Genomic DNA, 55,888 nt, shown 5'->3' on the forward strand with positions numbered 1-55,888 from the left:
ATATATATATATATATATATATATATATCAGAGTGAAGAACATTCTTGAAGAAAAAGTTTGTGAAATTTCTTGGAAAGATTTCTGGATTGAGGATGTTTGTGAGATTAAATCGGGCGTTCGTTTGACAAAAGCAAATCAAGAAATTGGATTGAGACCATTTGTAGGTGCTAGCGATAGCGATAATGGGGTTACAGCCTTTGTATCTAATAAAAATAAAAGTCTTGATGTAAATGTACTTGGTGTGAATTACAATGGTAGTGTCGTTGAGAATTTCTATCATCCCTACGAAGCCATTTTTTCTGATGATGTCAAACGATTGAAATGGAAAGATGAAATATACGGAAATAAATATACCTATCTTTTCTTGAAACAAATGATTCTGTCGCAAAAAATCAAGTATGCTTATGGTTATAAATTCAATGGCGAACGCATGAAACGTCAAAAGATTATGTTACCAGTTGCTGAAACTGGCTTACAAGATTATGACTATATGACTTCTTATATGCAAAAACAAGAGTTAGAACAAATTTTTAAGATATTGAACTACTTAAACAAGGAGAACACACATGTCTAAAGAACTTTCACCTAAATACAATCCAGCCGAGGTTGAGGCTGGGCGTTATCAAAAATGGCTTGATGCGGATGTTTTCAAGCCTTCAGGCGATCAAAAGGCTAAGCCTTATTCAATCGTGATTCCACCACCAAACGTAACTGGGAAACTCCACCTTGGTCACGCATGGGACACGACTCTGCAAGATATCATCATCCGTCAAAAACGTATGCAAGGTTTTGATACGCTTTGGCTTCCTGGTATGGACCACGCTGGGATTGCGACTCAGGCCAAGGTTGAGGAGCGCTTGCGTGGTGAGGGCATTAGCCGTTATGACCTTGGTCGTGAGAGATTCCTAGATAAAGTCTGGGAATGGAAAGACGAATATGCGACTACCATCAAGGAACAATGGGGGAAGATGGGTCTCTCTGTAGACTACTCTCGCGAGCGTTTCACGCTTGACGAAGGCTTGTCAAAAGCTGTTCGCAAGGTCTTTGTGGACCTATACAAGAAAGGCTGGATCTACCGTGGTGAATTTATTATCAACTGGGACCCAGCAGCCCGCACAGCCCTTTCAGATATTGAGGTGATTCACAAGGATGTCGAAGGTGCTTTCTACCACATGAACTACATACTGGAAGATGGCTCACGCGCCCTTGAAGTAGCTACCACTCGTCCTGAGACTATGTTTGGGGATGTGGCCGTTGCGGTCAATCCAGAAGACCCACGCTACAAGGACTTGATTGGTAAAAACGTTATTCTGCCAATTGCTAATAAATTGATTCCAATTGTTGGGGACGAGCACGCTGATCCTGAGTTTGGTACTGGTGTCGTGAAAATCACACCTGCCCACGATCCAAACGACTTCTTGGTTGGTCAACGCCACAACTTGCCGCAAGTCAACGTCATGAACGACGACGGAACTATGAATGAGCTTGCCTTCGAATTTGCAGGCATGGACCGTTTTGAAGCTCGTAAGGCAGTCGTTGCTAAATTGGAAGAAATCGGTGCCCTTGTTAAAATCGAAAAACGTGTCCACAGTGTTGGTCACTCAGAGCGTACAGGTGTTGTGGTTGAGCCACGCTTGTCTACGCAATGGTTCGTGAAAATGGACCAATTGGCGAAAAATGCTATTGCCAACCAAGATACAGAGGACAAGGTTGAATTCTACCCACCTCGTTTCAATGACACCTTCCTCCAATGGATGGAAAATGTCCACGACTGGGTTATCTCACGTCAGCTCTGGTGGGGTCACCAAATCCCTGCTTGGTACAATGCTGAAGGTGAAATCTATGTGGGCGAAGAAGCACCGGAAGGTGACGGTTGGACTCAGGACGAAGACGTCTTGGACACTTGGTTCAGTTCTGCCCTTTGGCCATTCTCAACCATGGGCTGGCCGGATGTGGACTCAGAAGACTTCAAGCGTTATTATCCAACATCAACCTTGGTGACTGGTTATGATATTATCCCATTCTGGGTTTCTCGGATGATTTTCCAAGGTTTGGAATTTACTGGCAAGTCGCCATTCAAAAATGCCTTGATTCACGGTCTCATTCGTGACGAGCAAGGACGTAAGATGTCCAAGTCTCTTGGTAACGGGATTGATCCAATGGATGTTATTGATAAATACGGAACAGATAGCCTTCGTTGGTTCCTATCAAACGGTTCTGCACCGGGGCAAGACGTGCGCTTCTCTTACGAGAAAATGGATGCTTCTTGGAACTTTATTAACAAGATTTGGAACATCTCTCGCTACATCCTCATGAACAATGAGGGCTTGACCCTCGAACAAGCAACTGCCAATGTTGAAAAAGTTGTCAACAAAGAAGCTGGAAATGTCACTGACCGCTGGATTCTCCATAACCTCAATGAAACCATCGGAAAAGTCACTGAAAACTTTGATAAGTTTGAGTTTGGTGTAGCTGGTCACATCCTCTACAACTTCATCTGGGATGAGTTTGCGGACTGGTACGTTGAGTTGACCAAGGAAGTTCTTTATAGCGATAACGAAGAAGAGAAAGTCATCACACGTTCTGTTCTCCTTTATACTTTGGACAAGATCCTTCGTCTCCTCCACCCAATCATGCCATTCGTGACAGAGGAAATCTTTGGCCAAATCTCAGAAGGCTCTATCGTTACAGCAGCTTACCCAACTGTCAACCCATCCTTTGAAGACCTTGCTGCTCACACTGGTGTTGAAAGCCTCAAAGACTTGATCCGCGCCGTTCGTAATGCCCGTGCGGAAGTGAACGTTGCACCAAGTAAGCCAATCACCATCCTTGTTAAGACAAGCGATAGTGACTTGGAAGCCTTCTTTAATAGCAATGTCAACTACATCAAACGCTTCACAAATCCAGAACACTTGGAAATTGCCTCAACCATCCCTGCACCTGAACTTGCTATGTCAAGCGTCATCACAGGAGCAGAAATCTACTTGCCACTGGCAGACCTCCTCAATGTCGAAGAAGAACTCGCTCGACTCGACAAGGAACTCGCTAAATGGCAAAAAGAACTGGATATGGTTGGTAAGAAGCTCTCTAACGAACGCTTCGTAGCCAACGCTAAACCAGAAGTCGTCCAAAAAGAACGCGACAAACAAGCCGACTACCAAGCTAAGTACGACGCGACCGTCGCACGTATTGATGAGATGAAGAAGTTGGTGAAATAAACATAGAAACACGGTGATAAACCGTGTTTTTTGGTATAATGAAATCAATATCTATTGATGGAGAAAGTGATGTCTAAACACCCTCATTATGAATTGTTAAATTTACTTGGCTACGGTCTTGCCAAGTTTGACAAACTTTTTATAAAAGAATTTCAATGTGCTAGTAAATCTGAGTTTTATCGCTATATAGTTTCTTTAGGTATCGCAGAAACAACTGGTGTAGTCAAAAATAGAATGGATTTATTCGACCCCTATTTTGAGAACAATCGAAAAGGTTGGTGGCAAAAAGCTGAAGTATACCGTTTTAGAAAAGATTTAATTGACATGATGTTTGGGAACGAAGATGTTCACAGCTATGCAGAAATAGTTAAAATGCTGCTTGCAAGCGGAGGGAAGAAAACAGGTATAACCATCATTGAAAAGCCAATAGTCCGAACTAAATTCAAACGACTACAAGAAACTGGAATGGAAGCAGAGAATTATTTTATACTCCATTATGATAAAGAAGAAAAATTTCAAGGTGGACAATTGACCGATGCCCGTCTTTATGGTGATGGATATGATTTCCAAGTAGATGTTCAAGAACATTCTTACCTTGCTGAGGTTAAAGGGATTCGAAAATCTAAGGGACGTGTTCGTTCGACAGCCAGAGAATTTGAGAAAGCAAAAGAGTTTCAATCAGATTTTGTATTATCCTTGGTCACCAATCTAGATGACATTCCAAAGTTAGTATTAATCGATAATCCTTTGAAGCATTTTGAATTTGAAAAAAATATTGTCAAAAGTGAAATCATAGAATATAGAAGTTTAGAAGACTTGTACTAGTCGTTTAATATTTATAGATTTATAAGCATAGAAATATGGCTGGTTATCGTATGATATTAAATCCTCAAATCCTAGGGAAATCAGTATCTCTTCACAGGGAAGTACATGATGCTCTGTACTTTGAGTATAATTTCAATTTAACTTTTATCTTACAGTATCGGTATAGAATTCATAGACTAGGTCTAGAAGATAATCAATATACTAGATATTATTACTTACAAACAAAATCCGAACCAGCTGATAGTGGTGATGCTGGTTATGACGAGAAAATTTATTCAAAATTAAAGAAGAAATTATGTATAATACTATTGATAATGGCGATTCAAAAATAGAATTTTCTCAAAATGAGATAGATGAAGCAATTGATATTATTGATGAGGAACGGAAGCGTATTATAAAAAATTTAAATTAAGGTATTACAGACCCTAAAAAGTTAGCCAATTAAATTTTGGAGTACAGATACATGTCTCTCCTATTCCTGTTTCATCAAAAAATTTCTCACATCTCAAATAATCTTCAAAGGATGTTTAATTATACTTGGCTTTTCTAAGTTTTCACAAATTATAAGATAGATCTATCCAACTTGTTTTTTATTCTAGGTTGTAGTAAAATGTAACTACAAAAGAAAACCAATTTTAAAAGGAGTCATTTCATGGCTGTACCAACTTCAGTCCGTTTATCAGATGAGTTAAATGAAAAGCTGACTTTATGGACGAGTTCCCATAATATCTCTAAGTCGGAGTTTATTGCTCAGGTTTTGGCAGAAAAGTTAGAGGATCTTTATGATATCCAAGAAGCTGATCTGGCGATGCAGGAGTGGCTAGATAATGGCCAAGAAACATACTCTCATGATGAGATGATGAAGCGATATGGCTAGATATCAGGTTCGTTATGCCTCAACTTTTTTCAAGGCCATGGATAAGTTGGATAGGGGGACACAGAAGGTCATTGCCAAGTGGATTGATAAACATCTGGTAAATGTCGACTTTCCTAGGGCGCCAGGGAAATATTTGTCAGGCAACCTTTCGGGTTATGTGCGCTTTCGTGTGGGATCTTATCGGATTATTGCTAAGGTTGATGAGGAGGATTTCGTGATTCTGAATATTCATGTAGCGAAACGTTCGGAAGTCTATAACTTTAAAGGAGAAGATTAAAACTTAATTTTAGCAAGGCAAGATTATTTATATCATGCTGATTAGCCCAATATAATAAGCTCCCAGACTTAGTTTGGGAGCTTATTGCTTTATATCTTCTGTTTGGCCTTGATAGTGGTAAATGCAGAGTCGCTTTGCCTGGTCTGGACGGCTGATGGTAAAGTGGAAGTAATGGTCTTCCTTATCTAAACTTTTAGCCTTAGAGAGTTTGAAATAAGTGACTTGGCGGCTGGCCATATGGCGGAGGATATCGTTTTCCATGGCCATCAGAGGCTGGGGAAGATTGGAGAATTGATAAAAATCTTCTTGGAATTGATAGTAATTCTGGGAAAAATAGTCAAATTGAAGTTCCTCATGTAGATTCTGAGTAGTCATCTGCGTCTCCTGAAGCTTGTATCGAAAGAATCTGATGGATAGCAAGGCCTTTGTAATGGTCACCTTCCTGCAGGAGGACCTGCTTGCAGTCCAGATGGAAGACAGTAGCAGTAACGTCGGTCAGCTTTTCCTGATTAAGAAAGGTGATTCGGATGGGAACTTGCTGGCTGTAGGCTTGGTTTAGCATCTGGAACTTCTCCTGTCTATCAAGCTGGGTCAGGCGACTGATATCTAGTTCTTTTTTGGCTAGAGCAGTGCTGTGTTCAGAGAGAAAAAAGCCAGCCCATTTAGCCATGCCCCGATCCTGAAAGTCACGTGCCGACTGATAGGGGAGGTAGGAGCGGTCGGTCATGATAAGCCCTCCAACCCTCCAGCAGAATGGCCTCCAGTTAGCTTGCTTCGAGCGATGGCACGGGAGGAGTCTAGTAAGGCTGATCCCTTAAGCAAAGAGGCAAAGCCGAAGCGATCTCTGATGTGGTCGATTGTCAGTTGGAGGTCCTCTTCTTTTTGAATTTGCAGGGGATCGTCAAAGAGAGAAATCAGACCATAGCCTTGATCGACAAAGTCACTGTAAAAAACGCCAATCTGTCGAATAGCCCCACCCTGATATTTGGAGCGAAAAAGCTGAACCACGATTTGAGCCAGTCGATCGCTGTTATCGGTAGGCTCAATTTTTTTCTGTGTATGAATGGAAGGCAGGAGCTCCTGCTTGGAATAGCGGGCATAGATGGAGACACGCTGGCATTTCTTACCAGAGCGTCTGAGACGAATGGCGACTTGCTCAGCCATTTCTCGGAAAACGAGCTCAATCTCTGCCTGCTGTCTATAGTCTCGGGGAAGAATTTGCGAATTCCCTAGGCCGTGTGACTTGACCTGATAAGGCTTGTGCACATTGCTTTCATCAATGCCGTGAGCGTGAAACCAAAGCTGCAGGCCCATGACCCCCATTTCTTTTTTGAGGATGTCGGGGTTAAAGTGAGCTAAATCATAAATGGAATGGATGCCTAGCTTCTTAAGACGAGTGGCAGTTCGGTGGCCGATGCCCCAAAAATCAGTTATTGTCGGAATGGTCCAAACCTTGCTGGGAACATCTTCATAGGACCAGTTGACCCGCATCTTTTTTGTGTGTTTGGCTTCAATGTCCAAGGCTAGCTTGGCGAGAAGAGGATTGGCGTTGCTCAGGCCGATAGAGGCATAAATCCCAGTCTTCTTCCAGATAGCCTGTTGAATGCGGGCAGCCAGCAGGTCCAGTTTGGTCCTGCGGTCCAGCGTCTGATCTGGAATGAAGTAGTTGATAGAACTTGTCAAATCTAGGAAGCCCTCATCGATTGAGTAGGGGAAAATATCATCGGGAGCTGCGAAATCCTGGAAAATTTTTTGAATTTCCATATTTTTCTGGATGTAGTAGTTCATCCGAGGTGGAACCAATAAGGTCTTTTGAGCAGCGTCTTCGATAAAGCGCACATAATCTGCTGTAATAGGTAGTCCCTGCTTGCGGGCAGCAGCATAGTTGAACTTACGGGTGTGGACATCAAAAGGAAGATTATAGCTTCGGCTGACATTTTGGCTACCGAAATTCTTTTTAAAGAGAGGGGTGGCAGCTAGTATCAGTCCGGCAGAATTTTCAATTCGGCTCATGACACAGAGCGAGGTTTTTAAAGGGTCAAGGCCAAGAGCAATGCATTCGCAAGAGGCATAAAAACTTTTCATATCCACAAAAGCGATGTCAGAACGAGGCTCGCGTGAATAATCAAATAGGACCATCACTTACACCTCAATCGGCAGAAAATGTCCAACTACGATACCAACAATAGTAGGTTGGTCTTCATAGGGAGCAAAGAGATCCTCGTAGTCAGGATTGATAGACTCTAAGCGTAGGCCTTCAGCTTCGCGGTAGACTTTTTTGATATAGGTCTTACCATTCCACATAAGAGCATAGACTGCCCCATCGTAGTCGAATCCTGTCTGTTTCATAAGGGCAACAGAGCCATTGGGATACTTGGGTTCCATAGAATCCCCAGAGACCCAGGATGCAAAGTCGTGCTGGATATCTTGATCAAAGTAGACAGTTTCGTAGTCTGTTTCATTGTCATAATAACTGTGACCGCGACCTGCAGCCAGCTCAACGGATAGAACCTTATAGGCTGTAAGGGAGCTAATCTTACGCTGTCTCTCTAGGAGCCGACTAGCGAACTGGTCTACTTCTTTTTTATGTGGTGCAGTTAGTAAAGGGTAGGTGTAGAGCGCACTGGTCTCATCCACAAAGTAGTTCTCTTGGACCTTGAGACAGGTGGCCAACCTCCTGAGATTTTTTGCGTGGGGTTCTGCTAGACCATTTTCCCAAGCAGAGTAAGTCTTTCTGGAAATTCCAAGCTCTTGGTAAATGGAAGACTGAGTCAGATTAAGTTCCAGCCGGCGTTTTTTTAATTTTTCATGCGAAAACATATCACACCTCCTATGTAACGTTTTAAAAGTTACGTATAGTATAACAGATGAAATCGAGAAAAGCAAGTTCTTTATCGAGTATTGTTATTTCTTGCAAGAGTATGGTAAACTGTAGGGAGAAATATAACCTGGAGGTAGAGCGATGTTTCCAATGACAGCAAAAACGACCATGACAGAAGAAGCTTATCGCCGTTTCGCTTGGGCCAATTTTTGGTATCGAAAGACAGGGCTCTTGCCTCTGATCGTTGGTGAAGTGGCTTTGTTAGCAGTGGGATTGGTCTGTCTATTTTTTAGGGAGCCTTTGCCAGCTATTGGTATTTTCATTTTCATGCCGATTATGCCTTTTTTACTCTATCGTTCTTTTAACCAACAATTCCTCAAGCTCTATAAGGATAACCCTCTCTGGCATGATTTGGAGCAGGAGTTTAACTTCTATGAGAGGGATTTTCAAGTCCTTAATCGCAATCATACCTCCCGATATAACTATCAGGATATTGTGGCGATTTTGGATAAGCCAGAGAGTTTTTACATCATGGTTGGTCGGTCAATGGGACTAATCTTGGATAAGGCAGATTGCCAGCCTGAATTAATTGATTTTTTACTGAAATTAAAAGAAAACAGAAGTCTTTGATATTCATCTACTTCTGTTTTTTATCTGCTTAATTTTCAAAAGATTGGCCTGCTAGAGGCTAGTTATGTTATAATACTCTTTATGAGAGTTGTTGCAGGTAAATACGGGGGCAGGCCCCTCAAGACTTTGGATGGCAAGACGACTAGGCCTACAACCGATAAGGTTAAGGGGGCAATTTTTAATATGATTGGTCCCTATTTTGACGGTGGCCGAGTGCTGGATCTTTATGCCGGGAGCGGGAGTTTGGCCATTGAAGCTATTTCGCGAGGTATGGAGAAAGCTGTCTTAGTTGAAAAGGATCGCAGAGCTCAGGTTATTATTTCAGAGAACATCCAGATGACTAAGGAGGCCACACGTTTTGACTTGCTCAAGATGGAGTCTGGCCGAGCTTTGGAAATGTTGACAGGTACTTTTGACTTAGTTCTCTTGGATCCGCCTTATGCCAAGGAGCAGATTGTAGCAGACCTTGAGAAGCTAGAGGAGCGTCAGCTCTTGAGTCAGGATGTCCTAGTGGTCTGTGAGACAGACAAGGATGTGGAATTACCAGAAGAAATTGCAGGGCTGGGAATTTGGAAACAGAAGATATATGGAATTTCAAAGGTGACGGTGTATGTCAGATAAGATAGGATTATTCACAGGATCTTTTGACCCGATCACTAAGGGGCATGTAGATCTGATCGAGCGGGCCAGTAGGCTCTTTGATAAACTCTATGTAGGAATTTTCTATAATCGGGAAAAGTCTGGATTTTTCAGGATTGAAGCTCGAGAACGGATGGTCAAAGAAGCGCTAGAACATTTGGATAATGTGGAAGTCATCACTTCGCAGAATGAACTGGCAGTGACAGTAGCCAGAAGACTGAGAGCTAAAGTTTTTGTGCGTGGGCTTCGTAACAGCCAAGACTTGGATTATGAAGCTGATATGAATTTCTTTAATCGCGAGTTGGCAGGAGAGCTAGAAACGATTTTCTTGCTCAGCAAACCAGCCTATCGGCATATCAGTTCATCACGTATTCGTGAGCTGATTGCTTTTCAGCAGGATATCGCGGCCTATGTGCCCCAAAGTGTAATCAAAGAATTAGAAAGAAGAACTTATGAAAAAAATTAGTGTTTATAAATGGCCCATTATTATTTTTTCAAGCTTGATTTTGCTTGTCGTATCTTTGACGGTTCCTTTACCATACTATATTGAAGTTCCTGGCGGTGCAGAAGATATTCGAAAGGTCTTGCTGGTTGATAATAAGGAAGATAAGGAAGCTGGGTCTTACGAGTTTGTAACAGTTGGAGTCCAACGAGCAACCTTTGCTCATCTGGTTTATGCGTGGCTGACTGATTTCACGGATATTTACTCTGCCGAAGAAATGACTGGTGGATCATCGGACCAAGAATTTATCCGAATCAATCAGTTTTATATGGAAACATCCCAAAACATGGCTAAGTACCAAGGCTTGAAAACAGCTGGAAAAGATATTAGCATGAAATATCTGGGCGTCTATGTTTTGCAAGTCGCAAAAGATTCGACTTTTAAGGGAATTTTGAATATTGCGGACACGGTGACGGGAGTTAATGACAAGACTTTTGACAGTTCAGAAGAATTGGTGAAATATGTTAATTCGCAGAAATTAGGAGATAAGGTTAAGGTCACTTACCAGGAAGATGGCCAAGAAAAATCAGCGACTGGAAAGATTATTAAGCTAGAAAATGGTAAAAACGGAATCGGTATTAGCTTAATCGATAGAACAGAAGTTACTAGTAACATTCCGATTCAATTTACTACAGAAGGCATTGGAGGACCTAGTGCGGGTCTCATGTTTAGCTTGTCAATCTATACACAACTTGCAGATCCAACCTTACGAGATGGACGTGTGATTGCAGGTACTGGAAGTATCAATCGTGATGGAGAAGTTGGTGATATTGGAGGGATTGATAAGAAAGTCGTCTCAGCTGCTAAAAGTGGTGCCAGCATCTTCTTTGCTCCCAATAATCCTGTAACAAAAGAAATGAAAAAAATCGATCCAAAAGCAAAGACGAACTATGAAACAGCAGTTGAGGCTGCTAAAAAGATTAAAACAGATATGAAAATTGTTCCTGTTAAAACCTTACAGGATGCCATTGATTATCTTAAGAACAATAAATAATAAAGCTGAGGCAGTCTTGTCTCAGCTTTATTTTTTTGATGGAAGTCTTATTTGTCAAATTAGAGAAATTATCTGACTTTTCTCAGAAATGACTTTTTAAGGGTAAAAGCTTAAAATCTGCCTGTTTTTGTAGTATAATAGAGGAGTTATCTAGATAGAAGTGAGAAAATATATGCGCAAAGAAATTGCTCCAGAGCTTTATAATTACAATAAATTTCCTGGTCCTGAGTTCAAACAGATTGGTTCACAGGTCTTAACGGAGGAGATTGAGTTTAATTTGGTAGAGAACTACCGAGAAGCCTTTGATGTGACAGCTTTTAACCAACGCTTTTCAGAAATTTTGACCAAGTTTGATTTTATTGTCGGTGATTGGGGCAATGATCAGCTACGGTTGCGAGGCTTTTATCAGGATGAAAAAGCTAAGGAAAGCGACTTTAAAATCAGTCGTTTGGGAGATTATTTGCTGGAGTACTGTAATTATGGCTGTGCCTACTTTGTATTAGAAAATCTTCAGCCTAAGCGAGCTTCCTTTGATAAAAAATCTCGCAGTAAACGGGAGCAAGAACAGAATTCTGGCTCAGCTTCAAAACGCTCACGTTCTAGACGCTCAAGACGTCGGAATGACCAGAGTCGCGATAATCGTCAAAATAAACCAAAAGAAAAAGTCGCAAAAGAAGCCAATCGTCACTTTGTCATCCGTCAAAAATAAAGGAGAAACATGAAACCATCTATTTATAGTTTAACACGTCAGGAAATGATTGAATGGGCTGAAGCTCAGGGAGAAAAGAAATTCCGTGCTACCCAGATTTGGGAGTGGCTCTATCGCAAGCGGGTCCAGTCTTTTGAAGAGATGACCAATCTGTCCAAGGACTTGATTGCCAAGCTAAATGATCAGTTTGTCGTCAATCCGCTTAAACAGCGTATCGTACAAGAGTCTGCTGACGGTACGGTCAAATACCTATTTGAACTACCGGACGGTATGCTGATTGAGACGGTACTCATGCGCCAGCACTATGGGCTTTCTGTCTGTGTGACCACCCAGGTTGGCTGCAATATTGGCTGTACCTTCTGTGCTTCCGGCTTGATTAAAAAGCAACGCGACCTCAACAACGGTGAAATTGTTGCTCAGATTATGCTGGTTCAGAAGTATTTTGATGAGCGTGGTCAGGATGAGCGGGTCAGCCATATCGTGGTTATGGGAATCGGCGAGCCATTTGATAACTATGACAATGTGCTCAAGTTTGTCCGGACGGTCAATGATGACAAAGGTTTAGCTATCGGTGCCCGCCATATCACGGTTTCAACTTCAGGGCTGGCGCATAAGATTCGTGACTTTGCCAATGAAGGTGTGCAGGTCAATCTAGCTGTATCCCTCCATGCCCCGAATAATGATCTGCGGACCAGCATCATGCGGATTAACCGGTCCTTCCCTATCGAAAAGCTTTTTGCAGCTATCGAATACTATATTGAGACGACCAATCGTCGGGTGACCTTTGAGTACATCATGCTCAATGAAGTCAATGACGGGGTAGAGCAGGCAAAGGAACTGGCTGAGCTGCTCAAGAACATTAAGAAACTGTCTTATGTCAATCTCATTCCTTATAACCCAGTTAGCGAGCACGACCAATACAGCCGCAGTCCCAAAGAGCGCGTGATGGCCTTCTACGATACCCTCAAGAAAAATGGAGTCAACTGTGTGGTCCGTCAGGAACATGGAACGGATATTGATGCAGCCTGCGGTCAGCTGCGTTCTAATACCATGAAGCGTGATCGCGAGAAAGCATTGGTAGAAAATGTTCAGCCTTAAGAACTATCTGACTTCAGACGGTGAGCTGACAGCTAAGGGGCAGAAATTGCTGGTGGGAGGAAGCTGGCTCTATTTCTTGATGCTTTGCATTCTGTGCTTTATTCCTCAAGTTCCAGAGCCAGGAATGGAGACACCGGGAGTCCAGTATTTTGGCCGAATAGTGGTTTTGTTAATCCCTTTTAATTCCTTTGTCAATATTGGCGAGATTACTTCTTGGATTCAGCTGGTCAAGGTTTTTATCCAAAATCTAGCTAATATCTTCTTGCTGTCGCCCTTAATTTTTCAATTGCTTTGGCTCTTTCCGAAGTTGCGGAAGACAAAGAAGGTTGTATGGCTGAGCTTTGGGATGAGTCTGTCTATCGAAGTGACTCAGATTCTACTGGACCTTCTCATCAACGCCAATCGAGTCTTTGAGATTGATGATCTCTGGACCAATACTTTGGGTGGGTATCTGGCTTGGCGAGCATTTCAGCTTGGTCAGAAAATCTGGAAAAATCGTCAAGATGACGCTTTCAAAAGAGATTAACAAGAGAAAGGTTCGGATTTAGGTTGAAAAATTAAATTTTTTCTTGACAAGAAAAAGAGAAAGGCCTATAATAAAATGAATCATCAGAAAAGTAATAATTTTTTCTACTTTCAGGGAGCCTGTGGTTGGTGGAAACAGGTAGTGGAGGATTATGAAGTGGGCTGATGTAAAAAATGAATTTGAAGCAATAAAAATTCGGTGAGCACACCTTACAGTGCAGCTTGTTGTTAGACAAGACAGAGATATGGTGGCAGTCTATACTTTGCTCCATAATTGAGGTGGCACCGCGATTTTACGCCCTCACACAGATTTTTTCTGTGTGTGGGCTTTTATTTTGTTTGAAAATAAAGAAATGAGGCAATCAAGATGGTAGAAACTAAAGGATATTTTGGACAATTCGGAGGCTCTTTTGTACCGGAGCCTATCCAAACCTTGCTGGATGAATTGGAAGTGACTTTTGAGAAGTATAAGAATGATCCAGAATTTTTAAATGAATACCGACATTATTTGGCAGATTATTCAGGACGGGAAACTCCGCTCTATTTTGCGGAAAGTCTGACCCAGCATCTGGGCGGAGCTAAGATTTATCTGAAGCGGGAAGATCTCAATCATCTGGGCTCTCACAAGCTCAATAATGTTTTGGGGCAGATTCTTCTAGCTAAGCGCATGGGCAAGACCCGAGTCATCGCTGAAACTGGAGCCGGCCAACATGGTGTAGCAACTGCGGCAGCAGCAGCTAAGTTTGGTATGAAGTGCGATGTTTACATGGGTGCAGAGGATGTAGAGCGCCAGCGCCTCAATGTTTTCCGTATGGAAATGATGGGAGCGACTGTTCACGCTGTGGAAACAGGCACCAAAACCCTCAAGGATGCAGTTGATGCAGCCTTTGGAGCTTGGATGAGTGATTTGGAAGCCTTCTATGTTTTGGGATCTGCTGTCGGTCCACACCCTTATCCGACGATTGTTCATGAATTCCAAAAGGTGATCAGTGAAGAATCTCGCCGTCAGATTTTGGACAAGGAAGGCCGCTTGCCGGATTATGTCATTGCCTGTGTAGGTGGTGGATCCAATGCTATCGGTGCTTTCTCTCAGTATGTGGCGGATGAAGAAGTTAAGTTAGTGGGGGTTGAAGCCGCCGGGCGTGGTCTTGATACAGACCAGCATGCGGCGACCATGACCAAGGGAAGTGTCGGAGTAGTGGACGGTATGAAGACTTACGCTGTCTTTGCTGAAGATGGTCAGGTGGCGCCGGTTTACTCGATTTCAGCAGGCTTGGACTATCCTGGAGTTGGTCCTGAACATGCTTTCTTTAAAGATTCTGGTCGAGTAGAATACGTGGCAGCGACAGATGATGAAGCTGTAGATGCTTTGCTCCTCTTGACACAAAAGGAAGGAATTTTGCCGGCAATCGAAAGTTCTCACGCCATTGCTGAAGCCATCAAGCGAGCTCCAAAATTGTCATCTGACCAAATCATCATTATCAATGTATCCGGTCGTGGAGACAAGGATGTGGCAGCCATTGCTGACTATCTAGAAAAACGAAAATAAAATACCCAGCAGAAGAGTAGTAACATCCCTCCTTTCAGAGAGTCTGTGGTTGCTGAGAACAGGCAGGAGAAGTTATGAAATGGGCTGTTGGAGTCAACATTTAGTCCTTTAGTTGAACTTTTATTACTTTGTTAGGTTACTTTGCTATAAACCAGTATGCTGACTTGTACTAAAAGGGATAAATGACTGTAAATAAGTAAATGAGATGTGGAGCCTGAATACTCCATAACTGAGGTGGCACCGCGATGATACGCCCTCACAGGATGAACTGTGCGGGCGTTTTTCTGTAGTTCTGGAGCAAGTTATGACAGTGAGCGGGTGCTATCTGTTCTTGTGAATGATAACTAGCAAATTGCTCATCCTTAAACGATTCTGATTAAATAGAAAGAAACATTATGCAAAAGATTTTACCAGCTGATATTTTATCTCCGATCCTAGCTTATATGCGAATTCAGGGTGACCACAAGGTGATTTTGGAAAGTATTCCGAGAGATAGCGAGACAGCTCGCTTTTCTATCCTAGCTTATAATCCAGTTTTTGAAGTCCGCTATGAAAATGGCCAGTTAACAAAGAATGGGCAAGTAATCGAGGCAGATCCCTTGGACTATCTGCATGAGTTGGCAGTAAAAAAAGATCATCATTCAGACCTGCCTTTTGGCGGTGGAGCCATTGGCTTTGTCGGTTACGATATGATTTCCCTCTATGAGGAGATTGGCCAGATTCCAGCTGATGTGATTGGAACGCCGGATATGCACTTTTTCGTTTATGAGAGTTACATGGTTTTTGACCATAAAAAAGACAAGGTCTATATCCTTGAGGAGGCGCTCTACAGTGATAGAAGCGAAGCTGATTTGGCTGCTAGTCTGGAGCGTATCATGGCTGAGCTGGCGCAGCCTGCGGTAGATGAATTTTCACCACTGGAACTGTCCAGTTTAAACTTCCAGAGTCATATCGAGCAGGCAGCTTTTGAAAAAATGGTGGAAGAAGCGCGTAGCTTGATTCGGCAGGGAGACATGTTCCAATGTGTGCTCAGTCAACGCTTTTCAGCAGAGTATTCTGGTAGGCCACTGGATTACTATCGCAATCTGCGTGTGACCAACCCTTCCAACTATCTCTACTTTTATGACTTCGGGGATTATCAGATTATCGGAGCCAGCCCAGAAAGTCTGGTGTCTGTCAAGCAAGGTCAGGTTACAACCAATCCTATCGCTGGAACCAGACCGCGTGGGAAGGATGAAAGAGAAGATAAAGCCTTGGCAGAGGAGTTCCTGGCTGACGAGAAGGAAGTGGCGGAACACCGCATGTTAGTTGATTTGGGGCGTAATGATATCGGTAAAATTGCTCAGAATAACAGCGTGGAAGTCACTAAATACATGGAAGTAGAGTATTTCCGCTATGTCATGCACCTGACCAGTGTGGTCCGTGGCCAGCTTCTGCCTCAACTGACAGCTATGGATGCACTCAAGTCAACCCTGCCGGCCGGCACCGTCTCGGGCGCGCCTAAGATTCGGGCCATGAAGCGAATCTATGAGCTGGAACAGGAAAAACGTGGCGTGTATGCGGGGGCTATCGGCTATCTGTCTGCGACAGGGGATATGGATTTTGCCATCGCTATCCGCACCATGGTTTTGAAAAATGGCAGAGCTTACGTTCAAGCTGGAGCGGGTATTGTTTATGACTCGATCCCTGCTAACGAATACCAAGAAACCATCAACAAGGCCAAATCAATGACCAAGATAGGAGAGATGCAATGATTTTATTGATTGATAATTATGATTCTTTTACTTACAATTTAGCCCAGTATATCGGCAATTTCGCAGAAGTTAAGGTCTTGCGAAATGATGATGCAGGCCTTTATCAAGCAGCAGAAGAAGCAGATGCTTTGGTGCTGTCTCCAGGTCCAGGCTGGCCAGCAGATGCAGGACGGATGGAAGAACTTATTCGAGATTTTGCTGGTAAGAAACCGATTTTGGGGATTTGCTTGGGGCACCAAGCCATTGCAGAAGTATTTGGCGGAAAGCTAGGTTTGGCTCCCAAAGTCATGCACGGCAAACAAAGTATTCTGCGCTTTGAGGGAAAATCTCCAATTTATCAAGGAATAGAGGATGGGCAGCCGGTCATGCGCTATCATTCGATTTTGATTGAAGAGATGCCGGAGGACTTTGAAGTGACGGCTCGGGCAGCCGATGATAACTCGATTATGGCTATCCAGCACAAGAGTCTGCCTATTTATGGTTTTCAGTATCATCCAGAAAGTATCGGCACGCCGGACGGCTTGTCGTCTATCAAGAATTTCATTGACTTAGTAAAGTAAAGGAGGATGTATGAAAGAGATTATTGCAAAACTAGCTGATTTTAAGGATTTAAGTAGCGCTGAGATGACAGATGTGATCGAGCGTATTGTCACTGGGCAGGTGGCAGAGTCCCAAATTGCAGCCTTCTTACTGGGACTCAAGATGAAGGGGGAGACGATTGAGGAACGAACGGCTTTGGCTCAGGTAATGCGAGGCCATGCTAAGCAGATCCCGACCACTATTCGCACTGCTATGGACAATTGCGGTACGGGCGGGGACAAGTCTTTCAGCTTCAATGTTTCGACTACTGCAGCTTTTGTACTAGCCGGTGGCGGAGTTAAGATGGCTAAGCACGGCAATCGCTCCATTTCTTCTAAGTCAGGTTCAGCTGATGTGTTAGAAGCTCTTGGTATCAATCTAGACTTGGACGCGGTTAGCTTGGGCAAGGTTTTTGAGCAGACAGGTATCGTCTTTCTCTTTGCAAAGAATATGCACCCAGCCATGAAATACATCATGCCAGCCCGTCTTAGCTTAGGCATTCCCACTATCATGAACCTAACTGGTCCACTCATCCATCCCATGAGTCTAGAAACTCAGCTTTTGGGGACCAGCCGACCGGATATGCTAGAGAGTACGGCAGAAGTTTTGAAAAATATGGGACGCAAACGTGCAGTAGTCGTGTCGGGTCCAGATGGTCTGGACGAGGCGGGTCTCCATGGCCGTACCCAGTATGCTCTGCTGGAAAATGGTCAAATCAGCCTGCACAGCTTTCTGCCGTCAGATATTGGCATGAGAGAGATACCTCTTGAAGCGATTCGCGGAGGCAATGCCAAGGAAAATGCAGAAATTCTGCTATCTGTCCTGCAAAATCAAGCCAGTCCCTATCTAGAAACGACAGTGCTGAATGCGGGATTGGGCTTCTATGCTAATGGGAAATCAGACAGCATAGAAGAAGGAATAGCTTTGGCCCGCCAAGTGATTGCTAGCGGCGCAGCCTATGAAAAACTCAAGCAACTACAGGAGTATCAGAAATGAGCAAAGAATTTCTCCCGATGATTCTAGAGCAAAAAGAGCAGGAAGTGGCAGCCATGTCCTATGAAGAACTGCAACCTCTGCGTTCGACCTATTCCCTCTATGAGTATCTCAAAAGTCATCCTCAAGAGCTGCAGCTGATTGCTGAGGTAAAAAAAGCCAGCCCCAGTCTGGGAGATATTAATCTCGGTGTGGATATTGTGGAACAGGCTCGCACCTATGAACGATGCGGTGCAGCCATGATTTCGGTCCTGACAGATGAGATTTTCTTCAAAGGACATCTGGATTACCTGAGAGAGATTTCCAGCCGAGTGACCATTCCAACCCTCAATAAGGACTTTATTATTGATGAAAAACAGATTGTTCGCGCCCGCAATGCAGGAGCGACAGTTATTCTCTTGATTGTGGCTACCTTGCCTGAAAAGCGACTGCAAGAACTCTATGATTTTGCGACAGGTTTAGGTTTGGAAGTTCTGGTCGAAACCCATAATCTGGCGGAGCTGGAAATTGCCCATAGAATAGGAGCACAGATAATCGGTGTCAATAACCGCAATCTAGTTACTTTTGAGACTGATATCAATACAAGTCTTCAGCTATCTGCCCATTTCAAAGATGACAGGGTTTACGTGTCTGAGTCCGCTATATTTAGCAAGGAAGATGCTGAGCTAGTAGCTCCTTATTTCCATGCGGTTTTAGTCGGAACAGCCCTGATGCAGGCTGAGAATGTGGCAGAAAAAATCAAGGAGCTGAAAATTGACAAAGGTTAAGATTTGCGGCTTATCAACGGCCAGTGCTGTGGAAACGGCATGCCAGGCTGGTGCGGATTACATTGGATTTGTTTTTGCTGAGAGTCGTCGGAGGGTTAGTTTGGAGCAAGCTCAGGAGCTAGCTGCCTTGGTGCCACCTGCTGTCCGAAAGGTAGGAGTTTTCGTCTCTCCGAGCTTGGCAGAGCTGCAGGAAGCTATTTCAGCGGCAAATCTGGATTTGGTGCAGATTCATGGTGATTTTGATGAAGATCTTCTGACTCAGATCGGCCGGCCGGTTATTCGAGCTTATCAGGTCAAAGGAGCGTTAAAAGATGTCAGCCAACAGGCGGACTACCTGCTCTTTGATGCCCCTCTTGCAGGTAGTGGTCAGACCTTTGACTGGCAAGTTTTTGATAAAGGTCAAATCCACCAGCCCTTCTTTATCGCCGGTGGTTTGAATGTAGAAAATGTCCGAGAAGCTATTCAGCACTTTGCCCCTTACGCAGTTGATGTCTCTAGCGGGGTCGAGACTGACGGCCAGAAGGACTTAGAAAAGATAAAAGAATTTATAGAAAGAGTGAAAGATGGCATATAATCAACCCAATCAAGAAGGATTTTATGGTGAGTTTGGTGGACGTTTTGTTCCAGAAACGCTGATGACAGCAGTTTTAGAGCTAGACAAAGCCTACCGTGAGAGTAAAAAAGACCCAGCCTTTCAGGCTGAGCTGGACGAGTTGCTAAAGCAATATGTAGGGCGGGAGAATCCTCTCTATTTCGCTAAAAATCTGACAGCCTATGCTGGCGGTGCTAAGATTTATCTGAAGCGGGAAGACCTCAACCATACTGGGGCCCATAAAATCAATAATGCTCTAGGCCAGGTCCTATTAGCCAAGCGGATGGGCAAAAAGAAAATCATTGCCGAGACTGGTGCGGGTCAGCATGGAGTGGCCACCGCCACAGCTGCAGCCCTTTTCAACATGGACTGTACTATCTATATGGGCGAAGAAGATGTCAAGCGCCAAGCCCTCAATGTCTTTCGGATGGAACTTCTTGGAGCTAAGGTGGAGTCAGTGACCGATGGCTCTCGAGTTCTCAAGGATGCAGTCAATGCTGCCTTGCGAGCTTGGGTGGCTCAGGTCGATGATACTCACTATATTATGGGCTCAGCCTTGGGACCCCATCCTTTCCCAGAGATTGTCCGCGACTATCAGAGTGTGATTGGTCGTGAGGCCAAGCGCCAGTTTGCTGTGCAAAATGAAGGTGCCTTACCTGATGCTTTAGTCGCCTGCGTTGGCGGTGGTTCCAATGCTATTGGCCTCTTTTATCCCTTTGTTGACGATAGCACAGTTGCCATGTATGGAACAGAAGCAGCTGGGCGAGGCATCGATACAGATGAACATGCTGCGACCTTAACCAAGGGCCGGCCAGGTGTTTTACACGGTGCCTTGATGGATGTCTTGCAGGATGAGCAAGGGCAGATTTTGGAAGCCTTCTCTATCTCTGCCGGGCTGGACTATCCGGGCATCGGTCCTGAACATTCTCATTTTAATGCTATCCAGCGCGCCACTTATGTTCCAGTAACGGATGAAGAAGCTTTGGAAGCCTTTCAGCTCTTGTCTCGTATCGAAGGGATTATCCCTGCTCTAGAGTCTAGCCACGCTATTGCTTATGCAGTTAAGCTGGCTAAGGAGTTGGGACCAGAAAAATCAATGATTGTCTGCCTATCCGGCCGTGGTGACAAGGATGTCGTTCAGGTAAAGGAACGCTTGGAAAGAGAAGCTGGTCAAAAAGGAGGTGCCCATGACTAAAACACTCACTCAGCATTTAGAAGCCATCAAAAAATCAGGTAAGGGAATTTTCCTTCCTTATATCATGGCTGGGGACCACGAGAAAGGTTTAGCAGGTTTGCCAGAAACTATCGCATTTTTGGAAAACTTGGGCGTGTCAGCCATTGAAATCGGCCTGCCATTTTCAGACCCTGTTGCAGATGGGCCAGTTATTGAAGAAGCTGGTCTGAGAAGTCTGGGTCACCATACTTCCGCCAAGTCTTTAGTCGCAAGCTTGCAGAAGTTGGACACTCAGCTGCCTCTCATCATCATGACCTACTTCAATCCTATTTTCCAGTACGGGCTCAAAGATTTTGTCAAGGATTTGGCTACGACACCAGTTAAAGGATTGATCATTCCTGATCTGCCCTATGAGCATAGAAATTTCATCTTGCCTTTACTGGAAGATTCAGATCTTGCTCTTATTCCTTTAGTGAGCCTGACGACTGGACTAGAACGTCAGCAGGAGTTGATCAAGGAAGCTGAAGGTTTTATCTATGCTGTAGCCATCAACGGTGTGACAGGTAAGAGCGGAAGCTACCGCAATGATTTGGACCAGCATTTGAGCAAGCTCCATGATATTGCTGAGATTCCAGTGCTGACAGGTTTTGGCGTTTCGACTTTAGAGGATGTTGGCCGCTTCAATCAAGTCTCAGACGGAGTCATTGTCGGATCTAAGATTGTCAAAGCTCTTCATGAAAAGGATGACAGTATCGCAGCCTTTATCCAAGAAGCAGCAGCTTATAAGAAATAAGAACCAACACACCAAACAAAAGACAGGGTACAAATGCCAGCCTGTCTTTTTTCTTTTTAAAGCAAAAGCAAGTGAGACCGGAGAAGCTAGCAATTTGAATAAGAATGAGGATCTCCGTCAGACTGAAAATGGCTGAACAGGAAGCAAGGAAAAGAAAGTCACCAGCACCAATACGAAGATTGTAAAAGAAGGCTAGAAGTCCTAAGGCTAAAAAGAAGAGCATGAGAAGATTGATGCCTGCTGTCATTAGCAACAAGAGCTGAAAAACTAACCAGATCATTAAGGGGTATTGCAGCTCTCTTTGATCGTAGATGGCTAGGGTCAAGCCCATGGTAAGTAGCAGGAGTTGACTGATAGAAATTGTACCAAGTGAAGTTGCCAGAAAAAGACCGCCCAAAATACATTCAAAAAATAAATAGCGTAAGGGAATCTTGTCTCCACAGAAGCGACAGCGAAGACGGTTCAAGACTTGGGAAACAATAGGAATCAAGTCACGAGGGGCCAGTCTTTTCCCACAGGCATTACAATGACTAGCTGGTGTGATGATAGACTGCTCTGGGAAGCGGTCGATGACCAAGCCTAGGAATGAGGCAAAGACGGTACCAACAAGAAAAAAGTATAGGTGAATCATACTTATTTATTCGTAATTTTAAACAGAAAAATTCTGAAATTTTGCAACTTTTCTAATAAAGTCTTTTTTTGAATCTTTTGTCTTGACTTTCTTATTTAGAAGCATTATAATTAAACCATAATCTAAAAAGATTAGAATGATTATAAATAAAATAAGCGAGGTAAGAATATGACTCAAGTAAAAAATGCCGCTGCAACTGATGTAGCAACTTTTGTAAACCAAAACTCTTTGCCAAAAACTAAGGCTGTATTAAACCAAGTGGTGGCAGATCTTTATACTGCTCATATTGCTCTTCACCAAGTTCACTGGTATATGCGTGGTGCTGGTTTCATGGTTTGGCATCCAAAAATGGATGAATACATGGAAACTTTGGATGCAACTTTGGATGAAGTTAGCGAACGTTTGATTACTTTGGGTGGTAAACCATACTCTACTTTGACAGAATTTATCCAACATAGTAAGATCGAAGAAAAAGCTGGTGAATTCAGCAAAAACGTAGAAGAAAGTTTAGCGCGTGTAATTGAAATCTTCCGCTATTTGACAAATGTATACCAAGAAGCGCTGGATGTGACTGACGAAGAAGGTGACGATGTAACCAATGATATCTTTGTTGGGGCTAAAGCAGATTTAGAAAAGACTATCTGGATGTTGACAGCTGAAATTGGCCAAGCACCAGGATTGTAAAAAAGTTTGAAGAAGGAATAAAATTCTAAAATATGATTAGAGTCTTATCTATAGAATTTTATTCCTAGAATGATAGATATTTTTTATCACCCCTCTTTTAAAGGCAGCTGACATAGCTGCTTTTTCTGTTTATTTTTCCATCTTGAAAATATGTGTAAAATCTGGTACAATAAGGCACATGAAAACACTTTATGATGTTCAGCAATTTCTCAAAAGTTTTGGCATCGTAATCTATATGGGCAAGCGATTGTATGATATAGAACTGATGAAGATTGAGCTAGAGCGAATTTACGATGCGGGCTTGATGGACAAATTAGAATATTTAGAGGCTGAAGCAGTCTTGCGCCGTGAGCATCAGTTAGAGTTGAAATATATCGAGAAGAATGGAGAATGGAAGAAATGACCTGGATTTTGATGGCGATTATGGCTGGTATACTGGCTTGGATGGGCTTTAACTATTTTAGATTGCGTAGAGCAGCAAAAGTTGTTGAAAATGCTGAATTTGCGAGCCTAATCCGTCAAGGTCAGCTTGTGGATTTACGGGAACCTGTTGACTTTCATCGGAAGCATATCTTGGGGGCTCGAAACATTCCCTCAACACAGTTAAAAGGAAATTTGGGTGCACTTCGTAAAGATAAGCCAGTCTTGCTTTATGAAAATGCTCGCGGTCAACGAGTAATGAATGCAGCTCTACTCTTAAAGAAAAATGGCTTCTCTGAAATCTATATCTTGTCTTATGGGCTGGATAGTTGGAAGGGAAAAGTTAAAACAAGTTAATTTAGCTTTAAACATATTATATATAAAAGGCACAGATAAAATCTGTGCCTTTTATTATGTCTCGCTCCCTTAGGTGCTAGACAAATGAACCACTCGTCTATCGGTGATTATGATTCAATTGGTTGGTCAAGAAGCGAGATCAAGTATTAAAGGTGGAAATTAGAAAAATATAATCTATCGACTTAGTTCTAGATAGTTCTTGATAAGCTTTAGCTCATCTTGATTTAAGGAACGATAGTCTCCCTCAGCTAAACTGGGATCGAGTTGAAAATCTCCAAAATGAGTTCTTTTGAGATAGGTAACTTTCACTCCTATTGCTAGGAACATTTTCTTTACTTGGTGAAATTTTCCCTCTGAGATAGTTACAGAAGCTGTGCTCAAAACAGGTGTAGTAGAATGGATTGTGAGTTGAGCTGGCTTACAAACCTTGCCGTCTAAGAAGCGAACGCCTTGTTGGAAGGCTTCAATAGCCTGATTATTTAGAAGTCCGTTGACTTGGACGTAATAAGTTTTATCTACATGATATTGAGGGTGAAGTAGTTGAAAGCCAAGGGGGCCATTATCAGTAATTAAGAGGAGCCCAGTCGTATCTCGGTCTAAGCGACCAATAGAGTACAGTTCTCCACTATAGTCTTCCTTTTTGATCAGATCAATTACTGTTTCTTTACTAGCATCGGAGTTGGCTGTTATATAGCCTCGCGGTTTATTCATCATAAAATAACGATGAGCAGGAGCAGAAACCTTTTGTTTATCGAAGAGGATTTCTTGTAGGCCAGTATCTACATTTTGGCTAAGACTTCTAGCGGGGGTCTGATCTATCAGAATAGCCCCTCGAAGCAAGGCTCGTTTCATGGATTTTCGGCTAATTGATGCTTGAGCTAGCAAACGGTCTAATCGCATAGTTCTTCCTTTTAATAATCTTATGCTTAATTATAAGTTTTCAATGTAAGAAATGCAAATAATGCGAGAAGGACTGATTTTTCAATGAAAACATTTACACTTAGCTAAACTGTGATTTTTGAATTAGACTGTGGTATAATTGTTCAGTTAGAAATAAAAATTTAAAGTAATAGAGGCAATCATGACAAAATTAAGAGAAGATATCCGTAACATTGCGATTATCGCCCACGTTGACCACGGGAAAACAACCCTCGTTGACGAATTATTGAAACAATCTGAAACTCTTGATGCACGTACAGAGTTGGCAGAGCGTGCGATGGACTCAAACGATATCGAAAAAGAGCGTGGAATTACAATTCTTGCTAAAAATACAGCCGTTGCCTACAACGGAACTCGTATCAATATCATGGACACACCTGGACACGCGGACTTCGGTGGAGAAGTTGAGCGTATCATGAAAATGGTTGACGGTGTTGTCTTGGTTGTAGATGCCTACGAAGGAACCATGCCACAAACTCGTTTCGTATTGAAAAAAGCCTTGGAACAAGACCTTGTTCCAATCGTGGTTGTAAATAAAATCGACAAACCATCAGCTCGTCCAGCAGAAGTAGTGGACGAAGTATTGGAACTCTTCATTGAGCTTGGTGCAGATGATGACCAGCTTGATTTCCCAGTTGTTTATGCTTCAGCAATCAACGGAACCTCTTCATTGTCAGACGATCCAGCTGATCAAGAAAAAACAATGGCACCAATCTTTGATACCATCATCGACCATATCCCAGCTCCAGTGGACAATTCAGATGAGCCTTTGCAGTTCCAAGTGTCTCTTTTGGACTACAATGACTTCGTAGGTCGTATCGGTATCGGGCGTGTCTTCCGTGGTAGTGTGAAAGTTGGGGACCAAGTTACCCTTTCTAAACTAGACGGCACAACCAAAAACTTCCGTGTTACAAAACTTTTCGGTTTCTTTGGTTTGGAACGTCGTGAAATCCAAGAAGCTAAAGCAGGTGACTTGATTGCTGTTTCAGGTATGGAAGATATCTTTGTTGGTGAAACCATTACACCGACAGATGCAATTGAACCTCTTCCAATCCTACACATCGATGAGCCAACGCTTCAAATGACCTTCTTGGTAAACAATTCACCATTTGCAGGTCGTGAAGGAAAATGGGTGACTTCTCGTAAGGTGGAAGAACGCTTGCAAGCAGAATTGCAAACAGACGTTTCGCTTCGTGTTGACCCAACAGACTCACCAGATAAATGGACTGTTTCAGGACGTGGAGAATTGCACTTGTCAATCCTGATCGAAACCATGCGCCGTGAGGGTTATGAGCTACAAGTATCTCGTCCAGAAGTTATCGTAAAAGAGATTGATGGCGTTAAGTGCGAACCATTTGAGCGCGTCCAAATCGACACACCAGAAGAATACCAAGGTTCTGTTATCCAAAGCCTTTCAGAACGCAAGGGTGAAATGCTAGATATGGTGGCTACTGGTAATGGACAGACTCGTTTGGTCTTCTTGGTTCCTGCGCGTGGTTTGATTGGCTACTCTACTGAGTTCTTATCTATGACTCGCGGTTATGGAATTATGAACCATACCTTTGATCAATACCTGCCAGTGATTCCTGGTGAAATCGGTGGTCGTCATCGTGGTGCCCTTGTTTCCATTGATGCTGGTAAGGCTACAACATACTCTATCATGTCTATTGAAGAACGTGGTACTATCTTTGTCAATCCAGGTACTGAGGTTTATGAAGGAATGATCATCGGTGAAAACTCTCGTGAAAACGACTTGACTGTGAATATCACCAAAGCTAAACAGATGACTAACGTTCGTTCAGCTACTAAGGACCAAACAGCGGTTATCAAGACACCTCGTATCTTGACCCTTGAAGAGTCTCTTGAGTTCTTGAACGACGATGAGTACATGGAAGTAACACCTGAGTCTATCCGTTTGCGTAAGCAAATTCTAAACAAGGCAGAGCGCGAGAAAGCCAACAAAAAGAAAAAATCAGCTGCAGCTGAATAAGTAAAAGGGAAAGGAGTAGCAAGATGGTTTATTTAATAATTGGAATTTTGATACTCTTATATTACCTTTTTGCTGCTCCTCAGAGCATTAAAGGCACCTTTAATGTCTTATCGGTTGTATTAGTCTTGGTTTTGTTTATCATTCTCTTGGTTTTAGCGGCATTTCGGATTTTTCAAATGCCGGGAGAGTTATTTGTTGGGGTGGCTATGCTTATTTTGGCTTATTTTGCCTTACGCGACATTGCTCGATTAGATAAGAAACCTGGTTTGTTTGATTTTTTAGACGATAAAAGCAAAGATTAAAAATTGGCTTAAGAACTAAAATTTGATTTAGTTCTGGGCCTTTTTTTATAGATTGTGAAATGAAAGGAGGATAAGAGTTAAACTCTGATAACTTTTAGAATTCTATTACAAATCATTGCAAATCAGAAAAAATATCACATTTTTTTCACAAGTTAACAACAGACGTAAATAAAGCGCATCTATGACTTTTTTATTTCTTTAAAAAAGGGTAAAATAGAATGAAGTACAATTAAAGAGGTTTTTTATGAAGAATATAGCAAGTTTTGCTAACAAGAAAGTCTTGGTTTTAGGTTTGGCTAAGTCAGGTGAATCTGCTGCTCGCCTTTTAGATAAATTAGGAGCCATCGTGACAGTTAACGACGGTAAACCTTTCGAGGAAAATCCTGCTGCTCAATCCTTGCTAGAAGAAGGCATTAAAGTGGTGACAGGAGGCCATCCTCTGGAGTTGCTGGATGAAAACTTTGAATTGATGGTTAAAAATCCAGGTATTCCTTATAATAATGCTATGGTTATTCGGGCTCTGGAGAAGGAGATTCCTGTTATCACTGAAGTTGAGTTGGCTTATCTGATTTCTGAAGCTCCAATTATTGGTATTACGGGATCAAATGGCAAAACGACGACCACAACCATGATTGCGCAAGTCTTGACGGCTGGTGGTCAAAATGGTCTTTTGTCTGGTAATATCGGTTTTGCTGCCAGTCAAGTAGCCCAATCAGCTAGTGGCAAAGATACACTGGTCATGGAACTGTCTTCCTTCCAGTTGATGGGGATTGAGGCTTTTCATCCACAGATAGCTGTGATCACCAATCTCATGCCGACTCATCTGGACTACCATGGCTCTTTTGAGGAATATGCAGCTGCCAAGTGGAATATCCAGAAAAACATGACAGCTGATGATTATCTTGTTTTGAATTTCAATCAAGATTGGGCCAAGGGAATGGCTAGCCAAACTCAGGCTACTGTTGTTCCTTTTTCAACAACTGAAAAGGTGGATGGTGCCTATCTTGATGGTGATGTCTTGACCTTCCGTGGAGAAGCGATTATAAAGGTGGCTGAAATCGGTGTTCCTGGCAGTCACAATGTCGAAAATGCTCTGGCTACGATTGCAGTAGCTAAACTTCGTGGTATTGATAATCATACGATCAAAGAAGTCTTGTCAGCTTTTGGAGGCGTTAAGCATCGTCTCCAGTATGTGGGGCAGGTAAATGAGGTTGCCTTTTACAACGACAGTAAGTCTACCAATATCTTGGCAACCCAGAAAGCCTTGTCCGGTTTTGACAATAGCAAGGTGATTCTGATTGCAGGTGGCTTGGACCGAGGCAATGAATTTGACGAGTTGGTGCCTGACCTCAAAGGGCTCAAGAAGATGGTAATCTTAGGGCAATCAGCTCCGCGTGTAAAGAGAGCCGCTGATCAGGCTGGTGTTTCTTATCTGGATGCGACTAATGTCCGGGATGCAGCTCATAAGGCTTTTGCTCAAGCAGAGCCAGGAGATATTGTCTTGCTCAGTCCTGCCAATGCTAGCTGGGATATGTATAGTAATTTTGAAGTCCGTGGCGATGAATTCCTCGCTGCATTTGAAGAATTAAAAGGTTAAGATGAAAAAGATTGTATTTACAGGCGGAGGAACGGTCGGTCATGTAACCCTCAACCTTCTCCTGATTCCGAAATTTATCAAAGAAGGCTGGCAGGTCCATTATATTGGCAATAAGCATGGTATTGAGTATCAAGAAATCCAAAAGTCGGGACTGGACGTGACCTTCCATTCGGTAGCTACTGGCAAACTTCGTCGCTACTTTTCGTGGCAGAATCTGCTGGATGGCTTTAAGGTCGTCTGGGGCATTTTTCAGTCTTTGGGCATCATGCTCAAGGTACGGCCGCAGGCCCTCTTTTCTAAGGGAGGCTTTGTATCTGTTCCGCCCGTGATTGCAGCTCGGCTGTCAGGAGTGCCCGTCTATGTTCATGAATCGGATCTATCCATTGGCTTGGCCAATAAAATCGCCTATAAGTGTGCGACCAAGATGTATTCAACCTTTGAGCAAAGCTCTAGTCTGACCAAGATTGAGCATGTCGGAGCTGTGACCAAGGTCGGTAGTCAAGAGCCAGTCCTACCGCAGGAACTAGAAGAAATCCGTCAGTATTTTGATAAAGAGTTGCCAACTCTTCTTTTTGTGGGTGGTTCTGCTGGTGCCAAGGTTTTTAATGATTTTGTCAGTCAGAATCAAGCTACACTGACCGAGTGTTATAATATCATCAATCTGACAGGCGATGAGAGTTTGGATACTTTGTCTGACCGACTCTTTCGCAGAGCCTATGTGACGGACCTCTATCAGCCTTTGATGGACCTGGCAGATGTAGTTGTGACCCGTGGTGGTTCTAATACAATCTTTGAGCTCCTTGCTATGGCTAAGTTGCACATTATCGTTCCTTTAGGACGCGAAGCCAGTCGTGGTGATCAGATCGAAAATGCGGATTATTTTGTGAAAAAGGGATATGCTGTGAAGCTGGAAGAAGAGCAGCTAACTTTAGAAGGGCTTGAAGCTTCTGTGGAACAGGTTCTAAGGGATAAAGATACATATTATCAAGCCATGAAAAATTCTCATGAAATCAAGTCAGTAGAAGATTTTTATGCTGTATTGAAAAATGATATAAACAAAGGGAAAAAATGACGACAAAAGATAAAGGTGACCAAAAAGAACTCCAAAAATATTTATCTGCATGGCAAAAGCGTCATCAGGAGTACTTAGAAAAAAAATCTCAAGAAAAAGCCTCTGAAACTGATGAAGAAGAGCGTAACGATGAGACTTTTGAAACTTCAGAGTCTACTGAAACAAACGAAACAGATAGTAGTGAAGAAGAAAAAGAAGTTCAAGATCAAGATTCAGATGATGATGAGACAAATGAGTCTGAAGAGACAGAAGATGTTGAAGAGCCCTCAGAAGACGATGAAGAGTATGATAAAGAAAACACCGAAGAATCAAGTGATGTTTCAGAAGATCGAACTGAAAATTTTGTAGGTCAAGCTGATATAGAAATTGAAAAAGAAGCTAAGCCAGACAAACCTAGAATCGAGAAAATCCATCTATACAGGGCTATACCAGTTCTGGTTATCAGCTCTCTCTTGATTCTTCTGTCACTCTACTTTATCACTCCTTTAGGTAGCCTTAAAAATATAGTAGTTACAGGAAATGAGCGTGTAACTCAAGATGAAATTATCAAAGCTACCCAAATTGATATCCGAGATTACACTTTAACAACGTTTTTGAATCGTAATCAGTATGCTAACAACTTGAAAAAAGCGAATGCTTGGATCGAAAAGGCTGAAATTTCATATCAGTTCCCGATTACATTCAAGATTCAAGTCACAGAATTTAAGATTCTAGCCTATGAAGCTTCTACTGGAAATATCTATCCAGTCATCAGCAATGGAACTGTGATTAATCAACCAGTAAAGAAAGAAGCTTTGCCTGAAAATTACATGCGTCTTAATCTATCTGATAAAGCTAAGGTTAAGAAACTTATGCAAGAATTATCAGATGTACCGGATAGTATCAAAAATGAAATTCAAACTGTAGATTTGACTCCAAGTAAGGCTACAAAAGATTTATTAACTTTGACAATGAGAGATGAGCATAAGATTATTGTTCCTCTTTCAGATATTCATAAGAAATTACCTTACTACAGTCGTGTACATCCATTGTTGACGGAACCTAGTATTGTGGATATGGAAGCGGGAATTTTTAGCTATTCTACTAGTCTTGTGCAAAAAGAAGAACAAGAGAAAAACGAAAGTTCAGAAGAAACTGAGCAGAGTGAAACAGAGGAAGTTCCATCAGATGTTACTGATGAAACAAATAACTAAAGAAAACGAAGAAAAACTCTCCACTTTTGCTAATTTTGTGTTATAATAGGCAATGGATAACTGTATTTTTTAGAGTTGTCGATAAAGTAGGAAACTCGGATGATAGAGAGGAATGATGTAATGGCTAGAGACGGCTTCTTTACAGGATTAGATATAGGAACTAGCTCCATTAAAGTATTAGTGGCTGAGCACATCAATGATGAAATTAATGTAATTGGTGTTAGCAATGCCAAAAGTGCTGGTGTAAAAGACGGAATTATTGTAGATATTGAGGCAGCAGCAGCTGCTATTAAAACAGCAATTGCTCAAGCAGAAGAAAAAGCGGGGATTTCAATCAAAGTAGTTAATGTGGGCTTGCCTGCAAACTTACTACAAATTGAGCCTTCACAAGGAATGATTCCTGTTACAAATGATGCCAAAGAAATCACAGATATTGATGTAGAAAATGTTGTTCGGTCTGCTTTGACGAAGAGCATGACCCCTGATCGGGAAGTAATCACATTTATTCCAGAGGAATTCATCGTTGATGGTTTCCAAGGAATTCGCGATCCTCGCGGTATGATGGGGATTCGTTTAGAAATGCGTGGTTTGCTCTATACTGGTCCGCGTACTATTCTTCATAACTTACGTAAAACTGTGGAACGTGCAGGGGTTCAAATTGAAAACATTATTATTTCACCACTTGCAATGACAAAATCAGTTTTAAACGAAGGTGAACGTGAATTTGGTGCTACAGTCATCGATATGGGTGGCGGCCAAACAACAGTAGCCTCAGTAAGAAATCAAGAACTTCAATACACCAATATCTACCAAGAAGGTGGCGATTATGTCACAAAAGATATTTCTAAAGTTCTTAAGACTTCTCAAAAACTAGCTGAGAGTTTGAAATTCAACTATGGTGAAGCATATGTACCAGCAGCAAGTCAAGAGACATTCCAAGTTGAAGTTATCGGTGAAGTTAATCCAGTTGAAGTAACAGAAAGTTACTTAGCTGAGATCATTTCAGCACGTTTGAAACATGTCTTTGAGCAAATTAAGCAGGATCTAGAAAGAAGACACTTGTTAGATTTGCCAGGTGGGATCGTGATCATCGGTGGTGGTGCTATCTTACCGGGTGTTGTGGAATTGGCCCAAGAAATTTTTGGAGTTCCAGTTAAACTGTATGTTCCAAATCAAATTGGTATTCGAAATCCAGCCTTTGCTCATGTGATTAGCTTGTCTGAATATGCTGGCAACTTGACGGATGTTGATGCTTTGGCTCAGGCAGCCGTTCAAGGTAATGAGATGTTGCGTCAGCAACCAAGCAATTTTGTACGTCCGCTCCAAACGCAGTCTATCAATCCTTCTCGTATTACTACTCAAAGAGATCCACTACCTCAGGTAGAAGCTGAAACTAGAGTTGAACCTGCGATTGAAGTGGCGCAAAGCCAAGAACAAGAAACAAAGACAGAAAAATTAACAGATCGTGCCCGTAACTGGTTAGGCAATCTGTTTGATTAAAGGAAAGGGTTTAAATATGACATTTTCATTTGACACAGCTGCGGCTCAAGGCGCAATCATTAAAGTAATTGGTGTCGGCGGTGGCGGTGGTAACGCTATTAACCGCATGATTGACGAAGGTGTTGCTGGCGTTGAGTTTATCGCTGCCAATACAGATGTTCAAGCGTTGAGTAGTACAAAAGCAGAAACAGTTATCCAGCTTGGTCCAAAATTAACACGTGGACTTGGTGCTGGAGGACAGCCTGAAGTAGGTCGTAAAGCTGCTGAAGAGAGTGAAGAAGTATTGACAGAAGCTCTTTCAGGAGCAGATATGGTCTTCATTACGGCTGGTATGGGCGGAGGTTCCGGTACTGGAGCCGCTCCGGTTATTGCTCGTATAGCAAAAGGTTTGGGAGCTTTGACTGTTGCAGTTGTAACTCGCCCATTTGGCTTTGAAGGAAGCAAACGCGGTAATTTTGCAATTGAAGGAATCAATGAGCTTCGCGAGCATGTTGATACTCTTTTGATTATTTCAAATAATAACTTACTTGAGATTGTTGATAAGAAAACACCTCTTCTTGAGGCTTTGAGTGAAGCTGACAATGTTCTTCGCCAAGGTGTCCAAGGTATCACTGATTTGATTACTAGTCCTGGTCTGATTAATCTTGACTTCGCAGATGTTAAGACTGTTATGGCTGATAAGGGTAATGCCTTGATGGGTATCGGTATTGGTAGTGGCGAGGAGCGTGTGATTGAAGCTGCTCGTAAAGCAATTTACTCACCACTTCTTGAAACAACTATTGATGGTGCTGAAGACGTGATTGTCAACGTTACTGGTGGTCTGGATATGACATTGATTGAGGCTGAAGAGGCTTCTGAAATTGTAAATCAAGCTGCTGGACACGGAGTAAACATCTGGTTGGGTACTTCAATTGATGAAAGTATGCGTGATGAAATTCGCGTGACTGTGGTTGCCACAGGTGTTCGTCAGGATCGTGTTGAAAAAGTTAGCGGTATTCGTTCGCCAAAACGTTCACATAACGAGCCTGTTCGCGAAACTCGTAGTCATCATTCTTATGATAGAAATTTCGATTTGACTGAAACAGTTGAAATTCCAAAAACTACTCGTCAACAGCCAGAGAAAAAACAAACTTCAGCTTTCGGTGAGTGGGATTTGCGCCGTGACAATATTGTCCGTGAAACACAAGGTGGTTCTAAGTCAACTGTAGAAAGATATACAGATAGTTCATCTGATGACGATGAATTAGAAACACCTCCGTTTTTTAGAAATCGCTAAAAATGGATTTACAAAAAAATAAGGATCAAGTTTTTGCAGCAGTAGCGGAAGCTACTCGAAAGGCAAATCGTCCTGAAAATTCAGTAAGTATTGTAGCTGTCACCAAGTATGTTGACAGCTCTACTGCTAAAGAGCTGGTAAAAACAGGAGTAAAACATATTGGTGAAAACCGAGTAGATAAATTCCTAGAAAAATACCAGTATTTAAGGGACGAAGAGTTGACTTGGCATTTAATAGGGACGCTTCAGCGTAGAAAAGTTAAAGAAGTTATTAACTATGTTGATTATTTCCATGCTTTAGATTCTCTCAAACTAGCCGAGGAAATTGAAAAGCGAGCAGAACATACTATCAAATGCTTCTTGCAAGTCAATGTGTCTGGTGAAGAAAGCAAGCATGGTTTTGCGGTGAATGAGATAGAAGCTGTTTTACCTGCTTTAGAAAAACTTGAACATATCGAAATAGTGGGGATTATGACTATGGCTCCCATAGACGCTGGAGAAGAAGACTTAGAAAAAATATTCCAAGCGACCCACGAACTTCAGAAAAAATTACAAAATAAACAAATAACTAATATGCCCTTTTCTGAGATCAGTATGGGAATGAGTCGAGATTTTGCAACTGCAATTGCTAACGGGTCAACATTTGTGAGAATAGGGACATCATTTTTTAAATAGGGAAGAACCATGTCATTAAAAGATAGATTCGATAAATTTATAGAATATTTTACAGAAGACGGTGATGACGTACAGGTTGCAGAATCTAGAGTCCAGCAACAAGCAGTAAAGCCATCTAATTCACGTCCTGCTCAGCAGGAACCGGTTAGAGATATTAAACAGCCTCGTTTAGTGTCTAGCTCGTCTCAACATGTGACTAATACACCGTCATCTAATGAGAATATTACACGTTTGCATGCTCGTCAACAAGAGTTGGCTCAAAACCATTCAGTTGCGACTTCAGAAAAAGTAACGATTGATGTTCGTTATCCTAAAAAATATGAAGATGCACCTGCAATTGTAGACTTGCTTCTCGCAAATGAAAGTGTTTTGATTGATTTCCAGTATATGACTGAAGTGCAAGCACGTCGCTGTATTGATTACTTGGATGGCGCTAAGCAAGTCCTGATGGGGAATCTCAGAAGAGTTTCTGGCACTATGTACCTCTTGACTCCAGTAAATGTCGTCGTGAATATCGAGGATATTAAATTGCCTGATGGCGTGCATAGTGAATTTGATTTTGACATGAAGCGCAGATAAGATGTTATTTATTATAAACTTTATCTTATTATCAGCGAGAATTCTTTCGCTGATTCTTGTTGCATATGCTCTTATGTCATGGTTTCCTGGTGCTTATCAGACGTCTCTAGGACAACTCGTTCTAAGAATTTCAGAATCTATCTTGAAACCTTTCCGTCGTCTACCACTTCAGTTTGCTGGTTTGGATTGGACAGTTTATGTTGCTGTACTCTGTATCCATTTCGGTAGTCAGTGGCTTGTTCAGATTTTGCTCTCGGTACTTGCATGACAAGGGAACATAAAGAAATCTTTCAACACTATTCTGCGGAAGATCATGCTTTCCTAGATAAAAGTTTGGAATTGATTCAGCGGGTTGAGAATACTTACAGCCTAGAGGTTACTTCTTTTATTAATCCTCATCAGGCTGAAATTCTTGAAAGTCTTGCGAACAAATATCAATTACAAACTTTTGTCAGTAGTGACTATTTTCCTAGTGAATGGGTCAGGGTAATAATTGCACCTTCCTATTACCAATTAGATAAAGAAGATTTTGATTTGACCTTGCTTGAAATTGTCTATCCTAGTAAATTTCAGCAACTAACTCATTCTCAAATCTTTGGGACTTTGATGAACCGATTAGGATTGGATCGTCGAACTTTTGGTGATATTCTGGTGGAAAAGGATAGGGCTCAGGTTCTAGTAGATAAAAGGTTTACTCAATTTTTTATAGATCATATCTCTAAAATTGCTAAAACTCCTGTTAAACTAAAAGAAGTTGGCTTTGAGAGGCTTTTACGAGTGCAAGAGGCTCAGGTTTCTAAAGAGATTCTTGCTTCGAGTATGAGATTGGACAAATTGATTGCTAGTAGCTTTAAACTATCTCGGAATGATGCCTCCCAGTTGATTTTTGGGAAACACGTGAAAGTAAACTATTCTATTATTGATAATCCCAGTTATTTAGTTGGATTAAATGATTTGATTAGTGTCCGTAGATTTGGAAGATTTAAAATAGTAAAAGAAAATGGCTTCTCTAAGAATGGGAAGCATAAATTAACGATTCAAATACAATCTAGTAAATGAGGAAAAAATATGGCTCTTACATCATTAGAAATTAAAGATAAATCCTTTAGTACGAAATTTAGAGGTTACAATGTTGAGGAAGTAGACGAATTTCTTGATATTGTCGTTCGCGATTACGAGGACTTGGTTCGTGAAAATCATAATAAAGATGCACGCATTAAGAACTTGGAAGAGCGTTTAACTTATTTTGATGAGATGAAAGATTCTCTTAGTCAGTCTGTTTTAATAGCACAAGACACTGCTGAAAAGCTTAAACAGGCTTCTCAAGAAAGATCTGATAATATCATGCGCCAGGCTGATCAAGAAGCGCAACATCTTTTAGACCATGCTAAGTTCAAGGCAAACGAAATTTTACGCCAAGCAACTGATAACGCTAAAAAAGTTGCGATAGAAACAGAAGAGCTGAAAAATAAGGCTCGTGTCTTCCATCAACGTCTTAAGTCAACCATTGAAAGTCAATTGAGCATTGTTGATTCATCTGAATGGGAAGAAATTCTTCGCCCGACAGCAACTTATCTCCAAACAAGTGATGATGCATTCAAAGAAGTTATTCAAGAGGCGCTTGGTCAAACAATGACGCCTTATGTAGATGACGAATCTGAAGTAACTCGTCAATTTTCACCAGAAGAGATGGCTGACTTACAGCAACGAATTGCTGAGTCAGATGGTGACTTGTCTGAGACAAGAGTTATGGAGGCTGTTCCAGAATTGACAGAAGAAAAAACTTCTGAACCTGTTGATATCCTATAAGAAAAACTGTAAAAACACAAATTAACTAATATATTCCTAGCGAGCAAGTGATGGTGTAAGACTTGCAATCTCTATTAGTTGATTTATCATTTTACAATATCGTATTTGAAATTAGTAAAATGCGACGTTTCTTCCACGTTACGGAAAAAGAGGGATAGAAATAGTTAGTGGCTATTTTCTATCTAAACAAAGGTGGTACCACGATTTTCGTCCTTTTTGCGAGTCGTGGTTTTTATTTTGTCATTATAAATTAAAGGAGAAACAATGAAACTTAAAGAAACCCTTAATCTTGGGAAAACAGACTTTCCAATGCGTGCTGGTCTTCCAACTAAAGAACCAGTTTGGCAAAAAGAATGGGAAGAAGCAAAACTTTACCAACGTCGTCAAGAATTGAACCAAGGAAAACCGCATTTCACCTTGCATGATGGACCTCCGTATGCAAACGGAAATATCCACGTTGGACACGCGATGAACAAGATTTCTAAAGATATTATTGTTCGTTCGAAGTCTATGTCTGGATTTTACGCTCCTTATATCCCCGGTTGGGATACACATGGTCTTCCAATCGAGCAGGTATTGGCAAAACAGGGTGTTAAACGCAAAGAAATGGACTTGGTTGAGTACTTGAAACTTTGCCGTGAGTATGCTCTTTCTCAAGTTGATAAACAACGAGAAGACTTTAAACGTTTGGGTGTTTCTGGTGACTGGGAAAATCCATATGTTACCTTGACGCCAGACTATGAAGCGGCTCAAATCCGTGTCTTCGGTGAAATGGCTAAAAAAGGTTATATCTACCGCGGTGCTAAGCCGGTTTACTGGTCATGGTCATCTGAGTCAGCCCTTGCTGAAGCAGAAATTGAATACCATGACTTGCTTTCAACATCCCTTTACTATGCTAACCGCGTCAAAGACGGAAAAGGTGTGCTTGATACAGATACTTATATCGTTGTCTGGACAACAACTCCATTTACCATCACAGCTTCTCGTGGTTTGACAGTTGGAGCAGATATTGATTACGTTTTGGTCCAACCTGCTGGTGAAGATCGTAAGTTTTTGGTTGCTGCAGAGTTGTTGACTAGTTTGTCTGAGAAATTTGGTTGGGCTGATGTGCAAGTCTTGGCGACCTATCGTGGTCAAGAATTGAACCACATTGTGACAGTCCACCCATGGGATACAGCTGTAGATGAGTTGGTGATCCTTGGTGACCACGTTACGACTGACTCTGGTACTGGTATTGTCCATACAGCCCCTGGTTTTGGTGAGGACGACTACAATGTCGGTGTTGCCAATGGTCTTGAAGTTGCTGTAACAGTTAACGAACGCGGTATTATGATGGAAAATGCTGGTCCTGACTTTGCAGGTCAGTTCTACGACAAGGTGGTACCAACTGTTATCGAAAAACTGGGCGACCTTCTCCTTGCTCAAGAAGAAATCTCCCACTCATACCCATTTGACTGGCGTACGAAAAAACCAATCATCTGGCGTGCAGTGCCACAATGGTTTGCCTCAGTTTCAAAATTCCGCCAAGAAATCTTGGACGAAATTGAAAAAGTGAAATTCCACTCAGAATGGGGTAAAGTGCGTCTTTACAATATGATTCGTGACCGTGGCGACTGGGTTATCTCTCGTCAACGTGCTTGGGGAGTTCCACTTCCTATCTTCTATACTGAAGACGGAACACCAATCATGACAGCTGAAACGATTGAGCACGTGGCTCAACTCTTTGAGGAACACGGTTCTATCATCTGGTGGGAACGTGAGGCTAAAGACCTCTTGCCAGAAGGATTTACCCATCCAGGTTCACCAAATGGTGAGTTCAAGAAAGAAACAGACATCATGGACGTATGGTTTGACTCAGGTTCGTCATGGAATGGAGTAGTGGTCAACCGTCCAGAACTCAAATACCCAGCTGACCTCTACCTTGAAGGTTCTGACCAATACCGTGGTTGGTTTAATTCATCACTCATCACATCCGTTGCCAACCATGGCGTAGCACCATACAAACAAATCTTGTCACAAGGATTTGCCCTTGACGGTAAAGGTGAGAAGATGTCTAAATCTCTTGGAAATACCATTGCTCCAAGTGATGTTGAAAAACAATTTGGTGCGGAAATCTTGCGTCTCTGGGTAACAAGTGTTGACTCAAGCAACGACGTACGTATCTCTATGGATATCTTGAGCCAAGTCTCTGAAACTTACCGTAAGATTCGTAACACTCTTCGTTTCTTGATTGCTAATACATCTGACTTTAACCCAGCTGAGGTCGCAGTAGCTTACGATGAGCTCCGTTCAGTTGATAAGTACATGACTGTTCGCTTTAATCAGCTTGTTAAGACTATTCGTAATGCCTATGCAGACTTTGAATTCTTGACAATCTACAAGGCCTTGGTGAACTTTATCAACGTTGACTTGTCAGCCTTCTACCTTGACTTCGCTAAAGACGTTGTTTACATTGAAGGTGCCAAATCACTCGAACGCCGTCAAATGCAGACTGTTTTCTATGATATTCTTGTGAAAATCACCAAACTCTTGACACCAATCCTGCCTCACACAGCGGAAGAAATCTGGTCATATCTTGAGTTTGAAGCAGAAGACTTTGTTCAATTGTCAGAATTGCCAGAAGCGGAAACTTTTGCTAATCAAGAAGAAATCTTGGATACATGGGCAGCCTTCATGGACTTCCGTGGACAGGCTCAAAAAGCCTTGGAAGAGGCACGTAATGCCAAAGTAATCGGTAAATCACTCGAAGCACACTTGACAGTTTACCCAAATGAAGTGGTGAAAACTCTTCTTGGAGCAGTGGACAGCAATGTGGCTCAACTTTTGATCGTGTCTGAATTGACCATCGCAGAAGGACCAGCTCCAGAAGGCGCAGTTAGCTTCGAAGACGTAACCTTTACAGTTGAACGCGCTACAGGTGAAGTTTGTGACCGTTGTCGTCGTATTGATCCAACTACTGCTGAACGTAGCTACCATGCAGTTATCTGTGACCACTGTGCAAGCATTGTAGAAGAAAACTTTACAGATGCGGTCGCAGAAGGATTTGAGACAAAATAATTAATTCTTAAAACAATAAAAACGGCTTTGCCTTTAAATGGCACGCCGTTTTTATATAAACTAATTCTATTTTATATTGTTGGATATTGGAATAAAATCCATAGTTGTATTTGCAACTATAGTGCGCTATACTAGATTATAATCTAGGAGTGCTTATTTTAGATAAAATGTTTTGGAGCTGAAAGAGTTCTGAAGAGGTCAGTTGCTGCAGCGCCTGACTGGCGTAGCTATTTTCAAAGCCAATCAGTTGGTCATAGAGTTTGAGAGCCTGACTACTAGGATAGAGCTCTTTGAATTTCTTATTTTGAGCTTTGGTCTTTTTGATAATCAAGCCTCTATCTTCCAGCTTTCGGAGAGAGCGGCTGAGAGTAGTCTTGTCAATCTGAACCATCTCTGCTAGTTGTGATTGGCTCAGCCCTTCATTTTCGACGATGCGAATGAGCAGTAGAAACAAATTATTGTCTAGGCCGTAGTTACTAGCTTTCTGATTCATTTTCATCATGGCTTGTCTGGAAATAAATTCCATTTGTCGAAAAAGTTGACGGTAGTCCATAGGAACTCCTTGATAGTTGCATTTGCATTTATTATACATTAAAAAGATAGAGGAAACAAGTATGTGGTTTAGGAAAAAATTAACAGAGCTGAATTCGATAGAATTTTATCAAATCTTAAAACTGCGCATCGATACCTTTGTGGTGGAGCAGGAGCGCAGTTATCATGAACTGGATGACAAGGACCTAGAAGCCGTGCATGTTTTCCATACTAATAAAGACGGAGAGATTGACGCTTATGCTCGTGTCTTTGTAGAGGATGAACATCTAGTCTTTGGTCGAGTTGTTACAGCCAAATCTAGTCGAGGAAAAGGCTTAGGAGGACAGCTTATCAGAGAAATTCTGAGTTTCTGTGCCGAAAAATGGCAGGAAAGGAAATTAAAATTGAGGCACAAGAACAAGTTGTTGAACTCTATGAGAAATACGGCTTTGAGGCAGTTGGTCAGCCCTTTCTATTTGAGTCAACACCTCACCTTACCATGGTTTATAAGGCAGATTAAGTTGTTATAAAAGAATAAAAAAATAAGCTTAAGAGCTTATTTTAATGGAATTGAAATTTCAATGAGTTTGTCAGCGTAGATTGTTTGAATACCGGCAGTATCAATCGCTTTTGTATCTATTTTTCTTTTGAGGAAGAAGTCACGAATTTTTTCAATTTCTTGTTCACGCACTGCACGGTGTGTATTTGCAATCAGTATTTCATAATGCTTGGGTGCTTGGGTAAAGACAACATCGGTATTACCAGCTGAGTAAGTCTCAACTAAAGTGGCATCAGTACTTTCAAGCTGACTTTGAATGAGAACCGCATGGCTATTAGTTGTATTGATAAGCTTCATAAGATCTCCTCCTGTATGATGATCTACTATTAATTATAACACTTATGCGATGAATTGTGAAATATCCTACGAAGTTATAGATGAAAAAATTGGCAGAATTATTTTGCTTGATGCTCCATTTTCCACATCTCTACACCCCATTTATGGCTCCCTCTTTTTAGTTTATCAATTGCTTCATCGATTGGAAACCAAGCAAGTTGATTGAAGTCTTCTAGTGGTTTTTGAGACTGCTCAAATGAAGTGATTTCGTAAATGTAAGCTGGATTGTAGAAGTATCGGTCTCGATGTCTTGAGTAAAAATATTCATCCGCTTGACCATAATATTTTCCAACTTTAGCGGTAAATCCCAATTCTTCTATTAATTCCCGCTCTAAGGCAGATAGGTGATCTTCACCTGCTTCAATTTCTCCTCCTGGAAGAAACCAAGCCCCATTAGGAGCCTGAACAAGGATGATCTTATCATTTTCTTGGTTAGGAATGACTGCGTAAACACCATATCTATTACTGTATTCAACGCCTTCTTTTTTTTGTCCAAATGTCGCTATTGCCATATTGAATCCTTCCCTTCTTTTACTAATATCATAAAGCAGAAAGCACTGTCTGTCAAGGTTTACTGTATAGGAAAGTTAAAAAGAAAGTAGCCGAAATATCTTATTTTAATCTCTTACTTGAGATGTGTTACAATAGGTTTAAGGTAAGGAAGTGAAATTATGACAACTCATCGTTTATTTAGAATTTTATATTGTTTATTAGAAAAAGAGAGAGTCACTGCCCCAGAACTTGCTCAGAAAATGGAAGTATCAGTACGTACAATTTATCGAGATATAGACCGTCTAAGTGGAGCAGGTGTCCCAATATATTGCAACCCGGGAAAAGGTGGAGGAATTTTTCTAATGAACTCTTTCGTTTTAGATAAAAGCCTGTTATCAGAAGCAGAAAGAGAAGATGTACTCTTATCACTTCAGGGATTGGAGGCTTTAAAAGGTGAAAGCCAAGCTCTAGAGAAGTTAAAAAATCTTTTTCAAGCGAGCACAGAAAACTGGATTCGTGTTGATTTTACAGATTGGCGAAATCAGAAATATCAAGCAGATCTTTTTGACATAATTAAACAAGCGATTTTCCAAAAATGCTTGATCAGTTTCCTCTATAGGGGTCAGGAGAAAGAAGGAACTCGAATGGTTGAGCCTCTGCAATTGCTCTTTAAAAGTCAGGCTTGGTATCTATATGGTTTTTGTAGGAAGAAGCAAGATTTTCGCCTTTTTAAACTAAGCAGAGTCAGTCAATGTCAGATATTGCCGGAAACATTTGAAAGAAAAACAGTCCAACTGGCCATCAATAAAGAGAAGGTGAAGGAAGAACTTGTTAGCCTTATATTAAAATTCGACAAAAGTCAGGCTTTTCGTGTCTATGAAGAATTTTCTGGTCAAATTAGACAGGACCCCGATGGCAATTTACTAGTAGAAACGGAATTTCCAAAACACAGTAGTTTGTATTCTTATCTTTTATCTTTTTTGGATAGTGTTGAGGTGTTAGAGCCACTTGAAGTTCGGCAAGAGCTTGCCCAAATTGTTAAAACTATTTCACAAAAATACAAAACCTGACAGATCCTGTCAGGTTTTTCTTGCTATACTATAGATAGAAAGAAGAAAGGAGTAAACATATGAAATACGAATGGAGAAAAGCAGAGAAAAGCTTATACGGTGTGAAGGCGAGTCCGAAAGTAGTTGAGGTTCCTGAACAGTCCTTTATCATGCTTGATGGGACAGGGAATCCCAATCTTCCTGGTTTTGCAGAAGAAGTTTCAGCTCTCTATGCTTTGGCTTATGCCATAAAAATGGATTATAAAAAATCTCATGCCAATCAAGAAATTCAAGACTTTACGGTTTACCCTCTTGAGGGGATTTGGCTGCAAAAAGAGCAAGGAGAACTGGTCAAAGAAGAGTTGATTTATACTATTATGATTGCCCAGCCAAGTTTTATCAGTAAAGAAATGGTAGAAGAGGCGCTTGAGAAAGTTAAGGTAAAAAAAACAAATGCTCATTATGAAAAGATTCGTTTTGAGACTATCAAAGAAGGAAAATGTTTGACCATGCTTCACCTTGGTTCTTTTGATAGTGAACCCCTTTCTTTTGCAAAAATGGATGCATTTTGTAAAGAAAATTCCCTGAATAGAAGATTTCCTTTTCATAGAGAAATATACTTAAATAATCTTAACAGAACTTCTCTAGATAAGTTGAAAACGATCCTTCGCTACCAGGTAGAATAAAAGAAATCTCCAGCCTAAAATATTAGACTGGGGATTTTAATTCTCTATCATTAATCTGAGCTTGTGCTGATGTCAGTTGTTTAATCAAGCTCAGCTTTCTGTTTACCCTTAATTATAATCTTGCCATTGCTAGTCATGATTGCTTTTAAATCCTTATCTGTCGGATGTTCTAAGTAATAGTCCGTAATAGCATCTTCAATATGGTCTTGAATAGTTCGGCGGAGTGGTCGTGCCCCCATCTTAGGATCGTAGCCCAGATCAACCAGTTTTTCCTTGACTTTAGTTGTTACATCTAGATGAATATCGTTGCTAGCGAGTCGATTATTAACATCTTCCAGCATTAGATCCACAATCTGTAAGAGATTATCCTTGCTTAATGCCTTGAATTCAATAATACCATCAAATCGATTCATGAATTCTGGACTAAAGAAGTTACCTAACTCACCTAAGACAGAATTTGTCCGACCTTCTCGAGCAGCACCAAAGCCAACGCTAGCTTCAACTTTTCCAGTTCCTGCATTGGAAGTCATGATAATAATGGTATCTTTGAAGCTGACTGTTCGACCTTGTCCATCAGTCAAACGTCCATCATCTAGGACTTGTAAGAACATATGCATGACATCTGGATGAGCTTTTTCCACCTCATCTAGGAGAATGAGTGAGTATGGATTACGACGAACACGTTCAGTCAACTGTCCGGCTTCTTCATAGCCAACGTAGCCTGGAGGTGCTCCCACAAGTTTGGCAACGCTATGTTTTTCCATGTATTCGCTCATATCAAAACGAATCATGCTATCGGCAGAGCCAAAAAGTTCGATGGCCAATTGTTTGGAAAGTTCAGTTTTTCCGACACCTGTCGGTCCAACAAAAAGGAAACTTCCGATTGGCCGGTTTGGACTGCCTAATCCCACACGATTACGACGGATGGCTTTTGCAATCTTATCAACAGCATCATCCTGCCCAATGACATGAGACTTCAAATCACTGGCTAAATGAATAAGCTGAGACTGCTCTTTTTCCTTCAAATCCCCAACAGGAATATTTGTTTTTTGCTCGACAATAGCTTCGATCTCCTTCTCACTGATGATAGGAGTATCTTGTTCATCTATTTTAGCATTTTGCATTTCCTTATATTTGGCAATTTGGTCGCGGAAGTAGGCTGCTTTTTCGTAATCTTCATCGCGAGTGGCCTGGGTTTTAAGGTTTTCAGCCTCTATCAAGCGTTTGTCAATTTCCTTTGGATCGACAAAATTGAGGGTTAGGTTCATCTTAGAGCCTGATTCATCCAAAAGATCGATAGCTTTATCAGGAAGGAAACGGTCCTGAATATAACGATTAGATAGGATGGCTGCAGCTTCAATAGCCTCATCTGTGTAGCGAACATGGTGGTAATCTTCGTATTTCTTTTGAATTCCCTTTAGAATTGTGATCGTTTCTTCTACAGTTGGTTCATCTACTTTGACTGGTTGCATCCGTCTTTCTAAAGCTGCATCTTTTTCAATGATACGATATTCATTGAGAGTAGTAGCTCCGACCAGTTGAAGTTCACCTCGAGCAAGAGCAGGTTTGAGAATATTTCCAGCATCCATATTACCGTCGCCCGCAGAGCCAGCTCCAACAATTTCATGGATTTCATCAATAAAGAGAATGATGTCATTGCGATTGCGAATCTCATCCATGAGTTTTTGCATTCGTTCTTCAAATTGTCCACGAATACCAGTTCCTTGAACAAGGCTGACAACATCAAGTCGAATGACTTCTTTTCCTTGCAGTTTTTGAGGAACGTCACTATCGACTATTTTCTGTGCCAAGCCCTCTACAACAGCAGTCTTCCCGACACCAGGTTCGCCAATAAGGACTGGATTATTCTTAGTTCGGCGATTGAGAATTTCTATAACACGACGAATTTCATCATCTCGTCCAATCACTGGATCAATATCACCACGTCGAGCAATTTCTGTAACGTTAATCCCAAACTCTTCCAAAAGACCTTTTGGTTTATTGGAGGCTGACTGAGGACGCTGGTTGTTAGAACCAGGACCATAGTTGCCCCCTCCATAACTACCACCTGACTGAGTTGGAGGTGTAGAATCCTTTGGTCCTTGGAAATTCCCCAGATGATTAAAGAAATCATCAAAAGAATCCATATTATGATTATTCATGTTCGTCAATCCACCCAAAAGAGAGTTATTTGGATCAGTTTTCATAATCTGATAGCAATTTTGACAGAGGTCAACTTGTTGTTTTTTACCATTTAAATTAGTGTATAAATGAATGGTAGATTCATTGATTTTACAGTTTTGACAAAGCATATTTTTACCTCTTTCTTGGCAAATTATAAAGAAAAATTATTTGGTCAAAAATAGTCAAACTTTATAATCTCATTATATCAGTATTCTCTATCTTTGCAAGAATAAAGAGTCAAAATCAGTATCTATTTTTCAAATTATTTGGTTTTGTCAAACAAATTTCGTTAAAAAATCACAAAATTTTAAACTTTTATTAGGTGTTCACTTTCTATTTATGGTAAAATAGAAACGATAAAGCAAATAGGAGTACTAAAAATGGAATCACATTTAGTTAGAATTATTAATCGATTAGAAAGTATGGCAAGCGATGGTGGTAGTCTAAAGCGCAACTTCGAACGTGATGGCGTTGTTGTTGCTGAAGTCGCTTACAGTTATGATGAGGAAAATGGATCTGTCTTCACACTCCGTGATGTTGCAGCTCGTGAAACCTTTACTTTTGATAGCATTGACTTGATTGCGATGGAAATCTATGAATTGTTATACTAAGAAGCACACATGAGGTGCTTTTTCTTTTAGCCAAAAGATTAAACTATAGTCTGGTATAAGGAAAATGTATAGGGGGATTAAGTCGTTTTTTGATATAATAGAAGGCACAGTGATAAGAAGAGGGGGAGAGAGATGGCTGAGTTAATTGATGGGAAGGCATTGGCCGCAAAGTTACAAGGGAAGTTAGCCCAAAAAACTGCTAAGTTAAAAGAGAAAACAGGACAAACACCTGGTTTGGTAGTGATTCTAGTGGGGAATAATCCTGCTAGTCAAATTTATGTACGTAATAAAGAACGCTCAGCCTTGGCAGCTGGATTTCGGAGTAAGGTAGATCGTCTGCCAGAAGAGACCAGTCAGGAAGAGTTGTTGAGTTTAATTGAAACTTATAATCAAAATCCTGATTGGCATGGAATTTTAGTTCAGTTGCCCTTGCCAGATCATATTGATGATGAAGCGGTACTGCTGGCCATTGATCCAGATAAGGACGTAGATGGCTTCCATCCTCTTAATATGGGCAAGTTATGGAGTGGCCATCCGGTTATGATTCCGGCTACTCCAGCAGGCATTATGGAAATGTTCCATGAATACGGTGTTGAACTGGAAGGTAAGCGAGCGGTTGTTATCGGGCGAAGCAATATTGTCGGTAAGCCAATGGCTCAGCTCCTTTTGGCTAAGAATGCAACAGTGACTCTGACACATTCTCGAACCCACAATCTAGCCAAGCTTGCTAAGCGAGCGGACATCTTGGTAGTGGCTATCGGTCGTGGACATTTTGTAACCAAGGACTTTGTCAAGGAAGGGGCTGTTGTCATTGATGTCGGTATGAATCGAGATGAGAACGGCAAGCTAATTGGCGATGTTAAGTTTGATGAAGTGGCTGAAATTGCTAGTTTGATTACTCCTGTACCTGGAGGTGTTGGGCCTATGACCATTACCATGCTGATGGAGCAGACCTACCAGGCCTTTAAACGGAGTCTTGAATCATGAAATTTGTTTTTGATCTGGATGGGACCTTGTCCTTTGATTATATGACGATTGATGAGGAGATTAAGCAGGTTCTGCTGACGGCTCCTCAGTTTGGGCATGAAGTTCTGTTTGCTTCGGCGCGTTCCTATCGAGATTGTCTGGGACTATTAGGTCTGGAATTGAGCCAGCAGATAGTGATTGGCCTGAACGGCGGAGTGGCTTATCAGAATGGACAGCTGATGTTTGAGCGTCAGCTGCATCAGTCGAGTTATCAAGCCATTCTAGATACTTGTTTGACCTATAATTTGCCTTTTTTCGTTGATAATACTTTTGACTATAGTGGCCAGATTTTAGAAAAAATCCCTTTTATTGCCAGTGTAGATCCTCTCAAGCGGGCAAGACGGTTGGAACTGACTGACCTCCAGCATCCTATTAAGGTTGTTATTTACATGGGGAATCATGAGCAGCTCTTAGAGGATTTAAAAGTACGTCTTGGAAACTTGCCCAGTCTAAGTCTAGATTATCATGAACATGAAAAATGTTTTTATATAAATCCAGCTGAGACCAATAAAGCTTCAACTGTAAAGGAATTATGCGGTTCGAATTATGTGGCTTTTGGTAATGATCAAAATGATATCCAGCTCTTTAAGAATTCTCTCTATGCTGTGCAGGTTGGGGATTTCCCAGGCTTGAGCGATTATGCGGATGAGCAGGTTGCCTTTCAGGAAAATCTACCCAAGGCAGTCGCAGCAAGAATCTTACAAAAATTTGCAGATTTCCGAAGAAAATAACTTTCTTGCGATACGAGGCACCTGTTTAGGTGCCTTTTGGTGTATAATGAAGATAGGTTTAGTCATGTTGAGTAAAGAGCAAGGTGGACCTGGTCTAGGAGAATATCATGTCAAATAATGCTGAAAATATTTTAAAAAAAGTCATTCGGAAACGTCCCTTGGATAGCCACAAGGGCGATTACGGCCGTCTCTTATTGATTGGGGGGACCTATCCTTATGGTGGCGCCATTATCATGGCTGCTTTAGCGGCGGTCAATAGCGGAGCAGGTCTGGTGACTGTTGCTACAGATAGAGAAAATATCGCCCCTCTGCACAGTCATTTACCGGAGGCCATGGCCTTTGACCTAGAGGAGCAAGACCTATTGACAGAGCAGCTGATCAAATCAGATCTAGTCTTGATTGGTCCTGGTTTGGCGGAGAATCAACTAGGCATAAACATCTTACAAAAGGTCGTTCAGACTATGACCGAGCAGCAGATACTCATCATGGATGGTGGTGCCATTTCACTCTTTAGCAAAACAGCTTTGCTATTTCCAAAAGCCCAAACAGTTTTTACTCCCCACCAGAAGGAGTGGGAAGGCTTATCGGGTTTGAGTTTGTCAGATCAGACGGCAGCAGCTAATCAGGCTGCGGTCAATCAGCTGCCTCTGGGCAGTATTGTCGTGCAGAAAAAGCATGGAACGACCATCTATCAAAGTGGACAAGAGCAGGTCTTTGAGCTGACAGTAGGCGGACCTTATCAGGCAACTGGCGGCATGGGGGATACGCTGGCTGGTATGATTGCCGCTTTTGCGGGTCAGTTTAAGTCAAGCAGCCACTTTGAGCGAGTGGCGGCTGCAACTCTTCTTCACTCCTTGATTGCTGATGAACTAAGTCAGGAAGCTTATGTCGTCCTGCCAACGGCAATCAGCAGGGATATTCCAAAGTGGATGAAGGAGATGAGTCAGTAGATTGTTTTTAGTTTTTAAGTATGCTGGGTTCCATTTTAAGGTGCCCAGTTTTTTCTTATTTTTAAAGGCATTTTTAAGTTTTGAAATCGGTTTTTTATACAGTTTTTTGTTATAATAAATGTTATGTAAAAACTAGATAAGAAAGGAAAAGGACATGCCAGAGTATTTGTCGGTCTCGACCTTGACCAAGTATCTGAAGATGAAGTTTGAGCGGGATCCTTATTTGGAACGGGTCTATCTGACAGGCCAGGTGTCAAATTTCCGCAGACGACCTAATCATCAGTATTTTTCATTAAAGGATGAAAATGCCGTCATTCAGGTCACGATTTGGTCTGGCGTCTACCAGAAGTTGGGCTTTGAGCTGGAAGAAGGAATGAAAATCAATGTGATTGGCCGGGTACAGCTCTATGAGCCGAGCGGTTCCTATTCTATCATCATTGAGAAGGCAGAGCCGGATGGTATCGGTGCTTTGGCTATCCAGTTTGAACAGCTCAAGAAAAAATTGGGAGAAGAAGGGCTTTTTCAAGACAAATTCAAGCAAGCCTTGCCCCAGTTTCCTAAGAAAATCGGCGTCGTAACCAGTCCCAGCGGAGCGGTCATCCGAGATATTATTACGACTGTCAGCCGTCGCTTTCCGGGAGTGGAGATTGTCCTTTATCCTACCAAGGTGCAGGGGGATGGGGCTGCAGCTCAGGTTGCTGACCACATCAGACTGGCCAATGAGCGGTCCGATTTGGATGTACTGATTATTGGTCGAGGTGGCGGCTCTATCGAAGATCTCTGGGCTTTCAACGAAGAGGAAACAGTTCGGGCCATTTTTGAGTCTCGGATTCCTGTTATTTCTAGTGTTGGCCATGAGACAGATACGACTTTGGCGGATTTTGTAGCAGATCGCAGAGCTGCCACTCCAACGGCTGCAGCTGAACTAGCCACTCCGGTCACCAAGCTAGACCTGCTGGGACACCTGCAGCAGCAGGAAAACCGCATGTCACGAGCGATTTCCAATCGCCTGAGCTATTTTCGAGAGCGCCTGAATAAACTGACCCAGTCGGTTATCTTCCGACAGCCAGAGCGGCTTTACGATGGTCATCTGCAGAAGTTAGACCAGCTCAACCTGCGACTCAAGCAAAAAATTCGCGAATATTATAGTGAAGAGCAACAGCGGGTCAAAATCTTGCAGCATCGTTTGGAGGCCTTGAATCCGCTCAGTCGCGTTCAGCGTCTTCAAGAGCAGACTGCCCAGCTGGAGCGTTTGCTGCGCAGCAACATGGCGGTCATTTATGATAACAAGGTGGCTCAGGTCAGGAGATTGTCCGAGGCCTTGCTTATGCTGGATACCAGTCGAATCGTGGCGCGTGGCTATGCTATTGTCCAAAAGAATCAAAAGGTTATCGAATCAAGTGCAGGCATTGAAGAGAAAGATGAGCTGACCTTGCTTATGCGGGATGGGCAGCTGGAAGTAGAGGTGAAACATGTCCAAAGAAAAGAAATTTGAAGAAAACTTAGCAGACTTGGAAGTCATTGTCCAAAAGCTGGAAAATGGTGATGTAGCCCTGGAAGAGGCGATTGCGGAATTTCAAAAGGGAATGAAGCTTTCAAAGGAACTCCAGGCTAGTCTGGACAAGGCTGAAAAGACTTTGGTTAAGGTAATGCAAGAAGATGGTACAGAAACGGAAATGGAATGAACCAGGAAGAAAAAATAAGACAGATAGACCAGACGATCATTGACTATTATAGTAAGAAAGCAGTGTCAGATTCTTTGGTAGAATCCATTCTCTACTCTGTTCAGGCAGGTGGCAAGCGGATTCGCCCTTTGCTATTATTAGAGCTAGTTGGGGCATTTGGTTTGCCTCTTCAGTCTGCACATTTTCAAGTAGCTTCCGCTTTGGAAATGATTCATACAGGGAGTCTCATTCATGATGATTTACCGGCAATGGATGATGATGATTATCGGCGTGGACGTTTGACCAATCATAAAAAATTTGGCGAAGCCATGGCCATATTAGCCGGAGATTCTCTCTTTTTAGATCCTTACGGCTTGATAGCTGTAGCAGAGTTACCGAGTCAGGTTAAGGTGAATTTGATTATGGAACTATCGCAAGCAGCTGGGAGCTTCGGCATGGTTGGGGGGCAAGCTCTCGATATGGAAGGGGAAGGCTGTCAGCTTGATTTGGAAGAACTTCAGGCTATTCATGCTCACAAAACGGGCAAGCTCTTAGCCTTTCCTTTTGTAGCAGCAGGATTGCTGGTGCAGGTTGAAGAAGGAGTCCAAGCTAAACTTCGCCAGATTGGTGAGTTGATTGGTTTAGCATTTCAGGTTCGAGATGATATTTTAGATGTGACAGCAAGCTTTGAAGAATTGGGTAAAACACCTCAAAAAGACTTGGTTGCAGCTAAGTCTACTTATCCGGCTCTTTTAGGGTTAGAAAAGGCAAAAGAGACTTTGGATCAAGTCTTAGATCAGGCTCAAAATTTACTGAAGGAGATCGCTCAGAATCGCCCCTTCTCAGGAGAAAGTCTCACGAAAATCATAGAAAGTTTGAGATTATATGACTAAGGAAAGAGTAGACGTTCTAGCTTTTAAACAAGGACTTTTTGAAACTAGAGAGCAGGCAAAACGGGGGGTTATGGCTGGCCTAGTTGTGTCAGTTATCAACGGTCAGCGCTTCGATAAGCCAGGTGAAAAGATTGATGATACAACTGAACTAAAACTTAAAGGTGAAAAATTGAAGTTTGTCAGCCGTGGTGGGCTAAAATTAGAAAAGGCCTTGCAAGTTTTTGGAATTTCAGTGAATGATAAGGTAACGCTAGATATTGGTGCTTCGACTGGTGGCTTTACTGATGTTTTGTTGCAAAACGGTGCAAGTCTCGTCTACGCTGTTGATGTCGGTACTAACCAATTAGCTTGGAAACTTAGGCAGGATCAACGCGTCATCAGCATGGAACAGTTTAATTTTCGCTATGCATCTGTAGCTGACTTTGAACAAATACCGCAGTTTGCTAGCATTGATGTCAGCTTTATTTCTCTGAGTTTGATTTTACCGGCCTTGAAAGAAATTTTGGCTGAAGAAGGGCAGGTTGTTGCCTTGATAAAACCTCAGTTTGAAGCAGGTCGAGAACAGATCGGTAAGAATGGCATCGTCAAAGACAAAAAGGTCCATGCAGCGGTCTTAGAAAAGGTCACTTCCTTTATGGTAGAACTTGGTTTTTCTGTCAAAGGCTTGGATTACTCTCCTATTCAAGGGGGACACGGAAATGTTGAATTTTTGGCTCATTTAAAAAAAGAAGCTCAACCCCAAAATCTAGTAGCAGACTTAGTCGGTCCAGTGGTTGAGGCAGCGCATAAGGAATTTAAGGATGAATAAAAAAGAAAGACTAGAAAAGATTAGACGATTTGTCAATGATTTTGAGATTGGTACCCAGGAGGAGATTGTTACTTATTTAAGACAGTCAGGAATTAAGGCAACACAGGCGACGGTTTCTAGAGATATCAAGGAATTAGGGATTGTAAAAACTCCACTGAAGAACAACACCTATATTTATGAAATCCCCAAGTCGGTGAGCAGTAGTTTAAAGTTAGCTGAGAATACAATTCTAGAAGCTAGCTCCTTAGGAAATATGATTAATCTGAACTTGGTTCCTGGAAGTACAGCTGTCATTAAAAGACAGATCACAGAAGCATTCTCAGAAAAAATTTTTAGTATTATCACAGATGATGATAGTATTTTGATGATTCTTAAAGATAAAGAAGATATTTCAAGAATTTTAGACGTTATCGAGAATTGGTAGGAAAGCCATGTTATTAGAAATTTCTATAAAAAACTTTGCTATTATTGAAGAAATCTCTCTTCATTTTGACCAAGGGATGACGGTCCTGACCGGTGAAACTGGGGCAGGGAAGTCCATCATTATTGATGCTATGAATATGATGCTGGGTAGCCGTGCTACTACAGATGTCATTCGTCATGGAGCTACTAAGGCTGAAATTGAAGGATTGTTTTCATTGGAAAATAGCTCAGCTTTAGAAGCAATTTTTGAAGAGCAGGGCTTGGAATTGACTGATGAACTTATTATCCGCCGAGAAATTCTGCAAAATGGCCGTAGCGTCAGCCGGGTTAATGGACAGTTAGTTAATCTATCCGTTTTGAAGGCTATTGGTCAACATCTAGTAGATATTCATGGTCAACATGATCAGGAAGAATTAATGCGCCCTCAGCTTCATATAGCCATGCTGGACGAGTTTGGAGATGAGGATTTCGTGGCCTTGAAAGCCTTCTATCAAGAAACCTTTGATCACTATCGACAGCTTCGTAAACAAGTTCTGACCTTGCATAAAAATCAAGAGGAGCATAAGGCTCGCATTGAAATGCTAGAATTTCAGATGGCTGAAATTGATAGTGCTTCCTTGAAAACTGGTGAAGACAAAGCTCTCCACCAAGAACGTGATCGCTTACTCAATCACAAGCTGATTGCTGATACCTTGACCAATGCATACGCTATGTTGGATAACGAGGATTTTTCTAGTTTGGCTAATGTGCGTTCAGCTATGAACGATATGGAGTCTATTGAAGAATATGACCCAACATACAAGGAATTATCTTCTAGTCTTTCTGAGACCTATTACGTTCTGGAAGATGTGACTAAACGGTTGGAGGATATCTTAGATGGCCTAGATTTTGATGGCAACCGCTTGATGCAGGTTGAAAGTCGTTTAGATTTGATTAACAGTATCACTCGTAAATATGGTGGCCAAGTAGATGATGTTTTAGAATATTTTTCACAAATATCGAAAGAGTACCAGCTACTGACAGGCAGTCACTCATCTTCTGAAGATTTAGAGGCAGAACTTAAAGATTTAGAAAAGCGTTTGGTAAATTTTGCTGGACAGCTTAGCCAAGCAAGACATGAGTTGGCTAAACAGCTTGAGTCGGAGATTAAGCAGGAACTGCAAGATCTCTATATGGAAAAAGCGAATTTTCAAGTTCAATTTAACAAGAGCAAGTTTAACCGTGAAGGTAATGAGCAAGTTGAGTTTTATATTTCAACTAATCCTGGAGAAAGCTTTAAGCCTTTAGTTAAGGTTGCATCAGGTGGGGAATTATCTCGTCTGATGCTTGCAATTAAATCAGCTTTTTCTCGGAAAGAAGGAAAGACTAGTATAGTCTTTGACGAAGTTGATACAGGAGTTTCGGGTCGGGTAGCCCAAGCGATCGCACAAAAAATCCATAAGATTGGCAGTAATGGTCAGGTTTTAGCAATCTCTCATCTGCCTCAAGTTATTGCTATTGCGGACAAGCAATTCTTTATTGAAAAAATTTCTGATGAAAATTCTACTGTTTCAACTGTTCGTCTCTTGGACTTCAATGAGCGAGTGGAAGAAATTGCTAAGATGTTAGCTGGTGAAAATGTAACAGAAGCCGCTTTGACCCAGGCGCGTGAATTATTAAAGAAATAGGTTTGTAGAAATACTTTTGATCAATAGGAGGAGAAAGATGACTGATTACTTTGTTATTGGGGATGTTCATGGCAAGTATGACATGCTTAATGACTTATTGCAAAAGTGGGATGGTCATTCTCAGTTGGTCTTTTTAGGTGATTTGATTGATCGTGGGGAAAATAGCCGAGCTGTTTTAGAGAAAGTTAGAGACTTGGTAAATCAGCAAGGAGCGATTTGCTTATCAGGAAATCATGAGTTTATGTTTCTGACTTGGTTGGATAATCCAGCTAAGTCTTATGACCATTACCGCCGAAATGGTGGGGATACAACTATTAATTCTATTTTGGGACGGCCTTTGGATGCTCCTGTTGACGCAGTATTGGATGCGCAAGCTGTTTTAGAAAAGGCACCAGATTTAGTTGAATTTATCCGTAAAATGCCTTTTGTGCTGGAGACAGATAAATATATTTTTGTTCATGCTGGGATTGAATTAGACTTGGATGATTGGCACGATACTTCCGACTATCAAAAAGTCTGGATTCGAGCTCCTTTCCATGAAGGAGACAATCGTACAGGGAAGACGATAGTGTTTGGCCATACACCAACTTTCTATCTTTTCCATGAAAAACCGGGGATCAGCCAGCTTTGGCAGACATCAGATGGAAAAATTGGTATGGATGGCGGTGCTGTCTATGGTGGAGTCTTGCACGGACTGCTTCTTGATGATTCGGGGATTAAAGAGCATTACTTTATAAGAAATGACCAATGTTCTTTAGAAGGTTAGCCATTCCAAAAATGAAATTATTTTGATATAATAAAAACAATAAATGCAATAAGTAGGGAAAAAATGGCAAAAATAAAAATTGTAACCGATTCTTCCATCACGATTGAACCAGAAGTTGTAAAAGATTTAGATATCACAATTGTTCCACTCTCTGTCATGGTTGACGGTGTAGTTTATTCAGATTCAGATTTAAAAGAGGGTGAGTTTTTACGCCTGATGAAGGAAAGTAAGAATTTACCGAAAACTAGTCAGCCTCCGGTGGGAGTCTTTGCTGAGGTGTTTGAAACACTGGCAGAAACAGCTGATCATATCATAGCTATTCATATGTCACATGCTTTGTCTGGTACTATTGAAGCAGCAAGGCAGGGTGCTACTCTGGCTAATGCAGATGTGACTATCATTGATAGCTCTTTTACTGATCAGGCTCTTAAATTTCAAGTAGTAGAGGCTGCTAAACTAGCTAAAGCTGGCGCTGATTTGGATGATATTTTACAAAGAATAGAAGAAGTAAAAGAAAAATCCGAACTTTATATTGGTGTTTCGACCCTTGAGAACTTGGTTAAGGGGGGGCGAATTGGTCGGGTGACTGGCTTAATCAGCTCATTGCTTAATATCCGAGTAGTGATGCAAATGAAAAATCACCAGCTCCAAACAATTGTAAAAGGCCGAGGGGATAAAACCTTTAAAAAATGGTTGAATGAGCTGGAGGATAAGTTGACGAATGCAGATATAGAAGAAATTGGCATTTCCTACGCAGGAACTCCTGCTTATGCTACAGAAATGAAAGAAAGATTGCAAAAGTTTGTTGAAAAATCAATTTCTGTACTCGAAACTGGGTCGATTATTCAAACGCATACTGGCGAAAATGCTTGGGCAATTTTAATTCGATACCGCTAAGTATTAAATAAGAAAAATCAAAGGAAATCAGCCTAGAAAAATTGTAAAAACGTTGTTTTAGGCTTGACCTAAAAACGTTTTTAAGTTATGATAGTACATGTTAGGGTATTCATTACCCGATAAAATTTTTGGAGGATTTGTTAAATGGCTAACAAACAAGATTTGATTGCAAAAGTAGCAGCAGCTACAGAATTGACTAAAAAAGACTCAGCAGCAGC

General features: G+C 41.6%; 61 protein-coding genes, 1 pseudogene and 1 other annotated feature (1 of these 63 cut by a window edge). Of the genes and pseudogenes, 52 read left to right on the plus strand and 10 right to left on the minus strand.

What is annotated here, in order from left to right; genetic code table 11:
- The 5 genes from HMPREF3108_RS06275 to HMPREF3108_RS06295 all read left to right on the plus strand — a co-directional run.
- Positions 1-575, plus strand: a 575-nt coding sequence (locus HMPREF3108_RS06275; RefSeq protein WP_239683410.1) for a restriction endonuclease subunit S, incomplete at its 5' end; no start/stop codon positions are given.
- Entirely contained in the window at positions 568-3,219 is a 2,652-nt protein-coding gene (locus HMPREF3108_RS06280; protein ID WP_070493865.1) for a valine--tRNA ligase, read from the plus strand. The genes HMPREF3108_RS06275 and HMPREF3108_RS06280, both read left to right, overlap by 8 nt.
- 69 nt (positions 3,220-3,288) lie before the next feature.
- On the plus strand, positions 3,289-4,044 hold the full coding sequence (locus tag HMPREF3108_RS06285; protein ID WP_070493868.1) for a protein NO VEIN domain-containing protein: 756 nt from the start codon (positions 3,289-3,291) through the stop codon (positions 4,042-4,044).
- Positions 4,045-4,696: 652 nt separating this feature from the next.
- Positions 4,697-4,921, plus strand: a complete 225-nt coding sequence (gene relB, locus HMPREF3108_RS06290; protein WP_008809136.1) for a type II toxin-antitoxin system RelB family antitoxin — start codon at positions 4,697-4,699, stop codon at positions 4,919-4,921.
- Positions 4,914-5,198, plus strand: a complete 285-nt coding sequence (locus tag HMPREF3108_RS06295) for a type II toxin-antitoxin system RelE family toxin (RefSeq protein WP_048775742.1) — start codon at positions 4,914-4,916, stop codon at positions 5,196-5,198. The genes relB and HMPREF3108_RS06295 overlap by 8 nt, the downstream gene beginning before the upstream one ends.
- Before the next feature lie 81 nt (positions 5,199-5,279).
- Here HMPREF3108_RS06295 and HMPREF3108_RS06300 read toward each other — a convergent pair whose 3' ends face one another.
- The 4 genes from HMPREF3108_RS06300 to HMPREF3108_RS06315 are packed head-to-tail and all read right to left on the minus strand — an operon-like array spanning position 5,280 to position 8,018.
- The gene (locus HMPREF3108_RS06300; protein ID WP_070493871.1) at positions 5,280-5,573 is read right to left on the minus strand and encodes a DUF5960 family protein; all 294 of its coding nucleotides are present in this window, start codon (positions 5,571-5,573) and stop codon (positions 5,280-5,282) included.
- Positions 5,551-5,925 carry a hypothetical protein gene (locus tag HMPREF3108_RS06305; RefSeq protein WP_070493874.1) on the minus strand — a complete coding sequence of 125 codons (375 nt, stop codon included), beginning with the start codon at positions 5,923-5,925 and terminating at the stop codon, positions 5,551-5,553. Before HMPREF3108_RS06305 ends, HMPREF3108_RS06300 begins: the two co-directional genes overlap by 23 nt.
- Complete coding sequence (locus tag HMPREF3108_RS06310; RefSeq protein WP_070493877.1) at positions 5,922-7,337, minus strand: Y-family DNA polymerase; 1,416 nt, start codon at positions 7,335-7,337, stop codon at positions 5,922-5,924. The genes HMPREF3108_RS06305 and HMPREF3108_RS06310 overlap by 4 nt, the downstream gene beginning before the upstream one ends.
- A gap of 3 nt (positions 7,338-7,340) precedes the next feature.
- On the minus strand, positions 7,341-8,018 hold the full coding sequence (locus HMPREF3108_RS06315; RefSeq protein ID WP_070493880.1) for a helix-turn-helix domain-containing protein: 678 nt from the start codon (positions 8,016-8,018) through the stop codon (positions 7,341-7,343).
- Between the two features lie 142 nt (positions 8,019-8,160).
- Here HMPREF3108_RS06315 and HMPREF3108_RS06320 point away from each other — a divergent pair, with 142 nt between their 5' ends.
- From HMPREF3108_RS06320 to trpA, 15 genes are all read left to right on the plus strand, one after another.
- Positions 8,161-8,649 (plus strand): YcxB family protein, encoded by a 489-nt coding sequence (locus tag HMPREF3108_RS06320; RefSeq protein ID WP_070493883.1) that lies wholly within the window; start codon positions 8,161-8,163, stop codon positions 8,647-8,649.
- Between the two features lie 72 nt (positions 8,650-8,721).
- On the plus strand, positions 8,722-9,270 hold the full coding sequence (gene rsmD, locus HMPREF3108_RS06325; RefSeq protein ID WP_176744522.1) for a 16S rRNA (guanine(966)-N(2))-methyltransferase RsmD: 549 nt from the start codon (positions 8,722-8,724) through the stop codon (positions 9,268-9,270).
- Positions 9,260-9,754 carry a pantetheine-phosphate adenylyltransferase gene (gene coaD, locus HMPREF3108_RS06330; RefSeq protein ID WP_070493889.1) on the plus strand — a complete coding sequence of 165 codons (495 nt, stop codon included), beginning with the start codon at positions 9,260-9,262 and terminating at the stop codon, positions 9,752-9,754. The genes rsmD and coaD overlap by 11 nt, the downstream gene beginning before the upstream one ends.
- Complete coding sequence (locus HMPREF3108_RS06335; protein ID WP_070493892.1) at positions 9,741-10,784, plus strand: SepM family pheromone-processing serine protease; 1,044 nt, start codon at positions 9,741-9,743, stop codon at positions 10,782-10,784. The genes coaD and HMPREF3108_RS06335 overlap by 14 nt, the downstream gene beginning before the upstream one ends.
- Positions 10,785-10,956: 172 nt before the next feature.
- The gene (locus HMPREF3108_RS06340) at positions 10,957-11,493 is read left to right on the plus strand and encodes a YutD family protein (RefSeq protein ID WP_048777975.1); all 537 of its coding nucleotides are present in this window, start codon (positions 10,957-10,959) and stop codon (positions 11,491-11,493) included.
- A 9-nt stretch (positions 11,494-11,502) separates the two neighbouring features.
- Positions 11,503-12,591 carry a dual-specificity RNA methyltransferase RlmN gene (gene rlmN / locus HMPREF3108_RS06345; protein WP_048777970.1) on the plus strand — a complete coding sequence of 363 codons (1,089 nt, stop codon included), beginning with the start codon at positions 11,503-11,505 and terminating at the stop codon, positions 12,589-12,591.
- Entirely contained in the window at positions 12,578-13,117 is a 540-nt protein-coding gene (locus tag HMPREF3108_RS06350) for a VanZ family protein (RefSeq protein WP_048777968.1), read from the plus strand. The genes rlmN and HMPREF3108_RS06350 overlap by 14 nt, the downstream gene beginning before the upstream one ends.
- A gap of 69 nt (positions 13,118-13,186) precedes the next feature.
- Positions 13,187-13,422 (plus strand) — a binding site (T-box leader).
- Between the two features lie 61 nt (positions 13,423-13,483).
- Positions 13,484-14,665, plus strand: coding sequence for a tryptophan synthase subunit beta (gene trpB, locus HMPREF3108_RS06355; protein ID WP_008809124.1), 1,182 nt, complete (start codon positions 13,484-13,486; stop codon positions 14,663-14,665).
- Between the two features lie 395 nt (positions 14,666-15,060).
- Entirely contained in the window at positions 15,061-16,419 is a 1,359-nt protein-coding gene (gene trpE, locus HMPREF3108_RS06360) for an anthranilate synthase component I (RefSeq protein ID WP_070493895.1), read from the plus strand.
- Entirely contained in the window at positions 16,416-16,979 is a 564-nt protein-coding gene (locus HMPREF3108_RS06365; RefSeq protein WP_061597636.1) for an aminodeoxychorismate/anthranilate synthase component II, read from the plus strand. Before trpE ends, HMPREF3108_RS06365 begins: the two co-directional genes overlap by 4 nt.
- Before the next feature lie 10 nt (positions 16,980-16,989).
- Entirely contained in the window at positions 16,990-17,994 is a 1,005-nt protein-coding gene (gene trpD / locus HMPREF3108_RS06370; RefSeq protein WP_061597635.1) for an anthranilate phosphoribosyltransferase, read from the plus strand.
- Positions 17,991-18,758, plus strand: a complete 768-nt coding sequence (gene trpC, locus HMPREF3108_RS06375) for an indole-3-glycerol phosphate synthase TrpC (protein ID WP_070493898.1) — start codon at positions 17,991-17,993, stop codon at positions 18,756-18,758. The genes trpD and trpC overlap by 4 nt, the downstream gene beginning before the upstream one ends.
- Positions 18,745-19,332 (plus strand): phosphoribosylanthranilate isomerase, encoded by a 588-nt coding sequence (locus tag HMPREF3108_RS06380; RefSeq protein WP_070493901.1) that lies wholly within the window; start codon positions 18,745-18,747, stop codon positions 19,330-19,332. The genes trpC and HMPREF3108_RS06380 overlap by 14 nt, the downstream gene beginning before the upstream one ends.
- Complete coding sequence (gene trpB / locus HMPREF3108_RS06385; RefSeq protein ID WP_070493904.1) at positions 19,322-20,545, plus strand: tryptophan synthase subunit beta; 1,224 nt, start codon at positions 19,322-19,324, stop codon at positions 20,543-20,545. The genes HMPREF3108_RS06380 and trpB (HMPREF3108_RS06385) overlap by 11 nt, the downstream gene beginning before the upstream one ends.
- Complete coding sequence (gene trpA / locus HMPREF3108_RS06390) at positions 20,538-21,317, plus strand: tryptophan synthase subunit alpha (RefSeq protein WP_070493907.1); 780 nt, start codon at positions 20,538-20,540, stop codon at positions 21,315-21,317. The genes trpB (HMPREF3108_RS06385) and trpA overlap by 8 nt, the downstream gene beginning before the upstream one ends.
- Here trpA and HMPREF3108_RS06395 read toward each other — a convergent pair.
- Positions 21,286-21,948: a prepilin peptidase gene (locus HMPREF3108_RS06395; RefSeq protein WP_070493910.1), complete on the minus strand. Its 663-nt coding sequence runs from the start codon at positions 21,946-21,948 to the stop codon at positions 21,286-21,288. The genes trpA and HMPREF3108_RS06395 overlap by 32 nt on opposite strands.
- Before the next feature lie 168 nt (positions 21,949-22,116).
- On the opposite strand from HMPREF3108_RS06395, the gene HMPREF3108_RS06400 reads away from it, so the two are divergent.
- From HMPREF3108_RS06400 to HMPREF3108_RS06410, 3 genes are all read left to right on the plus strand, one after another.
- Positions 22,117-22,632 (plus strand): Dps family protein, encoded by a 516-nt coding sequence (locus HMPREF3108_RS06400; protein ID WP_008809115.1) that lies wholly within the window; start codon positions 22,117-22,119, stop codon positions 22,630-22,632.
- Between the two features lie 178 nt (positions 22,633-22,810).
- Positions 22,811-23,035 carry a YqgQ family protein gene (locus HMPREF3108_RS06405; RefSeq protein WP_041789586.1) on the plus strand — a complete coding sequence of 75 codons (225 nt, stop codon included), beginning with the start codon at positions 22,811-22,813 and terminating at the stop codon, positions 23,033-23,035.
- Positions 23,023-23,409, plus strand: coding sequence for a rhodanese-like domain-containing protein (locus HMPREF3108_RS06410; protein WP_371106295.1), 387 nt, complete (start codon positions 23,023-23,025; stop codon positions 23,407-23,409). Before HMPREF3108_RS06405 ends, HMPREF3108_RS06410 begins: the two co-directional genes overlap by 13 nt.
- A 174-nt stretch (positions 23,410-23,583) precedes the next feature.
- Here the strand turns inward: HMPREF3108_RS06410 and HMPREF3108_RS06415 are convergent, their stop codons facing one another.
- Positions 23,584-24,309 (minus strand): 16S rRNA pseudouridine(516) synthase, encoded by a 726-nt coding sequence (locus HMPREF3108_RS06415; RefSeq protein WP_070493912.1) that lies wholly within the window; start codon positions 24,307-24,309, stop codon positions 23,584-23,586.
- Between the two features lie 181 nt (positions 24,310-24,490).
- Here HMPREF3108_RS06415 and typA point away from each other — a divergent pair, with 181 nt between their 5' ends.
- From typA to ileS, 13 genes are all read left to right on the plus strand, one after another.
- The gene (gene typA, locus HMPREF3108_RS06420; RefSeq protein ID WP_012000144.1) at positions 24,491-26,338 is read left to right on the plus strand and encodes a translational GTPase TypA; all 1,848 of its coding nucleotides are present in this window, start codon (positions 24,491-24,493) and stop codon (positions 26,336-26,338) included.
- 23 nt (positions 26,339-26,361) lie between these two features.
- Positions 26,362-26,640: a DUF3165 family protein gene (locus tag HMPREF3108_RS06425; protein WP_012000145.1), complete on the plus strand. Its 279-nt coding sequence runs from the start codon at positions 26,362-26,364 to the stop codon at positions 26,638-26,640.
- A 244-nt stretch (positions 26,641-26,884) separates the two neighbouring features.
- Positions 26,885-28,237: a UDP-N-acetylmuramoyl-L-alanine--D-glutamate ligase gene (gene murD, locus HMPREF3108_RS06430; protein ID WP_070493915.1), complete on the plus strand. Its 1,353-nt coding sequence runs from the start codon at positions 26,885-26,887 to the stop codon at positions 28,235-28,237.
- Between the two features lies 1 nt (position 28,238).
- Entirely contained in the window at positions 28,239-29,309 is a 1,071-nt protein-coding gene (locus HMPREF3108_RS06435; RefSeq protein ID WP_070493918.1) for a UDP-N-acetylglucosamine--N-acetylmuramyl-(pentapeptide) pyrophosphoryl-undecaprenol N-acetylglucosamine transferase, read from the plus strand.
- Complete coding sequence (locus HMPREF3108_RS06440; RefSeq protein ID WP_070493921.1) at positions 29,306-30,502, plus strand: cell division protein FtsQ/DivIB; 1,197 nt, start codon at positions 29,306-29,308, stop codon at positions 30,500-30,502. Before HMPREF3108_RS06435 ends, HMPREF3108_RS06440 begins: the two co-directional genes overlap by 4 nt.
- Before the next feature lie 120 nt (positions 30,503-30,622).
- Positions 30,623-32,002, plus strand: coding sequence for a cell division protein FtsA (ftsA, locus tag HMPREF3108_RS06445; RefSeq protein WP_053794841.1), 1,380 nt, complete (start codon positions 30,623-30,625; stop codon positions 32,000-32,002).
- A 16-nt stretch (positions 32,003-32,018) separates the two neighbouring features.
- On the plus strand, positions 32,019-33,278 hold the full coding sequence (gene ftsZ, locus HMPREF3108_RS06450) for a cell division protein FtsZ (protein ID WP_070493924.1): 1,260 nt from the start codon (positions 32,019-32,021) through the stop codon (positions 33,276-33,278).
- Between the two features lie 2 nt (positions 33,279-33,280).
- Entirely contained in the window at positions 33,281-33,952 is a 672-nt protein-coding gene (locus HMPREF3108_RS06455; RefSeq protein ID WP_070493927.1) for a YggS family pyridoxal phosphate-dependent enzyme, read from the plus strand.
- A gap of 9 nt (positions 33,953-33,961) precedes the next feature.
- Positions 33,962-34,531 (plus strand): cell division protein SepF, encoded by a 570-nt coding sequence (locus HMPREF3108_RS06460; RefSeq protein WP_008809103.1) that lies wholly within the window; start codon positions 33,962-33,964, stop codon positions 34,529-34,531.
- A 1-nt stretch (position 34,532) separates the two neighbouring features.
- On the plus strand, positions 34,533-34,799 hold the full coding sequence (locus HMPREF3108_RS06465) for a YggT family protein (protein ID WP_008809102.1): 267 nt from the start codon (positions 34,533-34,535) through the stop codon (positions 34,797-34,799).
- On the plus strand, positions 34,796-35,590 hold the full coding sequence (locus HMPREF3108_RS06470) for a YlmH family RNA-binding protein (protein WP_070493930.1): 795 nt from the start codon (positions 34,796-34,798) through the stop codon (positions 35,588-35,590). Before HMPREF3108_RS06465 ends, HMPREF3108_RS06470 begins: the two co-directional genes overlap by 4 nt.
- A 9-nt stretch (positions 35,591-35,599) precedes the next feature.
- A complete protein-coding gene (locus tag HMPREF3108_RS06475; protein ID WP_012000154.1) occupies positions 35,600-36,340 on the plus strand; it encodes a DivIVA domain-containing protein in 741 nt (246 codons plus the stop codon).
- A gap of 264 nt (positions 36,341-36,604) precedes the next feature.
- Entirely contained in the window at positions 36,605-39,397 is a 2,793-nt protein-coding gene (gene ileS, locus HMPREF3108_RS06480; RefSeq protein ID WP_070493933.1) for an isoleucine--tRNA ligase, read from the plus strand.
- A gap of 136 nt (positions 39,398-39,533) precedes the next feature.
- Here the strand turns inward: ileS and HMPREF3108_RS06485 are convergent, their stop codons facing one another.
- On the minus strand, positions 39,534-39,989 hold the full coding sequence (locus tag HMPREF3108_RS06485) for a MarR family winged helix-turn-helix transcriptional regulator (RefSeq protein WP_070493936.1): 456 nt from the start codon (positions 39,987-39,989) through the stop codon (positions 39,534-39,536).
- A gap of 22 nt (positions 39,990-40,011) precedes the next feature.
- Between HMPREF3108_RS06485 and HMPREF3108_RS06490 the strand changes: the two are divergent.
- Positions 40,012-40,448 (plus strand): annotated as a pseudogene (locus tag HMPREF3108_RS06490) (GNAT family N-acetyltransferase).
- A 36-nt stretch (positions 40,449-40,484) separates the two neighbouring features.
- Here HMPREF3108_RS06490 and HMPREF3108_RS06495 read toward each other — a convergent pair.
- Positions 40,485-40,784 carry a DUF1827 family protein gene (locus tag HMPREF3108_RS06495; protein WP_008809096.1) on the minus strand — a complete coding sequence of 100 codons (300 nt, stop codon included), beginning with the start codon at positions 40,782-40,784 and terminating at the stop codon, positions 40,485-40,487.
- A 98-nt stretch (positions 40,785-40,882) separates the two neighbouring features.
- Positions 40,883-41,335: an NUDIX hydrolase gene (locus HMPREF3108_RS06500; RefSeq protein ID WP_061602278.1), complete on the minus strand. Its 453-nt coding sequence runs from the start codon at positions 41,333-41,335 to the stop codon at positions 40,883-40,885.
- A 159-nt stretch (positions 41,336-41,494) separates the two neighbouring features.
- Between HMPREF3108_RS06500 and HMPREF3108_RS06505 the strand changes: the two genes are divergently transcribed.
- Positions 41,495-42,385 carry a helix-turn-helix transcriptional regulator gene (locus HMPREF3108_RS06505; RefSeq protein WP_070493939.1) on the plus strand — a complete coding sequence of 297 codons (891 nt, stop codon included), beginning with the start codon at positions 41,495-41,497 and terminating at the stop codon, positions 42,383-42,385.
- A gap of 59 nt (positions 42,386-42,444) precedes the next feature.
- Positions 42,445-43,050, plus strand: coding sequence for a GyrI-like domain-containing protein (locus HMPREF3108_RS06510; protein WP_070493942.1), 606 nt, complete (start codon positions 42,445-42,447; stop codon positions 43,048-43,050).
- Positions 43,051-43,130: 80 nt separating this feature from the next.
- On the opposite strand, the gene HMPREF3108_RS06515 is transcribed toward HMPREF3108_RS06510, so the two are convergent.
- Positions 43,131-45,362 carry an ATP-dependent Clp protease ATP-binding subunit gene (locus tag HMPREF3108_RS06515; RefSeq protein ID WP_070493946.1) on the minus strand — a complete coding sequence of 744 codons (2,232 nt, stop codon included), beginning with the start codon at positions 45,360-45,362 and terminating at the stop codon, positions 43,131-43,133.
- A gap of 252 nt (positions 45,363-45,614) precedes the next feature.
- Here HMPREF3108_RS06515 and HMPREF3108_RS06520 point away from each other — a divergent pair, with 252 nt between their 5' ends.
- The 13 genes from HMPREF3108_RS06520 to HMPREF3108_RS06580 form a co-directional block, all read left to right on the plus strand.
- Positions 45,615-45,845 (plus strand): DUF1797 family protein, encoded by a 231-nt coding sequence (locus HMPREF3108_RS06520; RefSeq protein WP_008809091.1) that lies wholly within the window; start codon positions 45,615-45,617, stop codon positions 45,843-45,845.
- Between the two features lie 132 nt (positions 45,846-45,977).
- The gene (locus HMPREF3108_RS06525) at positions 45,978-46,832 is read left to right on the plus strand and encodes a bifunctional methylenetetrahydrofolate dehydrogenase/methenyltetrahydrofolate cyclohydrolase (protein WP_045773845.1); all 855 of its coding nucleotides are present in this window, start codon (positions 45,978-45,980) and stop codon (positions 46,830-46,832) included.
- Positions 46,829-47,602: an HAD hydrolase family protein gene (locus HMPREF3108_RS06530; protein ID WP_070493948.1), complete on the plus strand. Its 774-nt coding sequence runs from the start codon at positions 46,829-46,831 to the stop codon at positions 47,600-47,602. Before HMPREF3108_RS06525 ends, HMPREF3108_RS06530 begins: the two co-directional genes overlap by 4 nt.
- Positions 47,603-47,709: 107 nt before the next feature.
- Complete coding sequence (locus HMPREF3108_RS06535) at positions 47,710-48,552, plus strand: NAD(P)H-hydrate dehydratase (protein WP_070493951.1); 843 nt, start codon at positions 47,710-47,712, stop codon at positions 48,550-48,552.
- Positions 48,553-48,706: 154 nt separating this feature from the next.
- A complete protein-coding gene (xseA, locus tag HMPREF3108_RS06540; RefSeq protein ID WP_070493954.1) occupies positions 48,707-50,047 on the plus strand; it encodes an exodeoxyribonuclease VII large subunit in 1,341 nt (446 codons plus the stop codon).
- Positions 50,025-50,237 (plus strand): exodeoxyribonuclease VII small subunit, encoded by a 213-nt coding sequence (locus HMPREF3108_RS06545; protein ID WP_008809086.1) that lies wholly within the window; start codon positions 50,025-50,027, stop codon positions 50,235-50,237. Before xseA ends, HMPREF3108_RS06545 begins: the two co-directional genes overlap by 23 nt.
- Positions 50,234-51,109: a polyprenyl synthetase family protein gene (locus tag HMPREF3108_RS06550; RefSeq protein ID WP_070493959.1), complete on the plus strand. Its 876-nt coding sequence runs from the start codon at positions 50,234-50,236 to the stop codon at positions 51,107-51,109. Before HMPREF3108_RS06545 ends, HMPREF3108_RS06550 begins: the two co-directional genes overlap by 4 nt.
- Positions 51,102-51,917, plus strand: coding sequence for a TlyA family RNA methyltransferase (locus HMPREF3108_RS06555; RefSeq protein ID WP_070493962.1), 816 nt, complete (start codon positions 51,102-51,104; stop codon positions 51,915-51,917). Before HMPREF3108_RS06550 ends, HMPREF3108_RS06555 begins: the two co-directional genes overlap by 8 nt.
- The gene (locus HMPREF3108_RS06560) at positions 51,910-52,341 is read left to right on the plus strand and encodes an arginine repressor (RefSeq protein WP_012000168.1); all 432 of its coding nucleotides are present in this window, start codon (positions 51,910-51,912) and stop codon (positions 52,339-52,341) included. Before HMPREF3108_RS06555 ends, HMPREF3108_RS06560 begins: the two co-directional genes overlap by 8 nt.
- 7 nt (positions 52,342-52,348) lie before the next feature.
- Positions 52,349-54,007 carry a DNA repair protein RecN gene (gene recN / locus HMPREF3108_RS06565; RefSeq protein ID WP_070493966.1) on the plus strand — a complete coding sequence of 553 codons (1,659 nt, stop codon included), beginning with the start codon at positions 52,349-52,351 and terminating at the stop codon, positions 54,005-54,007.
- Between the two features lie 37 nt (positions 54,008-54,044).
- Entirely contained in the window at positions 54,045-54,773 is a 729-nt protein-coding gene (locus HMPREF3108_RS06570) for a metallophosphoesterase family protein (RefSeq protein ID WP_070493969.1), read from the plus strand.
- A gap of 63 nt (positions 54,774-54,836) precedes the next feature.
- Positions 54,837-55,670 carry a DegV family protein gene (locus HMPREF3108_RS06575; RefSeq protein ID WP_048777894.1) on the plus strand — a complete coding sequence of 278 codons (834 nt, stop codon included), beginning with the start codon at positions 54,837-54,839 and terminating at the stop codon, positions 55,668-55,670.
- Positions 55,671-55,814: 144 nt separating this feature from the next.
- Positions 55,815-55,888: the 5' portion of an HU family DNA-binding protein gene (locus HMPREF3108_RS06580; RefSeq protein WP_008809079.1), read on the plus strand. The gene runs 202 nt beyond the window's last position; the window shows 74 of its 276 coding nt (coding positions 1-74); it begins with the start codon at positions 55,815-55,817; its stop codon lies beyond the right edge, outside the window.

The sequence above is a fragment of the Streptococcus sp. HMSC10A01 genome, assembly GCF_001807785.1.
Lineage (GTDB): Bacteria > Bacillota > Bacilli > Lactobacillales > Streptococcaceae > Streptococcus > Streptococcus gordonii.

Coding starts and splice junctions, on each gene's coding strand:
- HMPREF3108_RS06415 (WP_070493912.1), bottom strand. CDS start 24,309: ATGCGATTAGACCGTTTGCTAGCTCAAGCATCAATTAGCCGAAAATCC.
- trpB (WP_070493904.1), top strand. CDS start 19,322: ATGGCATATAATCAACCCAATCAAGAAGGATTTTATGGTGAGTTTGGT.
- HMPREF3108_RS06460 (WP_008809103.1), top strand. CDS start 33,962: ATGTCATTAAAAGATAGATTCGATAAATTTATAGAATATTTTACAGAA.
- trpD (WP_061597635.1), top strand. CDS start 16,990: ATGAAAGAGATTATTGCAAAACTAGCTGATTTTAAGGATTTAAGTAGC.
- HMPREF3108_RS06470 (WP_070493930.1), top strand. CDS start 34,796: ATGACAAGGGAACATAAAGAAATCTTTCAACACTATTCTGCGGAAGAT.
- HMPREF3108_RS06405 (WP_041789586.1), top strand. CDS start 22,811: ATGAAAACACTTTATGATGTTCAGCAATTTCTCAAAAGTTTTGGCATC.
- HMPREF3108_RS06555 (WP_070493962.1), top strand. CDS start 51,102: ATGACTAAGGAAAGAGTAGACGTTCTAGCTTTTAAACAAGGACTTTTT.
- coaD (WP_070493889.1), top strand. CDS start 9,260: ATGTCAGATAAGATAGGATTATTCACAGGATCTTTTGACCCGATCACT.
- HMPREF3108_RS06505 (WP_070493939.1), top strand. CDS start 41,495: ATGACAACTCATCGTTTATTTAGAATTTTATATTGTTTATTAGAAAAA.
- HMPREF3108_RS06310 (WP_070493877.1), bottom strand. CDS start 7,337: ATGGTCCTATTTGATTATTCACGCGAGCCTCGTTCTGACATCGCTTTT.
- ftsZ (WP_070493924.1), top strand. CDS start 32,019: ATGACATTTTCATTTGACACAGCTGCGGCTCAAGGCGCAATCATTAAA.
- HMPREF3108_RS06305 (WP_070493874.1), bottom strand. CDS start 5,925: ATGACCGACCGCTCCTACCTCCCCTATCAGTCGGCACGTGACTTTCAG.
- HMPREF3108_RS06400 (WP_008809115.1), top strand. CDS start 22,117: ATGACTCAAGTAAAAAATGCCGCTGCAACTGATGTAGCAACTTTTGTA.
- HMPREF3108_RS06425 (WP_012000145.1), top strand. CDS start 26,362: ATGGTTTATTTAATAATTGGAATTTTGATACTCTTATATTACCTTTTT.
- HMPREF3108_RS06495 (WP_008809096.1), bottom strand. CDS start 40,784: ATGAAGCTTATCAATACAACTAATAGCCATGCGGTTCTCATTCAAAGT.
- HMPREF3108_RS06350 (WP_048777968.1), top strand. CDS start 12,578: ATGTTCAGCCTTAAGAACTATCTGACTTCAGACGGTGAGCTGACAGCT.
- trpB (WP_008809124.1), top strand. CDS start 13,484: ATGGTAGAAACTAAAGGATATTTTGGACAATTCGGAGGCTCTTTTGTA.
- HMPREF3108_RS06560 (WP_012000168.1), top strand. CDS start 51,910: ATGAATAAAAAAGAAAGACTAGAAAAGATTAGACGATTTGTCAATGAT.
- HMPREF3108_RS06525 (WP_045773845.1), top strand. CDS start 45,978: ATGGCTGAGTTAATTGATGGGAAGGCATTGGCCGCAAAGTTACAAGGG.
- typA (WP_012000144.1), top strand. CDS start 24,491: ATGACAAAATTAAGAGAAGATATCCGTAACATTGCGATTATCGCCCAC.
- trpA (WP_070493907.1), top strand. CDS start 20,538: ATGACTAAAACACTCACTCAGCATTTAGAAGCCATCAAAAAATCAGGT.
- HMPREF3108_RS06435 (WP_070493918.1), top strand. CDS start 28,239: ATGAAAAAGATTGTATTTACAGGCGGAGGAACGGTCGGTCATGTAACC.
- HMPREF3108_RS06340 (WP_048777975.1), top strand. CDS start 10,957: ATGCGCAAAGAAATTGCTCCAGAGCTTTATAATTACAATAAATTTCCT.
- HMPREF3108_RS06500 (WP_061602278.1), bottom strand. CDS start 41,335: ATGGCAATAGCGACATTTGGACAAAAAAAAGAAGGCGTTGAATACAGT.
- HMPREF3108_RS06535 (WP_070493951.1), top strand. CDS start 47,710: ATGTCAAATAATGCTGAAAATATTTTAAAAAAAGTCATTCGGAAACGT.
- HMPREF3108_RS06395 (WP_070493910.1), bottom strand. CDS start 21,948: ATGATTCACCTATACTTTTTTCTTGTTGGTACCGTCTTTGCCTCATTC.
- HMPREF3108_RS06280 (WP_070493865.1), top strand. CDS start 568: ATGTCTAAAGAACTTTCACCTAAATACAATCCAGCCGAGGTTGAGGCT.
- rlmN (WP_048777970.1), top strand. CDS start 11,503: ATGAAACCATCTATTTATAGTTTAACACGTCAGGAAATGATTGAATGG.
- recN (WP_070493966.1), top strand. CDS start 52,349: ATGTTATTAGAAATTTCTATAAAAAACTTTGCTATTATTGAAGAAATC.
- relB (WP_008809136.1), top strand. CDS start 4,697: ATGGCTGTACCAACTTCAGTCCGTTTATCAGATGAGTTAAATGAAAAG.
- HMPREF3108_RS06410 (WP_371106295.1), top strand. CDS start 23,023: ATGGAAGAAATGACCTGGATTTTGATGGCGATTATGGCTGGTATACTG.
- HMPREF3108_RS06520 (WP_008809091.1), top strand. CDS start 45,615: ATGGAATCACATTTAGTTAGAATTATTAATCGATTAGAAAGTATGGCA.
- HMPREF3108_RS06300 (WP_070493871.1), bottom strand. CDS start 5,573: ATGACTACTCAGAATCTACATGAGGAACTTCAATTTGACTATTTTTCC.
- ftsA (WP_053794841.1), top strand. CDS start 30,623: ATGGCTAGAGACGGCTTCTTTACAGGATTAGATATAGGAACTAGCTCC.
- HMPREF3108_RS06475 (WP_012000154.1), top strand. CDS start 35,600: ATGGCTCTTACATCATTAGAAATTAAAGATAAATCCTTTAGTACGAAA.
- HMPREF3108_RS06365 (WP_061597636.1), top strand. CDS start 16,416: ATGATTTTATTGATTGATAATTATGATTCTTTTACTTACAATTTAGCC.
- ileS (WP_070493933.1), top strand. CDS start 36,605: ATGAAACTTAAAGAAACCCTTAATCTTGGGAAAACAGACTTTCCAATG.
- HMPREF3108_RS06485 (WP_070493936.1), bottom strand. CDS start 39,989: ATGTATAATAAATGCAAATGCAACTATCAAGGAGTTCCTATGGACTAC.
- HMPREF3108_RS06455 (WP_070493927.1), top strand. CDS start 33,281: ATGGATTTACAAAAAAATAAGGATCAAGTTTTTGCAGCAGTAGCGGAA.
- HMPREF3108_RS06440 (WP_070493921.1), top strand. CDS start 29,306: ATGACGACAAAAGATAAAGGTGACCAAAAAGAACTCCAAAAATATTTA.
- HMPREF3108_RS06550 (WP_070493959.1), top strand. CDS start 50,234: ATGAACCAGGAAGAAAAAATAAGACAGATAGACCAGACGATCATTGAC.
- xseA (WP_070493954.1), top strand. CDS start 48,707: ATGCCAGAGTATTTGTCGGTCTCGACCTTGACCAAGTATCTGAAGATG.
- trpC (WP_070493898.1), top strand. CDS start 17,991: ATGAGCAAAGAATTTCTCCCGATGATTCTAGAGCAAAAAGAGCAGGAA.
- HMPREF3108_RS06320 (WP_070493883.1), top strand. CDS start 8,161: ATGTTTCCAATGACAGCAAAAACGACCATGACAGAAGAAGCTTATCGC.
- HMPREF3108_RS06570 (WP_070493969.1), top strand. CDS start 54,045: ATGACTGATTACTTTGTTATTGGGGATGTTCATGGCAAGTATGACATG.
- HMPREF3108_RS06295 (WP_048775742.1), top strand. CDS start 4,914: ATGGCTAGATATCAGGTTCGTTATGCCTCAACTTTTTTCAAGGCCATG.
- murD (WP_070493915.1), top strand. CDS start 26,885: ATGAAGAATATAGCAAGTTTTGCTAACAAGAAAGTCTTGGTTTTAGGT.
- HMPREF3108_RS06510 (WP_070493942.1), top strand. CDS start 42,445: ATGAAATACGAATGGAGAAAAGCAGAGAAAAGCTTATACGGTGTGAAG.
- HMPREF3108_RS06465 (WP_008809102.1), top strand. CDS start 34,533: ATGTTATTTATTATAAACTTTATCTTATTATCAGCGAGAATTCTTTCG.
- HMPREF3108_RS06515 (WP_070493946.1), bottom strand. CDS start 45,362: ATGCTTTGTCAAAACTGTAAAATCAATGAATCTACCATTCATTTATAC.
- HMPREF3108_RS06285 (WP_070493868.1), top strand. CDS start 3,289: ATGTCTAAACACCCTCATTATGAATTGTTAAATTTACTTGGCTACGGT.
- HMPREF3108_RS06315 (WP_070493880.1), bottom strand. CDS start 8,018: ATGTTTTCGCATGAAAAATTAAAAAAACGCCGGCTGGAACTTAATCTG.
- HMPREF3108_RS06530 (WP_070493948.1), top strand. CDS start 46,829: ATGAAATTTGTTTTTGATCTGGATGGGACCTTGTCCTTTGATTATATG.
- HMPREF3108_RS06335 (WP_070493892.1), top strand. CDS start 9,741: ATGAAAAAAATTAGTGTTTATAAATGGCCCATTATTATTTTTTCAAGC.
- trpE (WP_070493895.1), top strand. CDS start 15,061: ATGCAAAAGATTTTACCAGCTGATATTTTATCTCCGATCCTAGCTTAT.
- HMPREF3108_RS06575 (WP_048777894.1), top strand. CDS start 54,837: ATGGCAAAAATAAAAATTGTAACCGATTCTTCCATCACGATTGAACCA.
- HMPREF3108_RS06545 (WP_008809086.1), top strand. CDS start 50,025: ATGTCCAAAGAAAAGAAATTTGAAGAAAACTTAGCAGACTTGGAAGTC.